Origin of the sequence: Synechococcus sp. W65.1, from assembly GCF_047461615.1 — a bacterium.
Taxonomy (GTDB): Bacteria; Cyanobacteriota; Cyanobacteriia; order Thermostichales; family Thermostichaceae; genus Thermostichus.
In genome coordinates, this window is record NZ_JANSHI010000011.1 from 55,985 (window position 1) to 99,477 (window position 43,493).

A 43,493-nucleotide genomic window follows, 5' to 3' on the forward strand; every position below is an offset into this window, starting at 1 on the left:
GGATGGCGGATCCGCGGCGCCAGAATCTGGAGCTGGTGCTGCCGGGGGTACAATCCCTAATCTGTGTAGCTCTCAATTACTACACTCCCACCCCCCACAGCCGGGATCCGGCCAAAGGCAAGATCTCCCGCTACGCCTGGGGGCGAGATTATCACCGCGTGCTGGGACGGCGACTCAAACAGCTCCACCTTTGGATGCAAGCTCAATTTCCCAATTACCAGGGTCGCTTCTACGTAGACACTGGCCCGGTGGCAGAAAAGCCCTGGGCCATGCAGGCGGGCTTGGGTTGGATTGGCAAAAACAGCCTCCTGCTCACCCGCGAGTACGGCTCCTGGGTGTTTCTGGGAGTGATCCTGACCACTCTCAAGCTAGTTCCCGACCGTCCCCATACTGCCCACTGTGGCACCTGCACCCGCTGTCTGGAGGCCTGCCCCACCCAGGCCATCGTCAGTCCAGGGGTAGTGGATTCGCGCCGCTGCATTGCCTACCACACCCTGGAAAGCCACGCCGAGCGGATCCCTGCTGAGATTGCCCAGAACCTGCACAACTGGGTGGCCGGCTGCGACATCTGCCAGGAGGTTTGTCCTTGGAACCAGCGCTTTGCTCGGCCCAGTCCCCTTCCCGACTTTCAGCCTTACCCTTGGAATGTTGCCCCCGATCTCCAAGAACTGGCCCGGATCGACGATGAGGAGTTCGACCGCCGGTTTCCCGCCTCTGCCCTGCGCCGGCTCAAGGCCCACCGACTGCGCCGCAACGCCCAAGCTGCCCTCCACGGAGATGCCGATTCGGCAGTAGGTGAGCCGGGATTAGATCGCCATCGAGTGGAGCCTCTAGAGCAGCCAGCGCAGCTCCCCAGCGCTACACTCTCAGGCCGCTCAGAGTAATGGACGAAGGTGATGGCTCATGGGCCCCTGAACTATGGACCAAGCCCGCCAGGTGGCCAACCAAGCGCCTCTCAGCCTGCTGAATGGCACTCTTCCAACCGCGAAACGCCCTAGGTTGCCCGCAGTTGTACTGGCATGACCAAATAGCAGAGGCGCATCGCCCCAATTGGCTTCCAAACGGCTGGCTGCGTGGCTCCGTTGAGCTCCAGGCTCACCTGCTGCGTGTGGAACACCTTGAGAGCCTCCAGCAGGTAGCGGACATTGAAGGCCACCTCGAGATCAGGGCCGGACATCTGTACTGGCAGCAATTCCTCGCCACTGCCTACGTCGGGTGCCTCGGTACTAATGCGTAGGGTTTGGGTTGCCGCAGAGAGACTGAGCTTGATGATGTCGTTCCGCTGGGCAGCAAACACCCCCACCCGCTCTAGGGACTCCACCAGGGGCCGACGCTCTAAGGTTACGTGTCGCTCAAACTGCTTGGGCAGCAGACGGTTGTAGTCGGGGTACTGGCCCTCCAAAAGGCGGCTGGTAATCCGCTGCTGGCACTGAGCGCTGCTGGCGCCAGGGGGCAGAACAAATTGCACCTGCGACCGGTCAAACCGCAACTCCACCCTGGAGGCAACCGTTTGGGCGCTGAGGATGCGCTCCACCTCCCGCAGAGTTCGAGCAGGAATGGTGAAGTCAGGTCCTCCCCTGGATACCTCGACCGGGATTCCCTCAACTTCCACTTGGGCTATGGCCAGCCGATGTCCATCGGTAGCTGCAAACTCTAGCTGTGGCGGATCCCCTGGCACGAGCTTGACATGCACCCCTGTGAGCACCTGCTTGGTCTCGTCACTAGAGGCAGCAAAGAGGGTCTGGTCAATGCCCTGCAGTAGGCTCTCAATGGGCACCTCTAGAGCCTGCGCCGCGGGGTGTTCAAGGGACTCGCTCCCGCCGGGGCAAGCGGCAGCCACCTCGCTGGCAGCAGGGATCGCCACCTCCGGCAGGGTGGGGTACTCCTCCGCGGCAACACTGCGCAGCTGGTACTGGCCAGCGGCTGAGGTGAGGAGGACACGCTCCTGAGCTTGGCTCAGGGTAACTGGGCCTCTAGGCAGACGGCTGACAATGTCGCCAAACAGCTTGGCTGGCAAAGCCAGGCGACCGGATGCCTTCACCTCCGCTTCAAACTCGCTGCGAATGCCTAAGCTGAGGTCAAAGCCAGTCAGCGCCACACGCTGCATTTCTGCACTGGCTTCTACCAGCACGTTGGCCAGAATCGGCAGGGCGGGGCGGCTGGCAACCGCTCGTCCAACTGTTGCCAGGTGCTGGCTGAGCTCGGCTTGCTCACAGGTAAAGCAAAGGCTGCCGCTAGGACTCCCTCCCGCTTGGGGGAAGGGCTGGCCCATAGCGTCGTCAACGCCGTGGAGATCTCCAGACCTGCCGTCGCGCGGGGCAGACGCGAACATGGCAGCCCTGGATTCTCCCTCCACAGGACGCTGAGCTTGCACCATTGCGGGACTCGCGAGCTGAGTATGCCAATCCTAGCACCCACTCGCCCCAGGCGATCCCTTAGCTTGCACTCTCGCGCGCGAGGAAGATTACAAACCACGATCCCTACCCAATTTAAATTTTTAACTAGTAGTAGTAGGGCCTGTGGAAATTGTGGAAATTGATTGCCCGACGATTAGCAAAGCCTTACGCCGCAAGCCTTTGAGCTTATTCCCTGCCTGTGGAAAATCTGTGGATAACTTGGGGGTCTTTTCCACAGGGTATTTATACCTTGTGGATAACCCGGGGTCTTTTTCCACAGGTTTTCCACAGTTTTCCAAAGTTTTCCACAAGTTTTCCACAGGCTGGCAAGGCGGGAGCTTGAAAAGTTTACAAAACTTAACGCTCTGCTCCTTGAGGATCCTCTAGACTGAGAAGCCGTAGCCTCAGGAGGGATCCCATCCAGGTTAGGGGCGACCTGGCAGGGATTGGCTAGGGGCTTTTTGGGAAAGCAGAAGATAGATTGGTAGCCTGCTCCCTTCAAGCAGCTAGGAGAGGTGGCTTGTGGGCAGCTAAGCTACCTCAGCACAGAGTGTCAAGGAAGGGGAAGGGTGGCTAAGCCAGAAGAGCCTCCTTGGTGGCAGCGTGTTCTCTCTCAAGAGCCTCACCCATTTCCTCATCCTCAGGCTCCGGAGCGGCATCTTGGCAATGCTTCATGGCCTGCAGCAGCAGCGCTTCTCCCTCTTGCAGCGTCTCGATGCGGCAGAGAAGGGCGCGAAAGTGGGAGGCGCCGGCAAAGCCTTTGACATACCAGGTCATGTGCTTGCGGGCCTGCCGGATCCCGCGCTCCCCCTTGTATTCCCAAAGCCCTCGCAGATGCTCCAAGGCTACTTGAATTCGCTCTAAGGGAGTAGCAGGCGGTCTCTCTTGCCCGGTCTTAAGGAAGTGATCGATCTCTCCCACTAGGAAGGGGTAGCCCATCGTGCCGCGAGAACACATCACCCCGTCAGCGCCGGTTTCTTCGAGACACTTCACGGCTGCAGCGGTGGAGAAGATGTCTCCATTGGCAATGACTGGGATGCGCAGACGTTCCTTAACGCGGCGGATCCACTCCCAGCGGGCTCTGCCGCTGAAGCCCTGGGCACGTGTCCGAGCGTGTACAGTAATAAGTTGGGCTCCTGCCTCCTGAAGGCGGTAGGCAAAATCCAAAATGTTAATCTCCTCGTCCGACCAGCCCAAGCGCGTTTTTACGGTAACGGGCACCTCCACTGCCTTGGCCACTGTCTCAACAATTTTTGCAGCGGTGTCTGGATCTCGCAGCAGGGAAGAGCCCCCACCGTTTCTAGTAATCTTATTTACCGGGCAGCCCATGTTGATATCCACCAGGGTTGCCCCTTCGTCCACAGCCATGCGAGCGGCTTCAGCTAGGAAATGGGGCCGGCAGTCAAACAACTGAATGCCAATGGGCTGCTCCCCCTCCCCCACCTCCATAACGCGGGGCAACTCGCGGGCATAGTGCAAGCCGATGGCGCTGACCATCTCAGTGTAAACCATGCTTTGAGGGGCAAAACGGCGGACTAGCCGCCGGAAGACCATGTCGGTTACCCCTGATAGCGGTGCCTGAAAAACCCGACTGAAGATCTTTACCCTCCCAATCTCTAGGGGTTGGGCCATTCGGGCTTGCAACTGCGGTGAAAGCTGCAGGCTCATTAGAAGCCGATGCAACTACCCTTCTTTGTTGACAAAGTAAAGAAGGCCCAGGATGCGCGCCTGTTTGATGGCTTTGGAGACTTGCCGCTGCTGCTTGGCGGTTAGCCCCGTAATGCGGCGAGGCAGGATTTTGCCGCGCTCGGTTACGAACTTCTTGAGCAGCTCAACGTCAGTGTATCTAATGGGTTCTCCCGGCTTGATGGGAGACAAGCGACGGCGAACGTAAACCATAGCTCCAGAACTACTTGATCTCCTTGTGAAGAGTATGGCGGTTACACTTGGGACAGTATTTTCTCAGCTCCAAGCGACCGGGTGTGTTGCGGCGGTTTTTGGTAGTGGTGTAGCGGTTCACACCTGGAGAACGCTTGTTAACGTTGGTGCGGCACTCCGTACACTCCAGCGTAACGATGATACGAGCGCCTTTTCCCTTGGCCATGGTGGATTCCTCTGCAGAGAGAGTACTAGGCCACCTCTCCAACCTCAACAGCCATGGTTGGAGAAGGGCTTGCGTGTAAGCGCAACTACCAATTATCCAACTTTTCTTTGAGGGAAGCAAGCCAGCTTTTAACTTGCTTGCTGGTCTGCTGGCGAAGGCTGCGGGTGTTGCGGCCAACATCCTGACGTAGGCGCCCTAGCTGGCTGGAGAGACCCCGTACTGCCTCGTTGCGCTGGGCTTTGCGCAGAAGATCCCGTGCAGCCAGTTTAACGTCCTCAGTAGCTTCTCCCTCGAGAATTTCTTGGAGCAGCCGTAGGACTTTTTCATCCAGGCGGTAGCCCTGCTCGGATTCCACCACTAGGGTGCGCCCGGCGCGGTCGTGGATGCTCTGGCGCTTTTCCTTGTCGAAGAAGGCAAACAGTCCGTCGGCAGCCAGCGGCACCAGCAGGGCTGCCGTGAGGATAAACAGCGAGAGCACTCCCTCGCGGGCCAAGGAGCGAACTAGGTGAGGTGAGGCCTCGGTTTCCGGATCCAGGGTTTTGAGGTTCAGCAGCCATTTGCCCAAGCTCTGGCCAGCGGGTCGAGATTGGAAGTAGCCGCGGTTCACCAGCCAAGCGGCAAAAAAGGCAATGTAGCCGGTCATGTCCACGGCAGCCGCATCGGCTCCTACCAGAGAAGCCAAGCCCTGCGCCAGGTAGGAAACCCCCAGTCCCAGCCCAAAATCTAGAGCAAAGGCGCCGACCCGTTTGCCCCAGGGAGCCAGTTTGGGCAGGGTTTCCTCATCCTGGGGAACCCTAGCTGCCTGGGGAGCCGATTGCTCGGCCTGTACAGGAGGCAGGGAGGTTGCTGGGGGCAAGGCGCTAAAGGTTTGCCACTCGCTGGCGCTTTGATCCAGTTGTTCGGTTTTGGGCCGTTCGAAATAGGGTCTGGGATCCGTCATCGCTGGTTGGGACAGTTTTTACCATTCTAGCGAGGCAAACCTACACCTCCAGCGCTAGGGGAACAGGGCTGCGGCGAGGGATCTCGTAGGTCATCCGATCCCGAGCCAGGAGGGTGTTGGGAAAAATGGCCCGGGCTTCGGCCAGCAGGTCTTCCAAAGTGATGGGGCCATCCGAGGTGTAGCGAGGGCTGAAGTGAGTGAGGATGAGGGTTTGGGCTTTGGCTTCGGCGGCCACCCGCGCAGCCATGGCAGCAGTGGAGTGCTTGGCGCGCTGGGCCAAGTCGCGATCGGCTTCGGCATAGGTGGCCTCGTGGATGACCAGATCGGCGGCGCGAGAGAGGTCAACGGCGTTGCGGCAGAAAGTCGTGTCGGTGCAGTAGGAAAACTTGCGGCCTGGAATGGGATCCCCCACGTAGTCTCGTCCGTGGAGCCAGCGGCCTTGCCAGAAGATGGATTGCCCAGCTTTGAGCTGGCCGTAGAGGGGACCAGGTGGGATTCCATCCGCTTGGGCCTTGGCCACGTTAAAAGTGCCTGGTCGGTCCTGTTCCACCACGCGGTAGCCAAAGGCAGGCACCCGGTGATCCAGGGGCGCGCAAAAGACCCAGTACTCCGGATCCTGGAGAATGAGACCTGTCTCTATGGTGTGAACCCGAAAGGAATAGGGGATCCGCGTCTCGCTATATCGCAGCACCGCCTTCAGATACTCTTCTAGGCCAGGGGGACCGTAGATGTCGATGTGTTGGGGGGTGCTGCCCAGGCCGCAGGAAGCCAACAGTCCCGGCAGGCCGTAGATGTGGTCCCCGTGCATGTGAGTGATGAAAATGCGGCGCAACTGGCTGGGGCGCAGCTCGTCTAAGCGCAGGAGCTGGTGTTGGGTGCCCTCGCCACAATCAAACAGCCACCATTCCGACCGCTGCGGAAACTGCACCGCCACTCCTGACACATTGCGCTGGCGGGTGGGCATGCCGGAGCTGGTACCCAGAAAGGTAACCCGGATAGCGTTAGGATCCGTCACAAGGGTCAAACGTCGACAACGTTAAGGAACGGGATCCCTAGCTTATCAACTGTTTCTGCCTGGAAAGGATTGTTAGGATAGGGGTACGTGTCAGCTTTCCCGCCATGATCACCTTGACCGATAGCGCCATCCAAGAGCTAAAGCGCCTGCGCAGCAAGTACGAGAAAGAGGGATCCCAGCCCATCTTGCGCCTGGGGGTCAAGCCCAGCGGCTGCTCTGGCCTCTCCTATGTGATGAACTTTGAGTCTCAGGCCAACCCCGACGATCACACCTTCGACTTTGGGGATCTCCGGGTGGCGGTGGATCCCTTGAGCATGACCCTGCTCCAGGGCCTCACTGTCGACTTTTCCGAAGATCTGTTGGGGGGTGGCTTCAAATTCAAGAATCCCAATGCCGTGGCTACCTGCGGCTGCGGCACTTCCTTTGCCACTGCTGAAACTGCTGCTGTCGGCCATTAGGGGGCCTCAAGGATTGGATGGCACTAGACTGGGCAGGCGTAGTACAAACCAGGTCCACCCCTTTTGGCTAGTGACCTGGATGTGGCCCCGCAGATACTCCACCCACTGCTTCACCAAAGCCAGCCCCAAACCGCTGCCCGGCTGGGTCCAGGGATCTACAGTGGGCACGCGGTAAAAGCGCTCGAAAATGTGGGGCAAGTGTTCGGGCTCAATCTGGGCAGTGTTGCCGATTCTGAGCTCCACTCCACCGGGAAAGGCTTGCACCTCTAAGCGGAGGGTTCCGCCCGGCTGGGTAAACTTGCAGGCATTTTCTAGCAGTTCCTTCAGGATCAGGGTTAGCTGCTGCGGGTAGCTGTAGAACGCTGTGGGCAATGAGGTCAGTTCCGCAGTCTCCAGCTTCAGTTGGCGGGCTTGGAGCCGTTCTCTCACCTCATCAAGCAGGTTTTTGCAGAGGCCCTGGAGATCGATAGCGGCAGCCTCAGAACTCAACTCCTTGGCTTCTAAGCCCTGCAGATCCAGCAGTCGGTTGATCAGCTCAATTTCGGCTTGGCACTCTTCCAAAGCAATACGTTGGTACTGCCGCTGCTTCTCGTTGAGGGGGGTGCGGCCCAGGAGTTCCAAGGCTAGTCTGATTTTGGTTAAGGGCGTGCGCAGCTCGTGGGAGACCGCGGCCAAAAAGTGGTCTTTGAGGCGGTTGAGCTGCTCCAAATCTGCTACCTGGCAGGCCAGTTGAGCAGTGCGCTCCTTCACCTTGGCTTCCAGTTCTTGGTTAAGCTGTTGTAGACGGCGTTGGGCCTGGCTAACTTGCAGCAAGTGGTGCAGCCGCCGCTTCAGAACTGACCAGTGGATAGGCTTAGGGATGTAGTCACTGGCTCCTGCAGCAAAAGCCTCGTTGACAAAAGCTTCGTCTTCCAAAGCGGTGACGATTAAAATCGGCATGTCAGGGTTTTGGGCATGGAGGCGGCGGCAGCACTCAAACCCATCTAGGCCCGGCATCACCGCATCCAGGAGTACTATATCTGGCTGGTAGCGGCTTGCAGCTTCTAGGCAGGCTAAGCCGCTGTCGGCTTCTAGGATGTGGTAGCCTTCTCGCTCCAGGGCGTAACGAGCCAAAAGCCGCTGGCTGGGATCATCGTCCACAATTAGGAGAAGAAGTCCCTTCTCCGCGGAAGCGGAGTTAGATCCAGCCAAGGGACTAACCTCAAGCTTCTGCATGAGCACCTGGAGAAGAAAGAGGTTTTGGCACAGCAGCCGACAGCTCGAGGATAACCCGCTGATACTTGGCTTCCAGCCGTCGGAGAGACTTCTCAAGTGTATCTCATTTACAGAGTTGGCCAAGGGCCTTGGCCCCTAGGGTGCTGCTGCTCCTGAGGCGATGGGCCAGTGGATCCACGGTAGGGATCCCAGCGGGGCTTGGCTGGCTTGCCGGATCTCCTGCCAGGGGCTTCCGAAGGATCCGTAGGCTGGCCAAAACAACAATTGTCACTTCTGAAGCAAAAAAGTTCCCCTACCCCTCTGAGGGGAGGGTAGACTCCCCGGCCTTTCTGCTCAAGGGGTTTGACGGGATCCCTGGCGCCAGCGGCGGTAGAGTTTTTCCAGATCTACCCAGACCATCACCACGGTGCTAAAGCCCATGCAAATGAGCAGTTCTGAAAGGGTCAACTCTTCCGTCCCGAAAAAGCTGCGCAGGAAGGGCACATAGAGCAGGGCCAACTGCAGCAGCAAAGTGGCCAACACAGCCCCCAGCAGGTAGGGATTGGAAAAGGGGTTGAGCTCGATGGTCAGCTTGTCATTGGAGCGAGCCGCCAGCGCATGGCCCATCTGAGCAATACACAGGGTGGTAAAGACCATCGTGCGCCAGTGGGGGATATGGGCTTTCACGATGGCCATCATCAGGATCGTGGAGATGGCAAAGACCACGCCGACGCGCACCATGTAGGCTCCCAGCCCCTGGGCGAAGATGCTTTCCTTGGGGTTGAAGGGAGGGCGCTGCATCACCCCCGGCTCTGCTGGCTCCATTGCCAAAGCCAAAGCCGGCAGGCCGTCGGTTACCAAGTTCATCCACAGGATCTGCAGGGGCGTCAGCGGCACGTCCTCTAGGCCCAGGAGAGGTGTAGCCGCCACAGTCAACACCTCGCCGATGTTGCTGCCCAAGATGTATTTCACAAAACGGCGGATGTTGTTGTAGACCACCCGTCCTTCTTCAATGGCCGCCACGATGGTGGCAAAGTTGTCGTCCAAAAGCACCATGTCGCTGGCCTCTTTGCTTACATCGGTGCCGGTAATGCCCATGGCAATGCCGATATCTGCTTGGCGCAGGGCAGGGGCGTCGTTGACCCCATCCCCCGTCATGGCCACAAACTGGTTTTGTTTCTGCAGGGCCTGCACGATGCGCAGCTTGTGCTCGGGGGCCACGCGGGCATAGACGTTGACCCTTTGCACCGTCTGCAGCAGCTCCTCAAAGCTAAGGCGGGAGAGGGTGCGCCCATCAATGGCCTGGCTCTCGGAGTCGAGAATGCCCAGCTCGCGGGCAATAGCTATGGCAGTGAGTTGGTGATCGCCGGTTACCATGAGGGTGCGGATCCCGGCCTGGCGGCAGCGGGCTACGGCTTCCCGCGCTTCGGGCCGAGGGGGATCGTACATGCCCACTAAGCCTAGCCAAACCAAGTTGCGCTCGATCTCCTCGAGATTCTCCGGGATCCCCTGCAGCCGCTGGGTGGCCACCCCCAAAACCCGGATGCCCTGGGCCGCCAAACGGTTGTTGGCAGCCAGAATGGCTTGTCGATCGGCTTCTGACAGCGCCTGCCAGGTTCCACTCTTCTGGATATAGGCACACTGCTCCAGCACCAGCTCGGCAGATCCCTTGACGTAGACGCCATAGCTGCCCTCCTCTTGCACCACCACGCTCATGCGCTTGCGCTCCGAGCTAAAAGGGATCTCCTGCACCCGCGGGTGCTGCTCCTGCAAAGAGGCTTTCTGCAGATTGGCCTTGGCAGCAGCCACCAGCAGGGCGGCTTCCGTGGGATCCCCCAGGATCGACCAGGTGGGGGCAGCGCCGCGCTGGGCTGGGAGAGTGGCTTGCAACAAGGCGTCGTTGCAGAAGACCACGGCTCTGAGAAGGGCCTGCAGGTCGGGGGCGCTCTGGGGATCGATGGCCTGGCCGCCGCAGTAGAAGGATCCCTTGGGAATGTAGCCAGTGCCGCTGACGTGGTAGTGGCGGTCGGGAGTGAGGATGTCGGTGACCACCATTTTGTTTTCGGTGAGAGTGCCGGTTTTGTCGGAGCAGATGGTGGTGACGGATCCCAGCGTCTCCACGGCTGGCAGGCGGCGGATGAGGGCGTTGCGGCGCACCATGCGCTGGGTTCCAATAGCCAAGGTAACCGTGGTTACAGCCGGCAGCCCTTCCGGCACCACCGCCACGGCCATGCTGAGGGAAGTTTCCAGCAGCGAGGTGAAAGGCGCTAGGCTTCTGGCCTGCAGCAGCCCAACGATCACCACCAGAGCCACCAAGACCAGGGATCCCGACACCAGCACATTGCCCAACTGGCTCATGCGCCGCTGCAGGGGAGTGGGCTCGTTTTCCACTGCTTGGAGCAGCTTGGCCACCTTGCCCAGCTCCGTGTTCATGCCGGTGGCAGTAACCAAGAGGATCCCTCGCCCCTGGAGCACCTCGGTGCCCATGAAGGCCATGTTGCGCCGCTCTCCGAGCTCAGTTTCCTCGGGGAGGACACAATCGGCCTGCTTGGTAACCGGCACCGCCTCCCCCGTCAAAGCCGCCTCCCGCACCTGGAGGTTGACCGCTTCCACCAAGCGCCCGTCGGCTGGGATCTGCACCCCGGCCTCCAGCAGCACCCGATCCCCTGGCACCAACTGGTTGGCAGGGATCTCCTGCCACAGGCCGTCCCGCTGCACCCGCACGCTGGGGGAGGCCAGTTTTTTCAGGGCGGCCAGCGCCTTTTCCGCGCGGCTTTCTTGCAAGTAGCCCAGCAAGCCATTGAGACCCACCACCAGCAGAATGGCCAGGGCGTCCTTAGGAAACTCTCCCTTTTGCAGATCCAGAAGGGCTGAGATCGCCGCCACGGCGATCAGCATCAGCAGCATGACATTGCGGAATTGGTCAAGGAAGAGCTGCCAGGCGCTGCGGCCAGGAGAGGAGATCAGCTCGTTGGGGCCGTATTCCCGCTGCCTTTGGGTAACCTGCTGGCTAGTCAGGCCACACTCGGGGTCGCTTTGCAACTTCTGGATAACAGCCGGAAGAGGCAGGCTATGCCAAACAGGGGCATCCGAATGAGGAGATCCAGCAGCTTGGATCATGGGGACACTCAGGGTCAATGGACAAATTGTACGTTAGCTGTTGTCAGCCCTCTGATCCCGCTCCAGTAGCGGGTCTTTCGAAGTTTTCCAAAGAGGATCCCAGTCTCGCTGATTTCGTGGCAAGGTGGGGACAGATGCCGCATCGGAGGCTGCTATGGAGAGCAAGACTCCTGCTCGCGATGTCCAGGTGGCCACCATTGGCCCCTCTACCCTGGTTTTTCGCTCCCGCACCTGGAATCGCCTAAAGTTTGAGCTGGAATATGCCCGGCAGCGGGGCACCACGGCTAATAGTTATCTCATCCAGGCGCGGCAGACCTTGCTCATCGATCCCCCAGGAGAATCCTTTACCGACATCTTCTTGGAGGAGCTGGCCCAACACCAGTACCTGCAGCGGCTGGACTTTATCCTACTGAGCCACGTCAACTTCAACCGCATCGCCACCCTCAAAGCGCTTCTGCCGCTGGCTCCCTATGCGGTGGTGCTCTGCTCTAAGCCCGGATCCCTCACCCTGCGAGCGGCCTTTGAAGGCATGGAATCCCCAACTCCTAGCCGTGACGAAGAGGAGGCTGCCGATTTTGGCATTGCCTACGGAACTAACCAGTCCTTTCGCCTGCGCGTGATCCGAGATGGGGATCGCCTGGATCTGGGGGAAGACCACGAGTTGCATTTTCGCACTGTGCCCACGCCCCGCCACCCCGACGCCCTCTGCACCTACGATCCGGCCACGGGGATCCTCTTTACCGACAAGCTGTTTGGCGCTCATGTGTGCGACGATCAGGTGTTCGACGAGCATTGGCGGCAGCTCAGCGAAGACCGCCGCTACTACTTTGACTGCCTGCACCGTAGCCAAGCGCCCCAGGTGAAGGCAGCCCTGGCCAAGTTGGAAGAATTCCCCGCCCAGATCTACGCCCCTGCCCACGGCCCCCTGGTGCGCCACAGCCTGCGACGGCTGCGCTTGGATTACCACCTGTGGTGCGAGGAGAATCCCCTGGAGCAGCGGGTAGCTCTCCTGTACACCTCCGCCTACGGGAACACCGGACTGATGGCGGTGGCTATTGCCCAAGGCTTGGAGCGGGCGGGAGTTACCGTGGAGCGGATTAACTGTGAATGGGCCACTCCTGAAGAGATTGCACAAGCCCTAGAGCGCTGCCAGGGGTTCATTATCGGATCCCCCACCTTGGCCGGCCATCCTCCAGTTCAAATCCAAACGGCCCTGGGCATCATTCTCTCTTCCGTTCCCACCACCAAGCTGGCCGGGGTCTTTGGCTCCTACGGCTGGAGCGGCGAAGCCGTGGATCTCATTGAGAGCAAGTTGCTCAATGCCGGCTTTACCCTGGGGTTTGCAACCATCCGCGCTAGGTTCAAGCCTACCCATGCAATCCTGGAAGCCTGTCAAGAGGCGGGATCCCAGTTTGCCCAAGCCTTGCGCAAGGCCAAGCGAGCCCGCACCTCCCGCCAAGGGGGTGTTGAAGCGCAGGCGGATCGGCTAGTGCAGGCCTTCAGCCGGGTAGTGGGATCCCTCTGCGTGGTTACCGCCCTGCAAGATGGGATCCCGCGCGGCTTTCTCACCTGGTCAGTGGCCCAGGCCAGCTTCAACCCCCCAGGCCTTACCCTCTCTGTGAGCAAGGAAAGCGAGGCAGAGTTGCTTACCCGTCCCCAGGTGCCCTTTGTACTCAACATTTTGCGGGAGGGCAAAAGCAGCAGCCTGCAGCGGCACTTTCAACGGCCTCAACGCCCTGGCGAAGATCGCTTTGCCGGTCTAGCCATCGCCACTGCCGAGAATGGCTGCCCGATCCTTTTGGATGCCCTGGCTTACCTAGAGTGCCGTGTCAAAAGTTGGATGGAGTGTGGCGATCGCTACCTAGTCTATGCCGAGGCAGAGCGCGGCAAGGTGCTGGATCCCACAGGAGTTACCGCCATGCGGCGCGGGTAGAGTAAAGTGGAACAAGTTAAGTTCTTTGCTAAGTCTTCGCTCTCACGGGAGAAGTAACCATAAAAGAGATTTTTCAGAGTCTCCTAGACGCTCCTGCCCAGATTGGCGGAAAAGCTGTAGAGGCAGTCGCTAGCACTGCTGCGGTTGCTTGCCAGCTTGCCGAGACAGTTGTGAAAACTGTTGTTGATCCAGCTACCGAAGCTACGAAGAAAACCGCAGAAGCGCTTACTGAGATCAGCAAAGAAACTTCCAAAATTGCAGAAGCCCTCATCAATGAGGATAAAGACTACAAGCCTTATGTGATTCCCATACTAAAGACTATCGCCTCGAAGAAAGTATTCTAGGTGGGCAATCTCTGCTGGTCTCTGCTTTCAAGGAGAAAGCAATCATGGAGATCGTTGGGAAAATCCTTTGGGGAGCCCCAAAGGCGGCTGCGGAGATTGCTGCCGAGGTTGTGGGAAAATCTGCAGGTGCTGTCCTTGGCACTGCTAAGGTCGTCGGTCAGGCGACTCAAGCAGTTGAGTTGCCCAAGCTGCTTTCGACCTAGGTACTGAGGTCGATCGAGGAGCAAGAGAAGTTCTTGCTGGAGCTGGCACAACTGCTCTCCATCTTACGGGAACTCTTGCTGACAGAACCTGGAACTATCTTGTCGAAGAAGCTATCCACCACAAGCCTGAGCTGATCCCTATCGAGCCCTCCCTAGGCTGGGACGAGGCCCTGGTTTTTATCAACGGTTTTCTCAGTGAAGGCGAAACCCAACCTTGGAAAAAAAGACTATTGTGGGAAACACTCCGACGGGCTGGGTGGAAGGGATCCCTATACTACCTCTGGTGGGATGCTTCCAATCCGATGAGCTTGGCCTTATCTACCCTCAAGCTTGGCGTAGGACTGCTTGCCCACTGGGAAGCCCACAAAGCCAAAGCCAAAAAAGTGGGGCTTGACTATGGCTATCCTCTGCTCTCCTCTTTGCCGGAAAAACAGATTACGCTAATGGGGTTTTCTTTGGGAACTAGGGTAGCCTACTACATTATGTGAGGTTGGCCTAAGACCGTAGATCCGCGCCTCAAGGATATCATCCTGCCCAGTGGTGCCGTTAGAAGGCAAGCCGATAAGCAGTGGAGCCTGCATGTAGAAAATATCACTGGAAAACTGGTGAATATCTACAACGAAGACGATCTAGTTTTGGCCTACGTCTTCAAGGTTCCATCCCTCAACCGCAGCCCCTGCGGGATCAAGCCAATTAAAGAGTTTCACCCCAGAATCGAGAACCTTAATGCCACTCACTTAATTGGCTTTGTAGAGCACAGCTACAAAGCCTATCTACCTCACCTGGAGCTCCTTCTGGATCAGAAGCTGGACTGGAAAGCTCGCTGCAGTCGCCTGCGCTAGGTGGTTAACTGCAGCTAGCCTCTAGCCCTAGAAAACCACAACCAGAGACTTTTGTTGCTGGCGGTCACCCTCCCGAGAGAGCTCAGCTTCAAGAGCAGTTGGCTTTTTCTGGAAACAGCAGTACACAAACTTTTGCACAGCGCCAGCGGGGGTGCGGTGTTCTTCTTGCTCATGCTCTTGCTCATGCTTTAGGAAGTTGAAAGCGCTACCGAACTCTGCCTGCAAGAGATCGGGCGAGTAGCGCACAACAGGCAGGCCAGTGCATTGCGTAGGCCCGTCTTCACCGAAGGTAGCTATGATAGCAAACCATCCTGGCTTTACTGTTCTCAGGACATTGGCCACGTATGCTCGCCGATCTTGAGGATTCGTAAGAAAGTGAAACGTTGCCCGGTCATGCCAAATGTCGTAGGCGTTGGCCGGCAGAGTTAGCTGGGTAATGTCGCCCTCTACCCAGTTGACTGTGTTTCCCCGCTCCCCCAGACGGGCCTTTGCCACTGCCAGAGCTGCCGCAGAGATATCGAGAACTGTTAGCTTGCGGTAGCCCGCCTCCAGCAGTTCATCTACCAACCTGGACGCTCCTCCGCCAACGTCAATAATCGAGGCTGAGAAGCCCAACCCCGTCTCCCGAATAAGACGCAGCGACCGCTCAGCGCGTGGCTGAAACCAACTGAGAGACTCGGCTCGCTTGGTCTTGTAGACGTTCTCCCAGCGTTGCTTCATCTTGCTGACCTGTGTTTGCTTATATGACCATATTCTCATGCTAGCAGCCAGGCAGCACACAACACCCCCCGCTGGAGGTGCTGGAACAGAGGCAACTCGCAGTAGAGTCCACTGGCAGGGATCCCTCTGTGCGTGCCCTCTGAGCGAGAGCTGATGCTCTCGGAACAGCTAGCCCAGCCGCCGCTAGAGGAGCTGCCTTTGCTTGGCTCTGGCTAGCTGGCCTTGCGTGCAGGCAGGATCTGCGTTGAGTAGAATCGACCTGTCCTTACCAGGAAAGCAAGGATGGTTTGGCAGTTGTTGACGTGGCCAGCGCAGGGCTTGCTATGGCTAGCGGAGCAGATTCGCGAGCGGGCCGAGGCGCAACTTGACAGCAGGGAAAACCTCCAGAAAGAGCTTACAGCTTTGCAGATCCAGCTTGATCTAGGGGAGATCGACGAGGAGACCTATACCCGCCGAGAAGAGGAGATCTTGCTGGCTTTGCAAGCCCTGGCGGAAGCCGAAGCAGCTACCAATGGGGAAGCAAGGGATCCTCAAAACTCTTTGCCATGCCCCCAAGACAGCTTGCCCCAAGAAGGAATCTATCCCGCTGATGCAACCAAAAGCTAGGTACCTCGGAGCCGTTGCAGTCTTTGAGCCTAGCTACAGGCAAGGGGTCTGCTTGCCGTAGCAGCCGGCAGTCTGCCCCCTACCCACGCAATTGAGGAGCGCCAAGCTCGCCAGAGCCTGAACTTCATCTTCAGATTCAGAATGTTCAGGGCTTGCGGTATCATGGGCTAAGCAGCCCCCGAACAATTGGAAGCAGCGAGGTCAAGGCAGTGGTTAGGGTAGCCATCAACGGATTTGGTCGTATTGGTCGCAACTTTTTGCGCTGTTGGCTAAGTCGTCCGCAGTCCAATGTCGATATTGTTGCCATCAACGACACTTCAGACGCTCGCACGGCTGCCCATTTGCTCAAGTACGACTCCATCCTTGGAACCCTACAAGGAGTGGAAGTGGAGGCTAGCGAGGGTGGTTTGCTAATTAACGGCAAGCACATCCATGCCGTTTCCGAGCGCAACCCCAGCAACCTCCCCTGGAAAGAGTGGAAGGTGGATCTTGTAATCGAGGCCACCGGCGTTTTCTTGGACTACCAGGGGGCCTCCAAACACCTGGAGGCGGGAGCCAAAAAGGTGGTGATCACTGCCCCAGCTAAGGGAAGTGACATCCCTACCTTTGTCTATGGTGTTAACCAGCACACCTACGACCCGGTGCGGCACAACATTGTCAGCAACGCTAGCTGCACCACCAACTGCCTTGCCCCGATTCTCAAAGTGCTGCTGGACAAGTTCGGTGTGCGGCGGGCTACCATGACCACCACCCACAGCTACACGGGCGACCAGCGCATTCTGGATGGAGGCCACCGCGATTTGCGGCGGGCGCGGGCAGCAGCGCTGAGCATGGTGCCAACTACGACGGGGGCAGCCAAGGCGGTGGCGCTGGTGATTCCTGAATTGAAAGGCAAGCTCAACGGGGTGGCGGTACGGGTTCCCACGCCCAATGTCTCTTTGGTGGATTTGGTGGTGCAAACAGAGCGCCAAGTAATTGCCGAGGAGGTCAACGCCGCCCTGAAGGAAGCCTCGGAAACGACCATGAAAGGGATCATCGCCTACTCAGACGTTCCCTTGGTTTCTATCGACTACCAGGGCCACAGTTGCTCCGCCATTGTGGATGCAGAGCTGACCAGCGTCCTGGAGGGGGATCTGGTTAAGGTCATGGCCTGGTACGACAACGAGTGGGGCTACTCGCAGCGAGTGCTGGATCTGGCTGAATACATGGCTGCTCGCTGGGTAGAGTAGTTGACCAGTCCTCATCCCTTAGCGGCAGAAAGGGGAAATTCGGCAAAAACTTGCCAGCGCTTGCCGTCGTGGACGAGGAGAGTGAGGGCAGAGGCGAGGAAGGATCCCTGGAAGGGACGATTCTGGAAGAGTGGCCAGGCAGCGCGGAACTGGTCTGGCCGGAGATCTCGAAAGGCTACCGTTATGTGAGGCACAAAAGGACGAGGGGGAGGTGTTGTGGCCTGCTGCCTGAGAAGAAGGCTCATGTGCTGCTGGGCCCTAGTCTGCAACTGCTGCAGCTCTGAGGAGGGCTCAACGTGAATATAGATAACCCGCGGCGCAAAAGCGCCAAAGCCATGCAGCTCAACGGTAACTGGGGCCTGCTCTTTGGCAAATTCTTCCAGGGACCCCGTCAGGGCTGTCAGCTCAGCGGTGGGCCACTCAAAAGGAGGCACGAGGGTGATGTGAGGGGGTGAGCGCAGGGCTGCTCGGCTGGCAAATTGCTCGGCAAACTGTTGTTTGATTGCCGTCACCTGCTCCTGCAGGTCTGCTGGAGGAAGAAGGGCTAGAAACAACCGCTGCTGGGGAGCGTTGACTAGCATTGCCAAGTAGGCAAGAGGTACTTTCCTCCAGGCTAGGGCATCGCCTAATTATCTAGCGACGCAGTGGTAAGAATCCCCCATGACCCAGCTTTCCCCTGTCTCTCCAGAGCCTCAGCCGGCTTCGATTCCCTCCTACCATTGGCATCTATTTCTCTGCGCCGACCAGACCAAGCCCAAGTGCTGTGAAAAGGCGGTGGGGCTGGAGGCCTGGGAATACCTGAAGCTGCGGATTCAGCAGTTGAACCTAGAGCTGGCGGGCGTTGGCTCTCTGCGCGTCAACCGCACCAAGGCCAATTGCCTACGGGCATGCAACTATGGCGTTCCCGGGCCCGTGCTGCTGGTGTACCCCGGTGGGTTTTGGTACCACTCGGCCACGCCGCCAGTGATAGAGCGGGTGCTGCAAGAGCACATCCTGGGCGGGAAGCCGGTGGCTGAGTACCTCGTTGCCCAAGCTACTCTGATTGCCCCTCAGCGCCCCTGATCCAGGAGGAGGTGAATGGCCTCCACACAGGCTGCCGTTACCCGCTGCAGCTCAGCTTTCTCGCTAGAAACTGGCGGGGGGATCAGCTTGCCGATGCGCACGGTGATGGGGCAAAACAAACGCGGCCAGCGGGATCCCTTGGGCAGCACCTTCTCGGTGCCCCAGAGGGCGACAGGGAGCAGGGGTGTCTGGGTGCGCGCTGCCACCAAAGCTGCCCCCAGGTGAGGCTGGGGAATGCGGCCATCGGGGGTACGGGTGCCGTTGAGAAAGATCCCTACTGCCCATCCCTTGGCCAAAGCTGCCTCTGTGGCCTGCAGGGCGCTGCGATCTGCCCCACCTCTTTTTACTGGATAGGCGCCGTAGAACCGGATCACCTGCTTGAGCACGGGCACTCGGAACAGCTCTTCTTTGGCCATGAAGGCTACAGGGCGGCGCACCGCGTTGGCCAGCAAGGGCGGATCCAGGTGGCTAGCATGGTTGCTGACGATAATGAGGGATCCCTGGCGAGGCACGTTTTCCTGCCCATAGGTGCGGCCAAAATACAGTCCCCGAAACAGCGGGTTGACTACTAGCCACTTGAGCAGCCAGTAGGCCAACCAATCCCGGTGGCGATAGCCCATCGCAGAGCGCGAGATTCTCTAGAGTTCAACAGCTCCCTCTTTGAGTGTAGAGGAGTAGCGGAGGGAACAAACGGCGAGCGCTGGCATCTAGACTGAGAAAAACCTCCAGCACAATTGGGGAGCGGTTCATAGGCGAAGTCGGGAGCCAGCAGTTCAAGATCACCGCGCCCGGCAGGATCGAGGAGGAGTCGTGAACTGTGACGTGTTGGTCATTGGCTGCGGGGTGGTGGGTTGTGCCATCGCCTATGAGCTAGCGGCAGCAGGGCTATCAGTCATTGGGATAGATGCTGGGGAGCCGGCCTCAGGGGCTACCGGCGCGTCGCTGGGGGTGTTGATGGGAGTCTGCAGCCGCCAACCCAGCGGGGAGGTGGTGGAGTTGCGCCTAAAAAGCCTGGAGCAGTTTGATCCCCTGATTGCTCGGCTGGAAGCAGACTTGGGTCGCACCTTGCCCGTCAATCGGCGCGGCATCCTCCGGCTCCTCCAGGAGGAGGAGGTAGCAGCCTGGCAAGAGACCCTGGCAGCTCGTCAACAGGCGGGCTATGACCTCCAGTGGCTGAGTCCGGCGGAGGTGAGATCCCTGCAGCCTGGCCTGCGTAGCGACCTGGCGGGGGCTATCTACTCTCCCCACGATCGCCAGATCCACCCCAAGCTCTTCACGCAGGCCCTTTTGGAGGCAGCTCAGCGCCGAGGAGCCCGCTTTTTCTTCCACCAACCGGTTTACAGCTTTCAGCGCAGCCCAGATCCCCCCTTTCGCGTAGAGGTGGTTCACACCCCATCCCTCACCTTGGCGGCGGGGTACGTTGTTCTCGCTGCTGGGCTGGGCAGCTCTGCTCTGGCCAAAGAGCTGGGCTTGCAGATGCCGCTGCAAGCTGTTAAGGGCCAGGCTCTGCGGATTCAAGCTGCTGGGATCCCGTGGGGACCAGTGGTGGCTGACGGGGATCTCAACTTGGTTCCTTTAGGGGATGGATCCCTGTGGGTGGGGGCAACGGTGGAATTTCAGCCCCCCCACGCCGGGCCAACCCTGCTGGCTCTTCAGGATCTGCTGACCCGCGCCATCCGGCTTTGCCCAGCTTTGGCGGAAGCAAGGCTATTGGAGCACTGGGCCGGCCAGCGGCCGCGACCGCTAGGGCAGCGCGCTCCTATCCTAGGGCCGGCTCCTGGCTATGCCAATCTGCTCGTTGCCACTGGCCACTATCGCAATGGGGTCTTGCTGGCTCCCATTAGCGCCGCCATCCTGCGAGACTTGATCCTAGAAGGCAAAACCGACCTGGACACCCTCAGCGCCTTTGCCCCCCGCCAGAAGTGAGTAGCACGGAGCGCTAGCAACGTGGTCTTTGAAAATAGGGCCGCTTCTGCTGCCAGCACCAGGCAGTTTGAAGGATCTCAGCCAAGTTGGTATAGCGAGGCCGCCAGTTGAGGTCACGGCTAATGGCCGTGGCGTCGCCCACCAACCGCGGCGGATCCCCGGGTCGGCGCGCCCCCACTTGCACAGGGATCTGCTTGCCGGTCACGGCCTCGGCTGTGGCAATCACCTCCCGGACAGAAAAACCTTGGCCATTGCCCAAGTTGTAAGCAGGTTGCAGAGGCTTGCCAGCCGCCAGCGCCTCTAGGGCCAAGACATGGGCTTGCGCCAGGTCGGCAACATGGATGAAGTCGCGGATACAGGTACCGTCAGGGGTATCGTAGTCATCCCCAAAGATGGTTAGGTGAGAGCGCTGGCCAGCGGCAACTTCTAGGGCTAGGGGGATGAGGTGGGTTTCTGGGTCATGGGCCTCGCCGATTTCGCCGTCAGGATCGGCGCCAGCGGCATTGAAGTAGCGCAGGCTAACGGATTGGATCCCGTAGGCAAGCTGGAAGTCCCGCAGCATCTGCTCCACCATGAGTTTGCTCTGGCCGTAGGGGTTGATGGGGCGCTGAGGGTGGGTTTCCGGGATGGGGATCTGCTCCGGCACGCCGTAAGTGGCACAGGTGCTGGAGAACACCAGGTAGGGGATCCCGTGATCCCGCATCGCCTCCAACAAGGTCAGGGATCCGGCCACGTTGTTGCGGTAGTATTTGCCCGGATCCTTGACCGACTCGCCCACGTAGGCATAGGCGGCAAAGTGAATTACCCCTTCGGGACGGTACTGCCGGATGACTTGATCTAGCCGATGGCGGTCGGCAATGTCGCCAATTTCCAAGGGCCCCCAGCGAACAGCCCAGGGGTGGCCGTAAACCAGGTTGTCGTAGGCAATCGGCAGGTGGCCATGGGCCGCCAGGGCTTTACAGGTGTGGCTGCCGATATAGCCTGCGCCGCCTGTAACCAGAAGCCGCATAGGCCAGGGGGAAGGAAATCCCTGTCTAGAATACAGCCATTCTCGCAGACCTCGGCTATTGCCCCTCCCTATTCCAAAAGCTGCTGCCACTCGAGATGAGGCCGCCAAGCTTCTGCCAGGCGATCCAGCAGTTCTTCCCGCTGCTGGGCGTAGTGGCCCTCCAGTTCTGGCAAGGGATCCCAGCCTTTTTGTCGGCGCAGCCAGTTTAGCCATTGCCGCCGCCAGCGGTGGTTGTCGAAGAGGCCGTGTAGATAGCTGCCCCAGACCCGGCCTGTGGGATCCCGCCAACCCAAGCCTTCTTGCTCAAAGATCGGCAGGCAGCCTGAGGAATTGGCCTGGGTAGATCCTTGGTGGATCTCATACCCCTGGACAGGGGTGGTGGCGGGCCAGCGGCTTTGTGTTTGCACCTGCTGGGTGACCTTGGTGGGTTGCAAGACGGTGGTCAGCGGCAGGAGGCCCAACCCGGGGTAGGTGCCGGCAACTCCCTCTCGGCCTTCGGGATCGGCGATGGTTTGTCCCAACATCTGCAGCCCGCCGCAGATGCCAACAATGTGGCCGGAATAGTGGCGCAGTTGGTCGGCTAGGCCACTCTGGCGCAGCACCAGCAGATCCTTGAGGGTGGTTTTGCTGCCGGGCAGGATGACCACATCGGGGGATCCCAGGCTCTGGCCAGGGCCAACCCAGCGCAGATGGACGCTGGGCTCTGCTAGCAAGGGGTCGAAGTCAGAGAAATTGGCCACCTGGGGCAGGCGAACCACGGCAATCTCCAGCCGGTCTCCCCGCCGGGGACGGCGAACTTCCCAGAGGTGGGGGCCGGCCTCCAGGCCCAGCGAATCTTCCTGCGGCAGCGCCCAGTCCAGCCAGGGCAGAACTCCAACCACGGGGATCCCGGTGTAGTTCTCCAGCCAATCAAGGCCAGGCTGCAGCAGCTCCCGCGCGCCGCGAAACTTGTTGATGACAATGCCGCGGATCAGGGCCCGTTCCTCTGGCTCCAGCAACTGCAGGGTGCCCACCACATGGGCTAGCGCCCCCCCTCGGTCAATATCTGCCACCAGCCAGGTGGGGGATCCCAAATGCAAAGCCACCCGCATGTTGGCCAGATCCCGCTGCTTGAGGTTGACCTCTGCCGGACTGCCCGCCCCCTCGCAGACAATCCACTCGTACTGCTGCTGCAGGCGAGCCAGAGCTGTTTTCACTGCCTCCCAGGCAGGCGCAAACCAGCGCTCGTAATACTCACTGGCACAACAGGTGTCCACCGCCACGCCGTTGAGGACCACCTGGGAAGTTAGGTTGCCCTGGGGCTTGAGCAAAATCGGGTTCATCTCCACGGCGGGCGGGATCCCGGCGGCCCAGGCCTGCAGGGCCTGCGCGTAGGCAATCTCGTGGCCCTCGGCAGTGACATAGGCATTCAGCGACATGTTCTGGGCCTTGAAGGGGGAAACCCTCTTCCCCGCCTTCTTCAGGAGGCGACAGAGGGCAGCCACCAAAAGGGTCTTGCCCACATGGGAAGCAGTCCCCACCACCATCAAGGAGCGGCACAGCTGGGCCATTGCGGATCCCCTGAGCTTTTCGACAGGCAGACCCTCCCTCCAAAGGGGCAGAAGAAAAGGGAGGGAAGCAGCTTCCTCTCCCACGCAAACTCACTCAAGCTGGGGCAGATGGATTCGAACCACCGAATGGCGGGACCAAAACCCGCTGCCTTACCACTTGGCGATGCCCCAATTTACCTTGCCTAGCTAGCTCAATATAGCGATGTGGCTTTGAATCTGTCAACGGTTCCTTGGTCGCCTAGGTCGCGGGGAAGCTGCAGCTATTTGCCAGAGGGCCAGAGTCGACCTCAGAAGGGCTGGGCAGCTGGGGGATGGGGACCACTTCGAAGAAGTAGGCCCGGATCTCCGGCCCAAAGTAAATGACATCCCCACTTCTCAGGTAGTGGGTAGCCACGCGGCTGCCGTTGACGAATACGCCGTTGGTGCTGGAGTGCCCTTGGCGGTCGCCGTCGATGAGACAGTAGGTAAACCCTGTGCGGCTAGACCGGGTAGGCACCCGCACCAGGTAAGCATGGCGGCGCGAGACAAACTGGTTGACAATCTGGATAGTGTTGGAAGGGTCCCGGCCAATGGTGTAGATATCCCCCCGCAGGATGTAGCTGCAGGGCCGCACAGGATGACAGAGACAAAGGGTGAACTCCGGATAGGACAGAGGCTGCTCGGGAACTGGCTCGAACAGCTCTTCTGCCAGTTCCAACTCCTGGCTAGCGGACAGCTGTGCTCCGCCCACTGCTGTAGTCGCAGTAAAAAAGTCGTTGAGGTTCGATGGCAACGGCTTTCCCTCTCCCACCTTCAAGTACACCTCATTCAACCTAGGCTTTCCAGGCAACTCACAAAACCCGCAACTTGCAGGTTCCCACCTCCTCCAAATTTTGCATCAGGCAGAGCTTTTCTCTGGCTGTCTGGGCCCGCTTGGAGCGGCAAGCCTTGCTAGCAGACAGGCTATTCTGGGTAGCAGGTCTATAGCTTACTTTATAACCCTAAGGTGCGGATGTGACGGAAGCTCTGTTGCGTCGGTTGGATGTGGCTACAGAAGCGGCTCTGGAGGCGGCAGCACTGCTGCGGGAGTACGTGGACAAAGCTCTGGCTATTGAGGAGAAACGTCCAGGGGACTTGGTGACGGCAGCAGACCGCGCTTCCGAGGAGCTCATCTTGAAGATCCTGAGGCGCCACTTCCCCGAAGATGGGATCTTGACGGAGGAATCGGGCCAGCAGGGATCCCCAGAAGGCACCTACACCTGGGCGATCGATCCCTTAGATGGCACCACCAACTTTGCCCACGGCTACCCCTTTGCTGCCGTCTCTATTGGCCTGCTGGAGGGGCGGGAGCCGGTGCTAGGGGTGGTCTGCGACATCTTTCGGGGGGATCTCTTTCGCGCCGTACAAGGGATGGGAGCCACCCGCAACCGCAAACCCATCCGCGTCTCCTCTACTACCGAACTCTCCCGCAGTCTCCTGGTTACTGGCTTTGCCTACGACCGCCGGGAAACTCCGGACAACAACTACGCTGAGTTCTGCCACTTCACCCACCTCACCCAGGGAGTGCGGCGAGGGGGATCGGCTGCCCTTGACCTGGCCTACGTGGCCACTGGCCAGTTGGACGGCTATTGGGAGCGGGGTCTCTCCCCTTGGGACATTGCCGCTGGGATTGTCTTGGTGCGAGAGGCCGGCGGCAAGGTTACCGCCTACGACGGCAGCCCGGTAGATGTGTACAGTGGCCGCCTGCTGGCCAGCAACGGCTGGCTCCATGCTGCTCTCCAAGAAGAACTGGCCCAGGTCAGCCCCCTGCCGGTTTCCTTCCCCCTGCGGCGGAATCGCCGGCCTGGGGAGCGCAGCAGCTAAAGTCAAAGTCTACGTAAAGGCCAGCAAGTCATGGCGCTTTTGCAAAGCAAGGGAGGCAACTTAGTCGGGAAAAGACTCCGGCGTTGTTGTTGGGCGGCAGGGTTTGGCCTGGCGCTTCTCTTGGGGATCCCCGCCTATCCTCAGCCTGCCCAAAAGCCAGCCTCAGCCGCCCTCGTGGGTTCCGACTCCCGTTGGGCCCAAATTCGGGCGCGGGGCCGTCTGCGGGTTGGCCTGGATCCCAGCTTGGGCCCTGCCTACCTCTACACCGACCTGGGGCGAAAAACCTACGCCGGCTTTGAGTGGGAGATCCTCGAGGCCATTGCCCAGACGCTAGAGGTGCGGCTTGAACCTGTCTACATCCCCCGGAGCCAGCAGTTGACGGCCTTGCAGGCGGATGAGGTGGATCTCATTTGGGGAGCGCGGGAAGGCCTGGGCCTGGATTCGCAGCAGTTCCTCGCCACCCGGCCCTACTACCTCAGCCCCCAGCGCTTGGTGGTGCGGGATCCTGGGCAAGGGGAGCCCCCTATCCAGTCTCTGGCCCAGCTCTTTGGCCGCAAGGTGGGCATTGTAGTCAATAGTACGGGAGCAGCGCTGTTGGAAGCCTACAACGAGAGGCGGGGCAACCCCATCCGGCTCTTTGCCACCAGCAACCCCGAGCGCCTGTTTGCCCAGCTCCAGGCCGGCCAGTTGGATGCAGTGCTCGTCGATCAGCCCGTGGCTGTCCTGGGCCTGCGGCAGGCGGGATCCCGGCTGCGCCTAGTGGGGCCGCCTCTCTTCCCCATACCTTTGGTGGGAGTGGTATCCTCGCAGCACCCTTCCTTGAAGGAAGCGGTGGATGCGGCGATCGCAACCCTGGCCGAAAATGGAACTCTGCAGCAAATCTTGGAGAGGTGGCAACTATGGGAGCCAACGCTGATGTCCCCCGCATTGACCGGGGGCTAGCCCGTTACGAGACCGACCACTTTGCCATCCTGGGCGTGCCCCTTACCGCCGACCCCAAGAGGATTCGGCGCGGCTACCTGCAGGCGGCCAAGGCCCTGCATCCGGATCGCTTTGTCGGGGATCCGGAAGGGGCAGAGCGGGCCAATGTCCTCTTTGCCAAGCTGGTCAACCCGGCCAACGAGGTGCTGACCAAAGAGCGGGAGCGGTCGGAATACGAGGCTCTGCTCAAGCTGCGCATCCAACGGCTACTGGAGTCGCCGCCTGCAGATCTCTGGCCTACGGGAGAGGCAGTCAAAGGTTTGGCCGAGTCTCCCAACTGGGAGGAAGAGTATGTCCAGCGGGTGGAAAAGCTGGCCAAAGAGCAATACAGCTCCCTGGCCACCCTGCTGGAGAAAACCGAGCAACTGAGCGAGCTCAACCTGGCCTATCTGTTGCTCAAGGCTGGCTACAAGGCAAGCCCAGCTCCTGCCGCCAAAACCACCCCCCTGGGCGGGATCCCGACCAGCCCCCCAGTTCCGCCGCCCCCTTCTCCTGCCGCCCCGCCTCCACCTCCCCAACCCAGTCCTGCCGAGACCCGCTTCCTGCAGGCGCTGGACATGATCGAGCGCAAGCAGTACCGGGCTGCCATCCAGTACTTAAACTTTGCCATCAGCGCCCAGCCCAACGTGGCCCGCTACTATCTGCACCGGGGTATTGCCCACCTGAAGCAGGGCAACGCCGGTATGGCCAAGGCTGACTTTCTGCAGGCCAGTCGCTTAGAACCCAACAACGCCGAGTTGATGGCCGAAGTGCGCCGCTGGCTGCAGCAGGTCACCACCCAGCAGCCGGTTCCCGTTTCCTCGGCTAGCCGTCAGACCTCCCAGCCCCAAAAAGTGGTGCCGCCCTCCCGCAAGGGAGACAGCGGTGGCTTCTGGAGCCGCCTCTTCGGCATCTTCGGCAAGAAAAAGTAGGCTCAGCTCCCTTCAGGAAGCGCCCGCCAGCACCAGCAGCGTGACCAGGGATCCCGTGTTCCAGAGGCTGTGGAGCAGGATGGGGGCTAGCAGGTTGCGGCTGTGGCTGTACACCACCCCCAGCACTACCCCCAGCATGGTCAAGGGCAGCAAATCGGCAAGGTTGAGGTGAGCAACGGCAAAGGTGAAGGCGCTTAGAGCAATGGCAGCCCCCATCGGCAGGTAACGGCCCAGCGTCGGCAGCCAAAAACCCCGAAACAGCACCTCCTCAAAAACGGGGGCACAGACAGAGACCACAGCTAGAAATAGCAACCGCGCCCCCCAGCCGTGGCTCTCCAAAAGCAGCGGCAAAATGGGGTTGCCGCCCCCCGCCTGCGGCAGCAGCAGTTGCGACAGCGCCGCCGCCAGCACCACCAGCGGTAGGGCCGCCCCGTAGCCGCACAGGCCCCAAAGCAGCCAAGGACCCCCTAGGCGCACCTGCAGCACTTTTTGCCAGCCTGGGTAGGCACGTAGGAGCCAGGACAATAGCCCTGCCCCCAGCAAAGCCCCAGAGTTGTAGGTGAGAAACAGGGTCGCTCCTTGGTGCCAAGGGCTAAGCTGCTGGGCTCCCAGGCCAAGGAGGGTGGTGTAGAGTCGAGGCACCAAGGCGTTGAGGAGAAGAAACCCCAGGAACCATCCCGTCAGCACTGCCTGCGCCCCGATCCCTGGCCAAGGCACCTCCCAGGGGGAGCCCACAAGAGAACGTTGGCGCCAGAAGCTCCAGCCCAGCCAGCCCACTAGGAGGATCAGCCCCAGCAGCGCCCCCAGCAAGGGGATCCCGCCCACCACCGCCAGCCGGAACAAAGCTGCCAGAGCTAATTTTTCCTGCTGCTGGTTAAGGGCATTGAGGCTGTCGCCGCGCTGTTGTAGCTGGTAGAGCTGCTGCAGGGCCACCGCCTCAAACCAGCCGTCCAGGTGGTTGTGGAGATGTACCTCGGCCTCTGGCAGGATGCGCCGCGGCGTTCCCCATAGCCCCTGCAAGACCTGGGCCGCCTCCTTTTGCGGGGATTCCAACTCGAAGGGACGGCTGGGATCAACCACTTGCTGCCACTGCCGGTGGGCCGCCTCCAGATCCTCCTGGTAAGCGTAGAGCAAGCCCAGGCGCAGCCGTAGCCCGTCTAGCTCTGCCTGCAGCTCCTGGACAGACGTGAGGAGAGCGGGATCCCCTGTGGACCCTTCGCCCCTCGTCTCCAGCCCTGCCACCCGTTTCAGGCGCTGTAGGCGCTCGGCGTAGTTGTCGGCCACCTGCTGGTAGCGACTGCTAGCTACCTTGAACACCTCCTGATCCAGCAGAGCTCGGGCCAGATCCTGATAGCGAGGATCGTCAAGGGTGCGGGCAGCCTGCAGGGCAAGATCAACTTGCAACAGGTCCAGCTTCGTTTGCAGCGGCGGCTGGAACCAACTGCTGGCCAACGAAAGCCCAACAATGACAAAAGCCAGCAAGCTGAGCAGGTTGAGGAGCCCCCGGCGAACAGAAAGCCAACCGAAAAAGGGATCGACAAAAGCCGTGGCTTCAGAGGGAGACATGGCAGCAACGGCGGCAACTCCAGCGGCTTATATCCTAGCTTCTCTTGGCCTCAGCCGACTGAAGGAGTCAGCGTCGCTCTAGCCAATAACGGTAGATGGGCAGCCCCAACTGCAGACACTGCCACTCCCGCTCAGTAGGAATGCCAAAGGGGTTGTCATCGAGGGGACCCTGGTAGGGATTCCAAAACTGCGGATGCTCTAGGAAACGAGCGACCATCTCCTCGGCAACTTCCTGCACGTCCGACTGCAAGAAAACAGGGCTGCCCGGTTGCAGCAGCAGCGCCAGATCCGCCACCAGTTGGGGCTGGACGATCCGCCGCTTGTGATGGCGCTTTTTAAACCAGGGATCCGGAAATTGAATGGTGACGCGGCTAAGCTCCCCAGGGGCAAACAGATGCCTTAGGGAGACGTTGATGTTGGCAAACAGGAAATAGACATTGTCCAGCCCCAGCTCGTCCCGCCAGGCATTGGCCCGCTCCACCAGCGGCTGCCGAATCTCCACGCCCAAAAAGTTCCAGTCGGGCTGTTCCTGGGCCAGGCGCAGCAGAAAGCGCCCACTCCCGCTGCCGATATCCAAGTGAAAGGGCTGTCCCAGCCGCCGATACACCCGTTCCCAGTGGGGTGGGGAAGCAGGCTGTTGGTACTGAGCCTGCAGGGGGTTGACGTGTTGCCGCAGCCGTTGGCCAAGCCCCTTTTGCAGCGGGAGGTCAGCCCAGGGGGGAGAAGAAGAGCCCTCCTTGGGTTGGCTTCTAGGACTCCTAGGACTGGGCCGTTGCACTTCTGTTGCCATAAGCGCCAGCTTCGGCTCTTGCAGAGGGAACCCTCCGCCAGGGGAAATCTAAGCTACCACTGGATACTGTCAATGACCTGCCGCAAGATCTGGGCCGAGCGGTGCAATTGCTGCTGCTCGCTCTCGGTAAGGGCCATGACTAGCGTGCGCTCCACCCCTTGCCGTCCAACGACCCTGGGCAAGCTAAGGCAGACCTCCGGCAGGCCGTACTCCCCCTGGGTGAGGCTGCTCACGGTTAAAACCCGCCGCTGATCCCGCACCAGCGCCTGGACAATCTGCGCCACCCCTAGGCCAATGGCATAGCTCGTGGCCCCTTTGCGGCGGATGATCTCGTAGGCGGCGTTGCGCACCTGCTCGAAAATATCCCCCAAGTGGGCGGGATCCCAGGCCGGTGAAAGCTGGCCAATTGGCGTGCCGGCGATATTGACCTTGCTCCAGACGGCCACCTCGCTATCCCCATGCTCGCCGATGATGTAGGCGTGCAGGCTGCGCGGATCCACCCCCAGCCGCTGGGCCAAAAGGTAGCGAAAGCGAGCCGTATCCAAGACCGTTCCCGACCCCATCACCTGCCTTGGCGGCAGCCCCGACAACTTCAAAGAGACATAGGTCATGACATCAACGGGGTTGCTCACCACGAGGAAGATGGCTTCTGGACAATGCTCCATCAGGGCCGGGATCAGGCTTTTGAAGATCTCGACGTTGCGGTGGACCAAATCCAAGCGGCTTTCTCCAGGCCGCTGCTTGGCCCCTGCCGTTAAAATCACCACATCAGACCCGGCGCAGTCGGCCAGCTCCCCTGCCCAGATCCGCGTCGGCTCGACAAAGGGGATCCCGTGCACCAGGTCCATCACTTCCCCTTCCAGCTTGGCGCGGTCGATATCGTGAAGAACCAGCTCGTCTAGCGTGTTTTGGATAACCATCGCGTAGGCACAGGCCATGCCCACTTGCCCAGCGCCGATGATGGATCCCTTCAAAAGGCGACGAGAAGCCTGCTGCTTAGCCTGCTGCTGAAGGGGCGACGGAGGTTGGTGCCCAGAGGCCGTCATGGCTTAATCCAAGACATGGGCAAAGCGACGGTAGAGAAAGTCGAGGGCAGAGTGGCGCAGCTCGTAAAACTCAGGCATTTCCAGGATACGGGAGCGGATGCGCGGTCGCTCGAAAGGAATGGTCAAGATCTCGCCAATACGAGCAGCAGGGCCGTTGGTCATCATCACCACCCGGTCTGATAGATAAAGAGCCTCGTCGATGTCATGGGTAATCATCAAAACCGTGCAGCGGTGATCCCGCCAAATGGCTAGCAGCTCATCCTGGAGCTCTTCCTTGGTGATGGGATCCAAGGCCCCAAAGGGCTCGTCCAGTAGCAGCACTTCGGGGCGAACGGCCAGAGCGCGCGCAATGGCCACCCTTTGCTTCATGCCGCCAGAAAGCTGCTTGGGCCGCTTGTGGGCTGCTTCGGCCAGACCCACGAGTTCCAGGTGTTCCTGAACGATTTCCCTTTTCTCTCTGGGGGATTTATCGGGATAGACCTGATCCACCACCAGATAAACATTTTCAAAAGCTGTCAGCCAAGGCAAAAGGGAATAGTTCTGAAACACCATCATCCGATCCGGCCCTGGAGCAGTGATGGGCTGGCCCTTGAGGGTAATGGACCCGGACGTTGGAGCAGAAAACCCGGCCACCATGTTGATCAAGGTGGACTTACCACAGCCGGAGTGGCCAATAATGCAGACGAATTCCCCGGCAGCTACTTCCAGATTGATGTTTTCCAAGGCAACAAAGGGCCCTGCCGCAGTCCAGTAGGTCTTGCCCACATTCTGAAGACGCAGAAGAGGCAGCCCTGCGGCAGAAATTGTTGAAGACGAGGGCGAGGAAGATAGGCGAGAGCTGGTCATCATGGCGTTTTCGGGTTGAGTAAGGTAACAAAAGCTAAACTTCGCTAAGCCGGTAGTTCTGCAGCTTCGGCTCCTGCCCTATGGCCACCGACTCCAGGTAGGCAATGGGATCCTCGCCATCAAAGCGGGATCCATCGCCAAAGAGCAAAGCTCCACGGTCGTGGGCCCGATCCGGCAGCCCCAGGTCGCTGGCAGCTAGGGCATAGGTCTTGTCGTCTAGCACTTGCTCGAGGACAGAAACCCAATTGCGAGGAAAAGCGCAGAGGCCCCAGCGAGCCATCTGCGTCAGGATCCAAAGGTGCTCCAATCTTTCCGGACAGGTGTTGCGCCCGTTGGCAAACTGATGGAAACCGACAATCACTTGCGATTCATCGGCAATTCCCCGCTGCAGGACACCCCTCCACCCCGGCTGCAGATCCTCCAGGGCCGCGCCCACATACTGAGGCTGGGCCAGCCACTCCAGGATCTGGGGACGGTGCTGCGGCTGATCGCAGTAGTGGCAAGCCTCCAGTAACGCCTTGACCAGAGCCACGTGGGTGCGGGGGTAGCTTTGGGCCCAGTCCTGGCGCACTGTTAGGACTTTCTCGATGTGGCTGGGCAAGATTTCGGGAGTGGTGGTGACGATGAACCCCAGCCCTTCCCTAACGGCGCGGGAGTTCCAGGGCTCGCCCACGCAGTAGCCATCGATGTTGCCGGCCTTGAGGTGGGCCACCATCTGCGGCGGCGGGATCACTGTCAACGTGACGTCGCGATCCGGATCCACCCCTCCGCTGGCCAGCCAGTGCCGCAACAAGAAGTTGTGCAGGGAAGCTGGGTGAACCACCCCCAGGGTAGGGACGGCCTCTGGGGTTTGCCTTAGGTAGTTGCCAAGATCCCAGGGGCTAAAAACCCCCTGCAACAGAAGTCGACGCCCAAAGGTAATGGCGCTGCCGCCGCGGGAGAGGGTTAACGAGGTTACCAAAGGCACCAGCACTCCCCCCACTCCCAGAGTGGACGCCAACGGGATCCCGGCCACCACCACAGCCGCATCCAGCCGACCGGAGCGGATCCCTTCCCAGATGGTCTTCCAGCCCGGCTCCCGCACCAGGGTGACCTGTTCCAGACCGTGCTTTTGAAACAGGCCTTTTTCTTGGGCCACCACCAGAGGGGCGCAGTCGTTGAGGGGCACAAAGCCAATTGCCAAGTTGACTTTTTCCAGCCCCCCCTTGGCGATGGCCACGCGGGTGAGAGTTTTCTGGCGGGCCCGCTTTTGCTGGTTGAGAAAGTAGATCATCTCGCCCCGCAGGCTGTAGTACTCGGGGTGATTCACCACTTCCAGGCGGTGGCGGGGGCGGGGAAACGGGATTCGCAAGATCTGGCCGACGCGGGCCTCAGGGCCATTGGTGAGCATCACCACTCGATCCGAAAGCAGAAGCGCCTCGTCCACATCGTGGGTCACCATGACGCAGGTGAGCTGCTCGGCCTGGGCAATCTCCATCAGTTGCTCCTGCAGGCTGCCGCGGGTAAGGGCGTCCAGGGCCCCGAACGGCTCATCCAACAGCAGTACCCTGGGGCGAATGGCCAAAGCCCGGGCAATGGCCACCCGCTGTTTCATCCCCCCCGACAGATGGGCCGGACGCTTGTCGGCTGCCCCCTGCAGCCCCACACGCCGGATGTGCTCTTCCACAATCTGCTTCCGCTCCGCTTTGGGAAGGGATCCCAGCACCTCGTCTACGGCTAGAGCAATGTTTTCCCGCACCGTCAACCAGGGCAGCAGGGAATAGTTCTGAAACACCACCATGCGATCCGGCCCGGGATCCGTCACCTGCCGGCCCTCCAAGAGAACACCGCCCCGGGATGGCTTCTCTAAGCCGGCAAGGATATTGAGCAAGGTCGATTTGCCACAGCCGGAGTGGCCAATGAGCGAGACAAACTCCCCTTTTTGGATCTCTAGATGGACGTCTCTCAGGACAGGGTAGACTTCTCCATTGTCTAGAAGAAAATCTTTGTCTACATGATCAACTTCGATGTAGGGCTGGGTCTTCATAAGGCTACCTAAGGGATTCCTTGAAATAGATTGTTGGGAGCAGGAAAACTTAGCCTAGTGATCTTCGCTCACCACCAGCGAGCCAATCCAAGCCGTGATGCGATCCAACAACAGTCCAACTAGGCCAACATAGACCAAAGCTAGAATAATCTCGCTAACGCGGGAGCTATTCCAGGCATCCCAAATGAAGAATCCAATGCCCACGCCGCCAATTAACATTTCTGCTGCCACAATAGCCAGCCAAGACAGGCCCACCCCAATGCGCAAGCCAGTAAAAATGTAGGGCACGGTTGCCGGGAAGACGATCTTGAAGAAATACTTCCAGCCAGACAGACGCAGAATTCTGGCCACATTGCGGTAATCCTGTGGGATCCGCTGCACGCCAGCGATGGTGTTGATCAAAATAGGCCAGAGGGCAGTGATGAAGATAACAAAAATGGCGGAAGGATTGGCATCGCGAAAGGCGGCCAAGGAAATGGGCAGCCAGGCTAAAGGTGGCACTGTGCGCAGCACCTGAAAGATGGGATCCAAGGCCTCGTAGAGCCAGCGGTTAACCCCAATGATCATGCCGCCCACGACCCCCACCAAGCCGGCCAGGGCAAACCCAATGAACACCCGCCGCAAGCTGGCCCAAATTTGCCAGAACAGCCCTTTAGCATTGCCACCATAGTCAAAAAAGGGATCTTTAATGAGGGGATCCCAAGTGTCCTGCCAAACTTGGAGAGGTGTGGGCAAGTTGGCTCCCGGCCGGCTATAGGCAATTTGCCAGAGAATGAGCAGGATTAGAATGGCCGTGGCGGGCAACAGAATGCGGCGCAGCACCTTGTAAACCTGAACCCGTTGCCGCCAAGCAAAGGTAGAGCTAGCGGGTGAACCAATGCCGGCGTTGGCCTGAAGAGCAAAACCTGGGCCAGTTTTCAGCAGCCATTGTCCTAGGCCAGCCAGTAGGGAAAGGAAGATCCGCAAGAGGTGGTAGCTCAACTTTAGGGCGGATTCGGGAAGTCTCATAGTCTACTAGGAGTGAGGTTGAAGTTAGCTTAGAGGGATCCCAAGAGAGAAGGGGTTCAACTTGAACACTCTAGGTAGAAGTTGGCGGATCCCTTCTCTCCTGGGCAGTTACCAACTCAGGCAAGTCAGCAAGTTAGGCCAGCTTCTTAATCGCCAACTTCTCCAGATAGGCGGCAGGATTTTCGGGATCGAACTTCACCCCATCGAAGAAGGTTTCCACGCCGCGGGAGGTGCTGGGGGGAATAGCAGCCTGCTGGCCAATGGCTTTGGCGGCCTCGCGCCAGAGATCTTCTCGGTTGACCTTATTCACCAAAGCTTTGGTATCGGTGTCAGCAGGCAGGTAACCCCAGCGGATGTTTTCCGTCAAGAACCAGAGATCGTGGCTCTTGAAGGGGTAGGAAGCACTATTTCGCCAGAACTTCATCAAATGGGGGCTGTTCTCAACAACCTTGCCGGTGCCGTAGTCGAAAGTGCCTTTGGCGCGGCCCAAGATATCCGCTACGGGAACCCCCAACCAGCGACGGTTGCTAATGATGCGGCACATTTCTTCTTTGTTTTCCATCTGATCGCACCAGATCTGGGCTTCTAGGATTGCTTTCAACAGGGCCAGGGTGGCTTTTGGGTGCGCATCTGCCCAGTCGGCCCGTAGGGTAAAGGCCTTTTCTGGGTGGCCGTTCCACAGCTCGCCGGTGGTGATGGCGGAATATCCCTCTTTTTGGTTCACCAGTTGGGCGTTCCAAGGCTCGCCCACACAGAAAGCTTGCATGGTCTTGGACTTCATGTTGGCCACCATTTGCGGAGGCGGCACCACAATGAGGGAAACATCGCGAGTGGGATCAATCCCGCCTGCCGCCAGCCAATAGCGCATCCACATGTCGTGGGTGCCGCCGGGGAAGGTGACCGCACACTTGGGCTCTTTGCCGGCTGCTCGCAACTCGGCAAACTTGGCTTTGAGGGGGGAACTATCCAAGCCAATTTTCAGATCCCGATATTCGTTGGAAATGCTGATGCCTTGACCGTCGAGATTTAAGCGGGCCAGGAGGTACAGGGGTACCGGCTTGCCGTCAGTAATTTTGCCCGTGGTGATGAAGTAGGGCATGGGACTGAGAATGTGCGCCCCATCGATGCCGCCGGCGGCGGATCCCAGCACCAAGTTGTCGCGGGTGGTGCCCCAAGAGGCCTGCTTGACCACCTCCACGTCTTTCATGCCGTACTTGGCAAAAAACCCCTTCTCTTTGGCAATGATGAGGGGGGCAGCATCGGTGAGGGCGATAAATCCCAGCCTGACCCGCGTGGTTTCTGGGGTATCAGCCTGAGCTACCCAGTAGCCCTGGCCCAAGGATTGGGATTGGGCGCGGGGGATCCCAGCCGTAGCTGCTCCAGCTGCAAGGGCAGCTGCTCCAGCCAAAAACTGGCGACGGGAGATGGGAGAGGAAGTGTTGAATAGCTTAGACATCACAACCTCCAAAATTTCGAACGACGAACTGCCTAGTAGGTCATCAAGGGGGAAGCAGAGGTCTGAGCAGCCGAGGGATCACGACGCGGCCTGGCCCCGAAGTGCTCAATCAGTAGCTCCACCAAGACGGGCTTGAGGTCTTCGCAAGGGATCCCTTGGCGCACGCATTCGCCCAGCTTGGCGTCTTTGCCCACTTCTCCTCCCATGTAGATGTCCACCGCCTCCACCGGCTTGCCGTCCTTGCGAACGGTGGTGCCCATGAGGCCAATATCGGCCACCTGGGGCTGGCCGCAGGAGTTGGGACAGCCTGTCCAGTGGATGCGCACCGTTTGAGGAATCTCCAGCTCAGCTTCCAGCTCTTCCATCAGGGCCACGGCGCGGTTTTTGGTCTCGATGAGGGCAAAGTTGCAAAACTGGTTGCCCGTACAGGACACCAACCCCCGCTGCAAGGGTCCCGGGTTGGGGGAGAACTTTTTCAAGAGCGGCTCTTGGAGAAGCGGCCCCACCCGCGAGTCGGGCACATTGGGGATGAGCACGTTCTGCTCCACCGTTAGCCGCAGCTCTCCGGAGCCGTACACCTCCGCCAAGCGAGCCAGCTCCCTCATCTCCGGGACGTTGAGCCGCCCGACGGGCACGTGCAGGCCTACAAAGTTAAGGCCCAGTTGCTTTTGGGCGTGTACTCCCAGCAGATCCCGCTTGTGCCAGACCACCTCGTCTTTTTCCGCCGCTCTGGGCAGAGGGTGGCCAATCTGCTGCTCCACCGCCACCCGAAACTTCTCCAGGCCCCACTCGTCAATGAGCCACCTCAGCCGTGCCTTTTGCCGGTTGGCCCGCAGGCCGTGATCCCGATAGACCAGCAGCACCGCCTCACATAGAGGAACCACATCGCGGGGATCTACCCAAACGTCCAGCCCGATGGCCTCGGCACAGCGGCGGGCCGAAAAAAAGCCTCCCACCAAGACGTTGAAGCCCAGCTTGCCCTCTTTGAAAGCAGGCACAAAAGCCAGGTCATTGATCTCGGCATGCACCGAGTTGTCGCGACAACCGCAGATGGCGATGTTGAACTTGCGCGGCAGGTTGGTGAAGGAAGGGTTGCCCTCGCCGTTGTTGGTTACCATGTCCTGCACTTTGCGGGTGAGGCCACGCACGTCGATCAGCTCATCCGGGTCGATACCGGCCAGAGGGGATCCCGTGATGTTGCGCACGTTGTCCATGCCTGACTGGATGCTGGTCAGGCCCACCTCCTTGAGTTGCCGCAGAACCTGAGGCATGTCCTCAATGGGAATGCCCCGCAGTTGCAGGTTTTGCCGAGTGGTGATGTCGGCTACGCCATCTTGGCCGTAGGGGCGGAGGATCTCGGCCAACTTGCGCATTTGGCCGCTGGTCAGGATCCCATTGGGCAGGCGCAGCCGCAGCATGAACTGGCCAGGGGTGCGCTTGCGAAAGAAGATCCCCAGCCACTTGAGGCGGTGATCTCGGTCGTCTTCGGGGATGTTCTCCCAGCCCATTTGGGCAAAAGCTTCCAGCTCGTCCTTAACCGCCAGCCCATCCTTCTCGCTTTTAAGGCGTTCAAACTGGTTCGCCATGATCGCTGCCGTGGGATGAACGCCGCCTATCCTAGCGATGACGAACCATTGACTTTGGTAGTTGGCGTTACACTTCTTAACGAGCTATGCGATTTCGGCATAGCTAAGTTGTGGTTTATGCATAGGAGAGGGGGATCCCCTTTCCCCTGCTAGGAAAAACAGCGTTTACTGCCCCTCTATCCCACCTTCAAAAGAACCCTAGCCAACTGCTCGCAGGCAACTCTAATTTTCTCCAAGCTACCGGGATTGACCAAGCCGTAGTAGTCAAATCCATAAACTTTCCCAGTTTGGACGGCTTGCAACCGATTCCAAAAGGGGCGGGAACGGAAAAACGCCAAGGGATCCGCCGCCTCCGGGTTGACCACCAGCAGAACTTCTGGGTTGGCTTCCAGGATGCGCTCTGCCGAAAGGGTGACGTAGCCCCGAAAAGGCCCTTGGCTTTGCAAGGTAGCGGTGAGATTGTCCGCGCCAAAGCGTTCCAGCAGATCCCCGGCCCAGCTTTGCCGGTTGGGAGAAAGAATCGGCTGGGTGCCCACCAAGAGCAAGGTTTTGGGTCGAACGCGGGGCAGTTCCTGGGGCAAAAGGGATCCATACTGCCGCAGCAAGGGATCGGGATCCGCCCCCAAAGCAGCAGCCAGGGTGGCAATCGTCTCTTCCAAAGCAGCCCAACTGTCCACGCGGGTGAGGTAGGTGGGGATCCCCAGCTCCTGCAGCCGTTCTGCCAGAGCCTCGTGAAAGCCACTGGCCCCCACCACCCAGTCCGGTTGTAGGGCCACAATCTGCTCCAGGTTGGGTTGGTTGCCCAGCCCCAGGCGGGTCAAGCCTTGGAAGCGGGGATCCTCCTCCAACAAACGACTGGCAGGGATCCCCACCAACCTATCGGGGGCCAAGCGATAGAGGATATCGGCAGTCAAGGTGGTGAGGCTGACTACCCGACGAAAAGGACTCTGTCTTGCTGACAGGAGTGGCTCCTGAGGGATCCGACCTTGGGCTTGGGCCAAACGCCCCATTCCCCAGGCCCCCACGCTGGCCAGACCAAAGGCAAACAGTTGACGGCGAGAAAGACGAGACAGCATAGACAATCTCCAAAACAATTCCCAAACAGCAATCAATTGAGGGTGAACTGGATGGGCACCACCACCCAAGACTCGATGGGGACGTTGTTTCTCAAGGCCGGGCTGAATTCCCACCGCTGCACCGCCTCCTGCGCTGCCCTATCCAGGGCGGGAAACCCACTGGAAGAGGCGATCTCCACCTGCTGCACCTGCCCCTGGGCATTGACCTTGGCCCGCAGCAGCACCTGCCCCTGTTGGCCGAGACGGCGAGCTTGAGGGGGGTAGGGGGGCGGAGGATTGCGACCGGGGATCGGGCGGGCCAGGATGTCCGGCTGGGGGTTGGCAGCCACTGTCGGTGGGGAGGAACTGGGGGTGGCAGGTGTTGGGGCAGAGGAATGGGGTTGGGCTGCACCTATACCGCCAGGTGTCCCAGTTTCAGGATCCCTTGGCCCCAATCTGCTCTCGCTGCCGGGGGAAGGCGGAGCGGCGGCAGTCTTTACGCTGGAACGGATCCCTTGGATCAAGGGGGTAAAGCGGGGCAGAGGGGTGCTTGAGGTAACCGGGGCGGAGGTGAGTGGAGTCGCTGTAGAGGTGGGGGTAACCGCCGGAGTTGGGGTGGGCTGTTGTGGCGGAGGAGTGGGTTGCGGGGTGGCTGTCGGTAATGGGGTCAGTGGAGGAGTAGGGGTGGGTTCTGGCTTTGCCGTGGGAATGGGTGTAGGGGTCGGTGGAGGCGTAGGGGTCGGAGTTTGCAGGGCCAGCAAAGATTCAGCCTCCGGGATGGCTGGCATCTCGATCTCTTGGGGCACAGGCTCCGGTGGGGATAGATCGTCTGCAGGGGGCGATTCCGGGGCCGGGCCGGGCGGCTCTGCTGTTGGCTCTGGTGGGAGAGATTCTATGGATTCTGAATCCGGTTCGAGCAACTGTGGCTCGGGATCCTCCAGCAAAAGCGTGACTGGGATCCGGAGTTCTGCGTCTGATAAAGGCCGGGATCCCCACCAAGCCAGCCCCAGCAGCGCCATCAGGTGCAAGAGGAGGGAAATCAACCCCTCCCAGCGCAGCGGTCGGGGATCCCTGGCTCGCAGGTGGAGGACGGTCCCCGGCGGCTCTTCCCCCTCCTGGCAAGCTGTCCAGAGGGCAGCCCAGCTATAGCCGGCCACCCAAGCCTCTTGCAGCAGCTCCTCGGCACACTCCAGCCAGCCGCTCTCTCTTGCGCCAGCCCAAAGCCACAACGCCAACCAAGCCAGCCCCGCCTCCCAGGCCATGCCCGCCTGCTGCCAATACCACCCCTGCAGTCGCCACAAAAGCTGGGGACAGGACTTCCGAAGAAGAGAGAGGGATCCCTTGGGGGTGCGGGCAGGTGGCTCGGCAAGCATCGGTTAGAGCAGGATCCAGAGTAAACACGGCCTCGGGTCTTGGCCCCTAAAACCGGGTGGAAAAACTGAGCGCAGCATGCCGTCCCGGCTGGGCCAGCCGTTCCACTTCAGGGCCGACAAAGAGAGAGCGGGTTTCGGAGTAGAGAAAATACTTTTCATCAAAGAGATTGAACACCCCGAAATTCAATTGCCAGTTGTCGTCCAGGTTGTAGTAGCCCAGCAGATCCACCACGGTGTAGCCCTTGGGCACAAACGGAATTTGAGGTGGAGCGTTGGGGTTCGGTTGCACTACCTCCCGTTGCGGGTCGCGGGGATCCGCCACCAGCGTGGCCACCAACCTGGCTCCCCAGATCTGGCTGGGATCGTCGTAGTGCAGTCCCAGTACTGCCGTCAGTGGCTCAATGGAAAGGAGGGGTTTGTTTTCGGTGAGGTTATCCCCCACCGCCCAGGCAAAGCTGCCATTGAGGCTCCAGCCGGTCAAATCGGGGCTGAAGAAGTACTGCCCGGTGGCTTCTACACCATAGATGCGGGCCCGACTGACGTTCTGGCTCTGAAAGAGAGTCACCGGTGGAGGTGGCGGGCTCCCTGGCGGGCCGGGGGGTGAAGGCTCGGATCCCACCGCCCGGAAAGCCTCGATAAAGTCGTTGTAGGTGTTGTAGTAGGCGGCCAAGCTAAAGCTGGCCTGGGGGTAGATCCCCCGCAACCCCACTTCAAAGCCTTGGCTGGTTTCCGGTCGCAAGTTGGGATTGGAAAGGGTGCGGTAGCGGAAGAAGGGGCTGACCAGGTTGGTGAAGCCGCTGTTGATTTCGTTGTACTGAGGGGCCCGAAAACCGGTGTTGTACTGGGCCGTAAAGGTGAGGTTGGGATTAATCCTCCACACCAGGCCCACCTTGGGAGAAATGGCATCGGCAAACAGGCTGGCGGCTTCTGCCCCACTTTTCAAGAAGGCTTCGTCAGGGCTGGGGGTGAGGCGGTAGGTGTCGTAGCGGATGCCGGGGATGAGGGTAAAGTTGCCGCCCCCAAAGTCGATCTCATCTTGCAAATACAGCCCAAAGCGCACGGTATCGGAGTCGGGAAAATCTTTGGTGGGAAAAGTGTCCGGGGGGATGTTTTGGGTGACTGCCCCGGTCAGCAGGTTGGTTTGGAAGCGGTTGCGGGGACGTTCGTTGCGGGTGGTGGAGATCTCCATTCCATACACCAAGCGGTGGGAGAGATCCCCGGTTTGGAAGCGGCTCTGGGCCTGTACGCTGGCTCCCAGAATGTTGCTGACCAGCTCGTTGAAGGTATCCCGACGCACAGGCACGGGCCGACCTTGTACCGTGAGGGTGCGTTCTTCCACGCTGGGCTCCTGGGTGCGGGCCGGCTGGTAGTAGATCTGGACGGTGGCCAGCTCAAAAGCGGGGGTATCGGGGTTGGCGTAGCGATATTCCAAGCTGAGGCGGCTGCGCTCGGTCTCAATGGTCTCCCTGAAAAAGCGGATGCTGGGATCCAGGTTGCGGGGCGAAAAGGTGGTGGTGGTGCGGTTGTTGAAGTATTCCGCCGTCAGGGTGAGGCTGTCAAAGGGACTGAAGCGATAGACCAGCTTGGCCAGAACATTGTCTCCCTCCACCGTCTGCCGATCCTTGAAACTGGGATCCGCTTTAATATCCGGCTCTCTGGCGTCGCGGCGAGTGTAGATGAGCAGGGCCTCTAAGTTATCCTGCCGACCCGCCAAGCTAAGGGTGTTGACGTACCCTTGGTTTTTGCTGTCGTACTGGCTGGACAGGCCCACATGGCTGTCCCGTTCCCCCAGCAGATCGGCTGGATCCAGGGTGGTGTAGGTCACCACACCCCCCAGCGCGTCGCTGCCGTAGAGGGTGGAGGCGGGGCCGCGGATAATTTCTACAGTTTTCAGGGTCTCCAGCTCAAAGGTATCCCGGCCAATGGTGAAGGGGCCGAAGGAAAATCGCTCCGGCTGGCGGATCCCATCCACCTGGATCAACACCCGGTTGGCGTCGAGGCCGCGGATGTTGAAGTCCTGCAGGCCGTAGCGAACGCTGCGCCGCACGCTTACCCCCGGCTCGTAGCGCACCAGATCCTGAATGTTTTGAACCAGCTCCCGCCGCAACCGCTCCCGGTCGATGACGGTAATGCTGGCGGGTGAGTCGGCCAAAGTGCGCTCGGTGCGAGTACCGGTTACGGTGACCTGTTGCAGGTTAAAGATCGGCGTGCCTTCCTGCTGGAGAGCCCGAAGTTCGGCCTGTAGCCGCTCCACCTCTGCCTGATCCCCCCGCCGGCGAGCAGCCTCTATTTGCGCCTCCAGCTCCCTAATCTGCTCTTGCAAGGTGGTCGGCGCAGGAGTGGCCTGGGCCAACAGCGGCGGAGTTGTCGAATCAGGGATCCGGGCATTGGGCTGAGCCTGGGACAGGGATCCCCAGCCCACTCCCAAACTCAACCCCAAACTCACCACCCGCCACCAACGACCGTTCACGCGCATAACCTCTCAGACTCCTCAAATCCACCCCAGGAAAAACTCACTCCAAACCGGACAAACCCTCCCTCAGCCCCCTGACACCGGCAGGGAGAGGAGCCTTGCTGCCGCTGGAGCTGTGCTGCGCAGGGGGCAAAGCTGGGGCCCTACCGGAGTCGAGATCCACTCCACCTCCAGGCCAAACACCTGTCGCACCCGGCTGGGGGTCAACACCGCCAAGGGAGACCCCAGGGCCTGCATCTGGCCGGATCCCAGCAAGGCAATCTGCTCGCTGTAGCGAATGGCCAAATTCAGGTCGTGCAGCACCGTAACTACCGTCAGGCCCTGCTCCTGCTTCAGCCGTTGCAACAGCTCCAGCAGCTCCAGTTGGTGGCGCAGATCCAAAAAGGTGGTGGGCTCATCCAACAGCAACACCTGCGGCTCCTGCACCAAAGCCAACGCCAGAAAAGCCCGTTGCCGCTCGCCCCCCGAAAGGGTTTCCACCCGCCGCAGCGCCAGGGATCCCAGTCCCGTCTGCTCTAGAGCCCACTCCACCCGCTGCCAATCGGCCCGCGTCAACTGCCACGCCCACCAGGGCTGGTGGGGAGAACGCCCCAGACTGACCAATTGCCGCACCGTTAGCCCTGCCGGGATCCTCGGCTGCTGCGGCAAAAGAGCCAACTGCCGGGCCACCTGCTTTGGAGTGAGTTGAGCGTGCAGATCCCGACCGCCCAAGTACACGCGCCCAGCTTGGGGAATCAGAACCCGACTCAACAGTCGCAGCACCGTCGATTTGCCCGAACCATTGGGGCCGACAATGCTCAGCCATTCCCCCTTTTGCACGCTGAAGCTCACTTGTCGCACCACCGTCCGGGATCCGTAGCCCCCGCTCAAATCCTCGACCTGCAGGATGGGCTCTCTCATCGCCCTGCCCCCTGCTGCCACAGCAGCCAGCCGAAAAAGGGAGCCCCCATCACAGCGGTGACAATCCCCACCGGCAGCTCTATCGGGCCCAAACGGCTCAGGATGTCGGCACCGCTCAGCAGGGTCGCCCCTGCCAAGGCAGAAAGGGGCAACAGCCAGCGGTAATCGGATCCCACCCCCTGCCGCACCATGTGGGGCACCACCAAACCGACAAAGCCGATCAACCCCCCCACACTGACGGCGGTTGCCGCCAGCCAAGCCGCCACCAGGCCAATCACCACCCGCGTCCGCGCCAGAGGGATCCCCAAGCTCACCGCCATCTCTTCCCCCAAGCTCAGCAGGTTTAAAGCCCGCGCCTGCCCCCATCCCAATCCCAAGCCGACCAGGATATACGCCCCGGCCACCTGCACCTCTGGCCAGCCCCGCCCGCTCAAGCTGCCGATCAACCAGGTGAGAGCCACCTGCACCCGGTCATCTGCCATCAACAACAAGGTGGAGCTAATGGCCCCAAACAGGGCGCTGACGGCCACCCCCGCCAAGATCAGCCGCTCCACCGCCAGTCCCGAGGGAGTACGCGCCAACCCGTACACCAACACGGTAGTCAGCACCCCGCCCACCCAAGCGGCCAGGGGCACCCAAGCCGTCCACTCTCCCAAGGTGAGCAACCCCACCGCCGCCAGGCCCGCCCCCGCCGAAATGCCCAGCAGGTAGGGATCCGCCAGCCCATTGCCCAGCATCCCCTGCAACAGGGCCCCTGCCATCCCCAGAGCCGCCCCCAGCAACTGGGCCAAGAGCGCCCGCGGCAGCCGCAACTGCCAAACAATCGTCTGCCGAATGGGATCCCCCTGCCCCCACAGGGCTTGCCAGAGTTCTGGGAAAGTCATGGGAACGGATCCCAAAGCAATCGAGACCAAAAGTACTAGGAAAATGAAACTCAATAGCAAACAGGTCAAACCGATTGGCGAGAGCAGCCGCTTTCTTTG

At 60.0% G+C, this 43,493-nt stretch carries 40 protein-coding genes and 1 tRNA gene (1 of these 41 cut by a window edge); 13 read left to right on the forward strand and 28 right to left on the reverse strand.

Annotated features, from left to right (window positions below; all coding sequences use genetic code 11):
• Positions 1-884, forward strand: partial view of a tRNA epoxyqueuosine(34) reductase QueG gene (gene queG / locus NW806_RS07665; protein WP_414410630.1) — the 3' portion only. Its footprint begins 175 nt before the window's first position; only the last 884 of its 1,059 coding nucleotides appear in the window; the start codon falls outside the window, past its left edge; its stop codon occupies positions 882-884.
• A 110-nt stretch (positions 885-994) separates the two neighbouring features.
• On the opposite strand, the gene dnaN is transcribed toward queG, so the two are convergent.
• The 6 genes from dnaN to rnz form a co-directional block, all read right to left on the reverse strand.
• Positions 995-2,332, reverse strand: coding sequence for a DNA polymerase III subunit beta (gene dnaN / locus NW806_RS07670; protein ID WP_414410631.1), 1,338 nt, complete (start codon positions 2,330-2,332; stop codon positions 995-997).
• A gap of 637 nt (positions 2,333-2,969) precedes the next feature.
• Positions 2,970-4,064 (reverse strand): tRNA dihydrouridine synthase DusB, encoded by a 1,095-nt coding sequence (gene dusB, locus NW806_RS07675; protein WP_414410632.1) that lies wholly within the window; start codon positions 4,062-4,064, stop codon positions 2,970-2,972.
• A 15-nt stretch (positions 4,065-4,079) separates the two neighbouring features.
• Entirely contained in the window at positions 4,080-4,295 is a 216-nt protein-coding gene (rpsR, locus tag NW806_RS07680) for a 30S ribosomal protein S18 (RefSeq protein WP_414394021.1), read from the reverse strand.
• A 10-nt stretch (positions 4,296-4,305) separates the two neighbouring features.
• Positions 4,306-4,500, reverse strand: coding sequence for a 50S ribosomal protein L33 (gene rpmG / locus NW806_RS07685; protein WP_414394020.1), 195 nt, complete (start codon positions 4,498-4,500; stop codon positions 4,306-4,308).
• An 85-nt stretch (positions 4,501-4,585) separates the two neighbouring features.
• Positions 4,586-5,440 carry an RDD family protein gene (locus NW806_RS07690; RefSeq protein ID WP_414410633.1) on the reverse strand — a complete coding sequence of 285 codons (855 nt, stop codon included), beginning with the start codon at positions 5,438-5,440 and terminating at the stop codon, positions 4,586-4,588.
• A 40-nt stretch (positions 5,441-5,480) separates the two neighbouring features.
• Positions 5,481-6,437 carry a ribonuclease Z gene (rnz, locus tag NW806_RS07695; protein WP_414410667.1) on the reverse strand — a complete coding sequence of 319 codons (957 nt, stop codon included), beginning with the start codon at positions 6,435-6,437 and terminating at the stop codon, positions 5,481-5,483.
• Between the two features lie 122 nt (positions 6,438-6,559).
• Here rnz and NW806_RS07700 point away from each other — a divergent pair, with 122 nt between their 5' ends.
• A complete protein-coding gene (locus NW806_RS07700; RefSeq protein WP_414394017.1) occupies positions 6,560-6,913 on the forward strand; it encodes a HesB/IscA family protein in 354 nt (117 codons plus the stop codon).
• Between the two features lie 6 nt (positions 6,914-6,919).
• On the opposite strand, the gene NW806_RS07705 is transcribed toward NW806_RS07700, so the two are convergent.
• Together NW806_RS07705 and NW806_RS07710 are read right to left on the reverse strand one after the other, a co-directional pair.
• Positions 6,920-8,128 carry a response regulator gene (locus NW806_RS07705; RefSeq protein WP_414410634.1) on the reverse strand — a complete coding sequence of 403 codons (1,209 nt, stop codon included), beginning with the start codon at positions 8,126-8,128 and terminating at the stop codon, positions 6,920-6,922.
• 333 nt (positions 8,129-8,461) lie between these two features.
• Entirely contained in the window at positions 8,462-11,227 is a 2,766-nt protein-coding gene (locus tag NW806_RS07710) for a cation-translocating P-type ATPase (protein ID WP_414410635.1), read from the reverse strand.
• Between the two features lie 154 nt (positions 11,228-11,381).
• Between NW806_RS07710 and NW806_RS07715 the strand changes: the two genes are divergently transcribed.
• The 4 genes from NW806_RS07715 to NW806_RS07730 all read left to right on the forward strand — a co-directional run bounded on the left by NW806_RS07715 (position 11,382) and on the right by NW806_RS07730 (position 14,549).
• Entirely contained in the window at positions 11,382-13,160 is a 1,779-nt protein-coding gene (locus NW806_RS07715) for a flavin reductase (RefSeq protein WP_414410636.1), read from the forward strand.
• A 170-nt stretch (positions 13,161-13,330) separates the two neighbouring features.
• Positions 13,331-13,504 (forward strand): hypothetical protein, encoded by a 174-nt coding sequence (locus tag NW806_RS07720; protein ID WP_414410637.1) that lies wholly within the window; start codon positions 13,331-13,333, stop codon positions 13,502-13,504.
• A 505-nt stretch (positions 13,505-14,009) separates the two neighbouring features.
• Entirely contained in the window at positions 14,010-14,195 is a 186-nt protein-coding gene (locus tag NW806_RS07725) for a hypothetical protein (RefSeq protein ID WP_414410638.1), read from the forward strand.
• A 42-nt stretch (positions 14,196-14,237) separates the two neighbouring features.
• The gene (locus NW806_RS07730; RefSeq protein WP_414410668.1) at positions 14,238-14,549 is read left to right on the forward strand and encodes a DUF726 domain-containing protein; all 312 of its coding nucleotides are present in this window, start codon (positions 14,238-14,240) and stop codon (positions 14,547-14,549) included.
• A 27-nt stretch (positions 14,550-14,576) separates the two neighbouring features.
• Here NW806_RS07730 and NW806_RS07735 read toward each other — a convergent pair whose 3' ends face one another.
• On the reverse strand, positions 14,577-15,269 hold the full coding sequence (locus NW806_RS07735) for a class I SAM-dependent methyltransferase (RefSeq protein WP_414410639.1): 693 nt from the start codon (positions 15,267-15,269) through the stop codon (positions 14,577-14,579).
• Positions 15,270-15,551: 282 nt separating this feature from the next.
• Here NW806_RS07735 and NW806_RS07740 point away from each other — a divergent pair, with 282 nt between their 5' ends.
• Together NW806_RS07740 and gap are read left to right on the forward strand one after the other, a co-directional pair.
• Positions 15,552-15,875: a gas vesicle protein GvpG gene (locus tag NW806_RS07740; RefSeq protein WP_414404922.1), complete on the forward strand. Its 324-nt coding sequence runs from the start codon at positions 15,552-15,554 to the stop codon at positions 15,873-15,875.
• A 209-nt stretch (positions 15,876-16,084) separates the two neighbouring features.
• Positions 16,085-17,104 (forward strand): type I glyceraldehyde-3-phosphate dehydrogenase, encoded by a 1,020-nt coding sequence (gap, locus tag NW806_RS07745; protein WP_414410640.1) that lies wholly within the window; start codon positions 16,085-16,087, stop codon positions 17,102-17,104.
• An 11-nt stretch (positions 17,105-17,115) separates the two neighbouring features.
• On the opposite strand, the gene NW806_RS07750 is transcribed toward gap, so the two are convergent.
• Positions 17,116-17,685: a 2'-5' RNA ligase family protein gene (locus tag NW806_RS07750; RefSeq protein WP_414410641.1), complete on the reverse strand. Its 570-nt coding sequence runs from the start codon at positions 17,683-17,685 to the stop codon at positions 17,116-17,118.
• A 79-nt stretch (positions 17,686-17,764) separates the two neighbouring features.
• On the opposite strand from NW806_RS07750, the gene NW806_RS07755 reads away from it, so the two are divergent.
• A complete protein-coding gene (locus NW806_RS07755) occupies positions 17,765-18,166 on the forward strand; it encodes a (2Fe-2S) ferredoxin domain-containing protein (protein WP_414410642.1) in 402 nt (133 codons plus the stop codon).
• On the opposite strand, the gene NW806_RS07760 is transcribed toward NW806_RS07755, so the two are convergent.
• Complete coding sequence (locus tag NW806_RS07760; protein ID WP_414410643.1) at positions 18,154-18,786, reverse strand: lysophospholipid acyltransferase family protein; 633 nt, start codon at positions 18,784-18,786, stop codon at positions 18,154-18,156. The genes NW806_RS07755 and NW806_RS07760 overlap by 13 nt on opposite strands.
• A gap of 190 nt (positions 18,787-18,976) precedes the next feature.
• Between NW806_RS07760 and NW806_RS07765 the strand changes: the two genes are divergently transcribed.
• Positions 18,977-20,092 (forward strand): NAD(P)/FAD-dependent oxidoreductase, encoded by a 1,116-nt coding sequence (locus tag NW806_RS07765; RefSeq protein ID WP_414410644.1) that lies wholly within the window; start codon positions 18,977-18,979, stop codon positions 20,090-20,092.
• A 13-nt stretch (positions 20,093-20,105) separates the two neighbouring features.
• On the opposite strand, the gene galE is transcribed toward NW806_RS07765, so the two are convergent.
• From galE to NW806_RS07785, 4 genes are all read right to left on the reverse strand, one after another.
• Positions 20,106-21,101: a UDP-glucose 4-epimerase GalE gene (galE, locus tag NW806_RS07770; RefSeq protein WP_414410645.1), complete on the reverse strand. Its 996-nt coding sequence runs from the start codon at positions 21,099-21,101 to the stop codon at positions 20,106-20,108.
• A gap of 68 nt (positions 21,102-21,169) precedes the next feature.
• Complete coding sequence (locus tag NW806_RS07775) at positions 21,170-22,651, reverse strand: cobyric acid synthase (RefSeq protein WP_414410646.1); 1,482 nt, start codon at positions 22,649-22,651, stop codon at positions 21,170-21,172.
• A gap of 99 nt (positions 22,652-22,750) precedes the next feature.
• Positions 22,751-22,822: transfer RNA gene (locus NW806_RS07780), tRNA-Gln, on the reverse strand.
• A gap of 67 nt (positions 22,823-22,889) precedes the next feature.
• A complete protein-coding gene (locus tag NW806_RS07785; protein ID WP_414410647.1) occupies positions 22,890-23,381 on the reverse strand; it encodes an FHA domain-containing protein in 492 nt (163 codons plus the stop codon).
• Between the two features lie 263 nt (positions 23,382-23,644).
• On the opposite strand from NW806_RS07785, the gene NW806_RS07790 reads away from it, so the two are divergent.
• Genes NW806_RS07790 through NW806_RS07800 form a run of 3 tightly spaced genes read left to right on the forward strand, consistent with a single transcriptional unit; the run spans position 23,645 to position 26,385 of the window.
• Complete coding sequence (locus NW806_RS07790; protein WP_414410648.1) at positions 23,645-24,493, forward strand: inositol monophosphatase family protein; 849 nt, start codon at positions 23,645-23,647, stop codon at positions 24,491-24,493.
• Between the two features lie 30 nt (positions 24,494-24,523).
• Positions 24,524-25,435: an ABC transporter substrate-binding protein gene (locus tag NW806_RS07795; protein ID WP_414410649.1), complete on the forward strand. Its 912-nt coding sequence runs from the start codon at positions 24,524-24,526 to the stop codon at positions 25,433-25,435.
• Positions 25,393-26,385 carry a DnaJ domain-containing protein gene (locus NW806_RS07800; RefSeq protein ID WP_414410650.1) on the forward strand — a complete coding sequence of 331 codons (993 nt, stop codon included), beginning with the start codon at positions 25,393-25,395 and terminating at the stop codon, positions 26,383-26,385. Before NW806_RS07795 ends, NW806_RS07800 begins: the two co-directional genes overlap by 43 nt.
• 12 nt (positions 26,386-26,397) lie before the next feature.
• Here the strand turns inward: NW806_RS07800 and NW806_RS07805 are convergent, their stop codons facing one another.
• The 13 genes from NW806_RS07805 to NW806_RS07865 form a co-directional block, all read right to left on the reverse strand.
• A complete protein-coding gene (locus NW806_RS07805) occupies positions 26,398-27,951 on the reverse strand; it encodes a lysostaphin resistance A-like protein (protein ID WP_414410651.1) in 1,554 nt (517 codons plus the stop codon).
• A 67-nt stretch (positions 27,952-28,018) separates the two neighbouring features.
• Complete coding sequence (gene trmB / locus NW806_RS07810) at positions 28,019-28,741, reverse strand: tRNA (guanosine(46)-N7)-methyltransferase TrmB (protein ID WP_414410652.1); 723 nt, start codon at positions 28,739-28,741, stop codon at positions 28,019-28,021.
• A 53-nt stretch (positions 28,742-28,794) separates the two neighbouring features.
• Complete coding sequence (locus NW806_RS07815; RefSeq protein ID WP_414410669.1) at positions 28,795-29,715, reverse strand: L-lactate dehydrogenase; 921 nt, start codon at positions 29,713-29,715, stop codon at positions 28,795-28,797.
• A gap of 75 nt (positions 29,716-29,790) precedes the next feature.
• On the reverse strand, positions 29,791-30,633 hold the full coding sequence (locus tag NW806_RS07820) for an ABC transporter ATP-binding protein (protein ID WP_414410670.1): 843 nt from the start codon (positions 30,631-30,633) through the stop codon (positions 29,791-29,793).
• Between the two features lie 34 nt (positions 30,634-30,667).
• Positions 30,668-32,659, reverse strand: coding sequence for a nitrate ABC transporter ATP-binding protein (locus tag NW806_RS07825; protein WP_414410653.1), 1,992 nt, complete (start codon positions 32,657-32,659; stop codon positions 30,668-30,670).
• 54 nt (positions 32,660-32,713) lie between these two features.
• Complete coding sequence (gene ntrB, locus NW806_RS07830) at positions 32,714-33,667, reverse strand: nitrate ABC transporter permease (protein WP_414393981.1); 954 nt, start codon at positions 33,665-33,667, stop codon at positions 32,714-32,716.
• A 133-nt stretch (positions 33,668-33,800) separates the two neighbouring features.
• Positions 33,801-35,123, reverse strand: a complete 1,323-nt coding sequence (locus tag NW806_RS07835) for a CmpA/NrtA family ABC transporter substrate-binding protein (protein ID WP_414410654.1) — start codon at positions 35,121-35,123, stop codon at positions 33,801-33,803.
• Positions 35,124-35,155: 32 nt separating this feature from the next.
• Positions 35,156-36,709: a ferredoxin--nitrite reductase gene (locus NW806_RS07840; protein ID WP_414410655.1), complete on the reverse strand. Its 1,554-nt coding sequence runs from the start codon at positions 36,707-36,709 to the stop codon at positions 35,156-35,158.
• Positions 36,710-36,885: 176 nt separating this feature from the next.
• Positions 36,886-37,785 carry an ABC transporter substrate-binding protein gene (locus tag NW806_RS07845; RefSeq protein WP_414410656.1) on the reverse strand — a complete coding sequence of 300 codons (900 nt, stop codon included), beginning with the start codon at positions 37,783-37,785 and terminating at the stop codon, positions 36,886-36,888.
• A 32-nt stretch (positions 37,786-37,817) separates the two neighbouring features.
• Complete coding sequence (locus NW806_RS07850; protein WP_414410657.1) at positions 37,818-39,137, reverse strand: energy transducer TonB; 1,320 nt, start codon at positions 39,135-39,137, stop codon at positions 37,818-37,820.
• Positions 39,138-39,183: 46 nt separating this feature from the next.
• Complete coding sequence (locus tag NW806_RS07855; RefSeq protein ID WP_414410658.1) at positions 39,184-41,613, reverse strand: TonB-dependent hemoglobin/transferrin/lactoferrin family receptor; 2,430 nt, start codon at positions 41,611-41,613, stop codon at positions 39,184-39,186.
• A gap of 63 nt (positions 41,614-41,676) precedes the next feature.
• Complete coding sequence (locus NW806_RS07860; protein WP_414410659.1) at positions 41,677-42,510, reverse strand: ABC transporter ATP-binding protein; 834 nt, start codon at positions 42,508-42,510, stop codon at positions 41,677-41,679.
• A partial coding sequence (locus tag NW806_RS07865) for a FecCD family ABC transporter permease (protein WP_414410660.1) occupies positions 42,507-43,493 on the reverse strand: 987 nt, incomplete at its 5' end. The genes NW806_RS07860 and NW806_RS07865, both read right to left, overlap by 4 nt.

What these genes read in the sequence shown, in the direction of transcription:
- NW806_RS07705 (WP_414410634.1), bottom strand. Translation starts at nt 8,128, where the DNA reads ATGCAGAAGCTTGAGGTTAGTCCCTTGGCTGGATCTAACTCCGCTTCC.
- NW806_RS07735 (WP_414410639.1), bottom strand. Translation starts at nt 15,269, where the DNA reads ATGAAGCAACGCTGGGAGAACGTCTACAAGACCAAGCGAGCCGAGTCT.
- NW806_RS07755 (WP_414410642.1), top strand. Translation starts at nt 17,765, where the DNA reads ATGACCCAGCTTTCCCCTGTCTCTCCAGAGCCTCAGCCGGCTTCGATT.
- trmB (WP_414410652.1), bottom strand. Translation starts at nt 28,741, where the DNA reads ATGGCAACAGAAGTGCAACGGCCCAGTCCTAGGAGTCCTAGAAGCCAA.
- NW806_RS07840 (WP_414410655.1), bottom strand. Translation starts at nt 36,709, where the DNA reads ATGGCGAACCAGTTTGAACGCCTTAAAAGCGAGAAGGATGGGCTGGCG.
- rpmG (WP_414394020.1), bottom strand. Translation starts at nt 4,500, where the DNA reads ATGGCCAAGGGAAAAGGCGCTCGTATCATCGTTACGCTGGAGTGTACG.
- NW806_RS07750 (WP_414410641.1), bottom strand. Translation starts at nt 17,685, where the DNA reads ATGCTAGTCAACGCTCCCCAGCAGCGGTTGTTTCTAGCCCTTCTTCCT.
- NW806_RS07725 (WP_414410638.1), top strand. Translation starts at nt 14,010, where the DNA reads ATGAGCTTGGCCTTATCTACCCTCAAGCTTGGCGTAGGACTGCTTGCC.
- NW806_RS07805 (WP_414410651.1), bottom strand. Translation starts at nt 27,951, where the DNA reads ATGTCTCCCTCTGAAGCCACGGCTTTTGTCGATCCCTTTTTCGGTTGG.
- NW806_RS07835 (WP_414410654.1), bottom strand. Translation starts at nt 35,123, where the DNA reads ATGTCTAAGCTATTCAACACTTCCTCTCCCATCTCCCGTCGCCAGTTT.
- NW806_RS07710 (WP_414410635.1), bottom strand. Translation starts at nt 11,227, where the DNA reads ATGATCCAAGCTGCTGGATCTCCTCATTCGGATGCCCCTGTTTGGCAT.
- dusB (WP_414410632.1), bottom strand. Translation starts at nt 4,064, where the DNA reads ATGAGCCTGCAGCTTTCACCGCAGTTGCAAGCCCGAATGGCCCAACCC.
- NW806_RS07715 (WP_414410636.1), top strand. Translation starts at nt 11,382, where the DNA reads ATGGAGAGCAAGACTCCTGCTCGCGATGTCCAGGTGGCCACCATTGGC.
- NW806_RS07850 (WP_414410657.1), bottom strand. Translation starts at nt 39,137, where the DNA reads ATGCTTGCCGAGCCACCTGCCCGCACCCCCAAGGGATCCCTCTCTCTT.
- dnaN (WP_414410631.1), bottom strand. Translation starts at nt 2,332, where the DNA reads ATGTTCGCGTCTGCCCCGCGCGACGGCAGGTCTGGAGATCTCCACGGC.
- NW806_RS07860 (WP_414410659.1), bottom strand. Translation starts at nt 42,510, where the DNA reads ATGAGAGAGCCCATCCTGCAGGTCGAGGATTTGAGCGGGGGCTACGGA.
- NW806_RS07825 (WP_414410653.1), bottom strand. Translation starts at nt 32,659, where the DNA reads ATGAAGACCCAGCCCTACATCGAAGTTGATCATGTAGACAAAGATTTT.
- galE (WP_414410645.1), bottom strand. Translation starts at nt 21,101, where the DNA reads ATGCGGCTTCTGGTTACAGGCGGCGCAGGCTATATCGGCAGCCACACC.
- NW806_RS07855 (WP_414410658.1), bottom strand. Translation starts at nt 41,613, where the DNA reads ATGCGCGTGAACGGTCGTTGGTGGCGGGTGGTGAGTTTGGGGTTGAGT.
- ntrB (WP_414393981.1), bottom strand. Translation starts at nt 33,667, where the DNA reads ATGAGACTTCCCGAATCCGCCCTAAAGTTGAGCTACCACCTCTTGCGG.
- NW806_RS07800 (WP_414410650.1), top strand. Translation starts at nt 25,393, where the DNA reads ATGGGAGCCAACGCTGATGTCCCCCGCATTGACCGGGGGCTAGCCCGT.
- NW806_RS07690 (WP_414410633.1), bottom strand. Translation starts at nt 5,440, where the DNA reads ATGACGGATCCCAGACCCTATTTCGAACGGCCCAAAACCGAACAACTG.
- NW806_RS07820 (WP_414410670.1), bottom strand. Translation starts at nt 30,633, where the DNA reads ATGACCAGCTCTCGCCTATCTTCCTCGCCCTCGTCTTCAACAATTTCT.
- rpsR (WP_414394021.1), bottom strand. Translation starts at nt 4,295, where the DNA reads ATGGTTTACGTTCGCCGTCGCTTGTCTCCCATCAAGCCGGGAGAACCC.
- NW806_RS07845 (WP_414410656.1), bottom strand. Translation starts at nt 37,785, where the DNA reads ATGCTGTCTCGTCTTTCTCGCCGTCAACTGTTTGCCTTTGGTCTGGCC.
- NW806_RS07795 (WP_414410649.1), top strand. Translation starts at nt 24,524, where the DNA reads ATGGCGCTTTTGCAAAGCAAGGGAGGCAACTTAGTCGGGAAAAGACTC.
- NW806_RS07700 (WP_414394017.1), top strand. Translation starts at nt 6,560, where the DNA reads ATGATCACCTTGACCGATAGCGCCATCCAAGAGCTAAAGCGCCTGCGC.
- NW806_RS07740 (WP_414404922.1), top strand. Translation starts at nt 15,552, where the DNA reads ATGGTTTGGCAGTTGTTGACGTGGCCAGCGCAGGGCTTGCTATGGCTA.
- NW806_RS07775 (WP_414410646.1), bottom strand. Translation starts at nt 22,651, where the DNA reads ATGGCCCAGCTGTGCCGCTCCTTGATGGTGGTGGGGACTGCTTCCCAT.
- NW806_RS07760 (WP_414410643.1), bottom strand. Translation starts at nt 18,786, where the DNA reads ATGGGCTATCGCCACCGGGATTGGTTGGCCTACTGGCTGCTCAAGTGG.